The 42,254-nt window shown below is 59.4% G+C and carries 43 protein-coding genes and 2 pseudogenes; 15 read left to right on the forward strand and 30 right to left on the reverse strand.

The annotated features are described in order from the left end of the window. Positions 1-103 precede the first annotated feature (103 nt). From NW839_RS09780 to NW839_RS09790, 3 genes are all read left to right on the forward strand, one after another. Positions 104-313, forward strand: a complete 210-nt coding sequence (locus tag NW839_RS09780; RefSeq protein WP_414380619.1) for a TOBE domain-containing protein — start codon at positions 104-106, stop codon at positions 311-313. A gap of 152 nt (positions 314-465) precedes the next feature. Next, positions 466-1,512, forward strand: a complete 1,047-nt coding sequence (locus NW839_RS09785; RefSeq protein ID WP_414349812.1) for a GntR family transcriptional regulator — start codon at positions 466-468, stop codon at positions 1,510-1,512. A gap of 114 nt (positions 1,513-1,626) precedes the next feature. After that, on the forward strand, positions 1,627-2,109 hold the full coding sequence (locus NW839_RS09790) for a hypothetical protein (protein WP_414349811.1): 483 nt from the start codon (positions 1,627-1,629) through the stop codon (positions 2,107-2,109). 35 nt (positions 2,110-2,144) lie between these two features. On the opposite strand, the pseudogene ribB reads toward NW839_RS09790, so the two are convergent. From ribB to NW839_RS09855, 13 genes and pseudogenes are all read right to left on the reverse strand, one after another. Further along, positions 2,145-3,293: pseudogene (gene ribB, locus NW839_RS09795) on the reverse strand (3,4-dihydroxy-2-butanone-4-phosphate synthase); the annotation flags it as partial. Positions 3,294-3,436: 143 nt separating this feature from the next. Beyond that, entirely contained in the window at positions 3,437-4,606 is a 1,170-nt protein-coding gene (gene moeB, locus NW839_RS09800) for a molybdopterin-synthase adenylyltransferase MoeB (RefSeq protein WP_414349810.1), read from the reverse strand. Between the two features lie 2 nt (positions 4,607-4,608). Then, positions 4,609-4,890 (reverse strand): MoaD/ThiS family protein, encoded by a 282-nt coding sequence (locus tag NW839_RS09805; protein ID WP_011433658.1) that lies wholly within the window; start codon positions 4,888-4,890, stop codon positions 4,609-4,611. 246 nt (positions 4,891-5,136) lie between these two features. Continuing rightward, positions 5,137-5,625 (reverse strand): M67 family metallopeptidase, encoded by a 489-nt coding sequence (locus tag NW839_RS09810; RefSeq protein ID WP_011433657.1) that lies wholly within the window; start codon positions 5,623-5,625, stop codon positions 5,137-5,139. 161 nt (positions 5,626-5,786) lie between these two features. Further along, on the reverse strand, positions 5,787-6,083 hold the full coding sequence (locus NW839_RS09815; RefSeq protein ID WP_414329336.1) for a DUF6464 family protein: 297 nt from the start codon (positions 6,081-6,083) through the stop codon (positions 5,787-5,789). Positions 6,084-6,202: 119 nt separating this feature from the next. Continuing rightward, complete coding sequence (gene argH / locus NW839_RS09820; RefSeq protein ID WP_414349809.1) at positions 6,203-7,636, reverse strand: argininosuccinate lyase; 1,434 nt, start codon at positions 7,634-7,636, stop codon at positions 6,203-6,205. Between the two features lie 153 nt (positions 7,637-7,789). Continuing rightward, on the reverse strand, positions 7,790-8,008 hold the full coding sequence (locus tag NW839_RS09825) for a hypothetical protein (protein ID WP_414349808.1): 219 nt from the start codon (positions 8,006-8,008) through the stop codon (positions 7,790-7,792). Positions 8,009-8,479: 471 nt separating this feature from the next. Continuing rightward, complete coding sequence (locus NW839_RS09830; protein WP_414349807.1) at positions 8,480-10,177, reverse strand: PP2C family protein-serine/threonine phosphatase; 1,698 nt, start codon at positions 10,175-10,177, stop codon at positions 8,480-8,482. An 80-nt stretch (positions 10,178-10,257) separates the two neighbouring features. Beyond that, positions 10,258-11,427, reverse strand: a complete 1,170-nt coding sequence (locus NW839_RS09835) for a glycosyltransferase family 4 protein (RefSeq protein ID WP_414349806.1) — start codon at positions 11,425-11,427, stop codon at positions 10,258-10,260. 139 nt (positions 11,428-11,566) lie between these two features. Next, a complete protein-coding gene (locus tag NW839_RS09840) occupies positions 11,567-13,108 on the reverse strand; it encodes an MFS transporter (RefSeq protein ID WP_414380613.1) in 1,542 nt (513 codons plus the stop codon). Between the two features lie 150 nt (positions 13,109-13,258). Next, a complete protein-coding gene (locus tag NW839_RS09845; RefSeq protein WP_414329330.1) occupies positions 13,259-13,603 on the reverse strand; it encodes an MgPME-cyclase complex family protein in 345 nt (114 codons plus the stop codon). Between the two features lie 73 nt (positions 13,604-13,676). Further along, positions 13,677-14,138 (reverse strand): hypothetical protein, encoded by a 462-nt coding sequence (locus tag NW839_RS09850; RefSeq protein WP_414349804.1) that lies wholly within the window; start codon positions 14,136-14,138, stop codon positions 13,677-13,679. Between the two features lie 162 nt (positions 14,139-14,300). Continuing rightward, complete coding sequence (locus NW839_RS09855; RefSeq protein WP_414349803.1) at positions 14,301-15,419, reverse strand: class I SAM-dependent methyltransferase; 1,119 nt, start codon at positions 15,417-15,419, stop codon at positions 14,301-14,303. Positions 15,420-15,674: 255 nt separating this feature from the next. On the opposite strand from NW839_RS09855, the gene NW839_RS09860 reads away from it, so the two are divergent. From NW839_RS09860 to NW839_RS09880, 5 genes are all read left to right on the forward strand, one after another. Beyond that, positions 15,675-16,331 (forward strand): response regulator, encoded by a 657-nt coding sequence (locus NW839_RS09860; RefSeq protein ID WP_011433646.1) that lies wholly within the window; start codon positions 15,675-15,677, stop codon positions 16,329-16,331. Then, positions 16,331-17,023, forward strand: coding sequence for a queuosine precursor transporter (locus NW839_RS09865; protein WP_414342434.1), 693 nt, complete (start codon positions 16,331-16,333; stop codon positions 17,021-17,023). Before NW839_RS09860 ends, NW839_RS09865 begins: the two co-directional genes overlap by 1 nt. A gap of 142 nt (positions 17,024-17,165) precedes the next feature. Continuing rightward, positions 17,166-17,351, forward strand: a complete 186-nt coding sequence (gene psbZ, locus NW839_RS09870) for a photosystem II reaction center protein PsbZ (RefSeq protein WP_011433643.1) — start codon at positions 17,166-17,168, stop codon at positions 17,349-17,351. Positions 17,352-17,704: 353 nt separating this feature from the next. Beyond that, the gene (locus NW839_RS09875; protein ID WP_414331896.1) at positions 17,705-18,223 is read left to right on the forward strand and encodes a DUF2808 domain-containing protein; all 519 of its coding nucleotides are present in this window, start codon (positions 17,705-17,707) and stop codon (positions 18,221-18,223) included. Between the two features lie 231 nt (positions 18,224-18,454). Continuing rightward, positions 18,455-19,288 carry an undecaprenyl-diphosphate phosphatase gene (locus NW839_RS09880; protein ID WP_414349802.1) on the forward strand — a complete coding sequence of 278 codons (834 nt, stop codon included), beginning with the start codon at positions 18,455-18,457 and terminating at the stop codon, positions 19,286-19,288. 23 nt (positions 19,289-19,311) lie between these two features. Here the strand turns inward: NW839_RS09880 and NW839_RS09885 are convergent, their stop codons facing one another. Beyond that, on the reverse strand, positions 19,312-20,844 hold the full coding sequence (locus NW839_RS09885; RefSeq protein ID WP_414380615.1) for an NAD(P)H-hydrate dehydratase: 1,533 nt from the start codon (positions 20,842-20,844) through the stop codon (positions 19,312-19,314). A gap of 56 nt (positions 20,845-20,900) precedes the next feature. Further along, on the reverse strand, positions 20,901-21,302 hold the full coding sequence (locus tag NW839_RS09890) for a VOC family protein (RefSeq protein WP_414349800.1): 402 nt from the start codon (positions 21,300-21,302) through the stop codon (positions 20,901-20,903). A 149-nt stretch (positions 21,303-21,451) separates the two neighbouring features. On the opposite strand from NW839_RS09890, the gene NW839_RS09895 reads away from it, so the two are divergent. Next, positions 21,452-21,763, forward strand: a complete 312-nt coding sequence (locus tag NW839_RS09895; RefSeq protein ID WP_414349799.1) for a hypothetical protein — start codon at positions 21,452-21,454, stop codon at positions 21,761-21,763. Positions 21,764-21,868: 105 nt separating this feature from the next. Further along, positions 21,869-22,579, forward strand: a complete 711-nt coding sequence (gene rpe / locus NW839_RS09900; protein ID WP_414331302.1) for a ribulose-phosphate 3-epimerase — start codon at positions 21,869-21,871, stop codon at positions 22,577-22,579. A gap of 87 nt (positions 22,580-22,666) precedes the next feature. Here the strand turns inward: rpe and NW839_RS09905 are convergent, their stop codons facing one another. Beyond that, positions 22,667-23,446: a hypothetical protein gene (locus NW839_RS09905; protein WP_414380617.1), complete on the reverse strand. Its 780-nt coding sequence runs from the start codon at positions 23,444-23,446 to the stop codon at positions 22,667-22,669. A gap of 265 nt (positions 23,447-23,711) precedes the next feature. Between NW839_RS09905 and miaA the strand changes: the two genes are divergently transcribed. Next, a complete protein-coding gene (miaA, locus tag NW839_RS09910; protein ID WP_414349797.1) occupies positions 23,712-24,776 on the forward strand; it encodes a tRNA (adenosine(37)-N6)-dimethylallyltransferase MiaA in 1,065 nt (354 codons plus the stop codon). Here miaA and menD read toward each other — a convergent pair. Together menD and NW839_RS09920 are read right to left on the reverse strand one after the other, a co-directional pair. Further along, positions 24,700-26,511: a 2-succinyl-5-enolpyruvyl-6-hydroxy-3-cyclohexene-1-carboxylic-acid synthase gene (menD, locus tag NW839_RS09915; RefSeq protein ID WP_414349796.1), complete on the reverse strand. Its 1,812-nt coding sequence runs from the start codon at positions 26,509-26,511 to the stop codon at positions 24,700-24,702. The genes miaA and menD overlap by 77 nt on opposite strands. Positions 26,512-26,521: 10 nt before the next feature. Then, positions 26,522-27,430, reverse strand: coding sequence for a cyanophycinase (locus NW839_RS09920; RefSeq protein WP_414349795.1), 909 nt, complete (start codon positions 27,428-27,430; stop codon positions 26,522-26,524). A 188-nt stretch (positions 27,431-27,618) separates the two neighbouring features. Between NW839_RS09920 and NW839_RS09925 the strand changes: the two genes are divergently transcribed. Beyond that, positions 27,619-27,861: a hypothetical protein gene (locus NW839_RS09925; protein ID WP_011433628.1), complete on the forward strand. Its 243-nt coding sequence runs from the start codon at positions 27,619-27,621 to the stop codon at positions 27,859-27,861. 132 nt (positions 27,862-27,993) lie between these two features. Here NW839_RS09925 and NW839_RS09930 read toward each other — a convergent pair. The 11 genes and pseudogenes from NW839_RS09930 to NW839_RS09980 all read right to left on the reverse strand — a co-directional run bounded on the left by NW839_RS09930 (position 27,994) and on the right by NW839_RS09980 (position 37,315). Beyond that, positions 27,994-28,325 (reverse strand): annotated as a pseudogene (locus NW839_RS09930) (fasciclin domain-containing protein). Positions 28,326-28,613: 288 nt separating this feature from the next. Then, entirely contained in the window at positions 28,614-28,838 is a 225-nt protein-coding gene (locus NW839_RS09935) for a DUF3134 family protein (RefSeq protein WP_414349794.1), read from the reverse strand. Between the two features lie 107 nt (positions 28,839-28,945). Continuing rightward, complete coding sequence (locus tag NW839_RS09940; protein WP_414349793.1) at positions 28,946-30,283, reverse strand: UDP-N-acetylmuramoyl-tripeptide--D-alanyl-D-alanine ligase; 1,338 nt, start codon at positions 30,281-30,283, stop codon at positions 28,946-28,948. Between the two features lie 101 nt (positions 30,284-30,384). Then, positions 30,385-31,131 carry a ribose 5-phosphate isomerase A gene (gene rpiA / locus NW839_RS09945; protein ID WP_414349792.1) on the reverse strand — a complete coding sequence of 249 codons (747 nt, stop codon included), beginning with the start codon at positions 31,129-31,131 and terminating at the stop codon, positions 30,385-30,387. A gap of 50 nt (positions 31,132-31,181) precedes the next feature. Then, entirely contained in the window at positions 31,182-32,603 is a 1,422-nt protein-coding gene (rimO, locus tag NW839_RS09950) for a 30S ribosomal protein S12 methylthiotransferase RimO (protein WP_414349791.1), read from the reverse strand. Positions 32,604-32,649: 46 nt separating this feature from the next. Further along, a complete protein-coding gene (gene cbiQ, locus NW839_RS09955) occupies positions 32,650-33,480 on the reverse strand; it encodes a cobalt ECF transporter T component CbiQ (protein WP_414349790.1) in 831 nt (276 codons plus the stop codon). Next, positions 33,467-34,168, reverse strand: a complete 702-nt coding sequence (cbiM, locus tag NW839_RS09960; protein ID WP_414330636.1) for a cobalt transporter CbiM — start codon at positions 34,166-34,168, stop codon at positions 33,467-33,469. The genes cbiQ and cbiM overlap by 14 nt, the downstream gene beginning before the upstream one ends. Before the next feature lie 8 nt (positions 34,169-34,176). Next, on the reverse strand, positions 34,177-34,698 hold the full coding sequence (locus tag NW839_RS09965) for a hypothetical protein (RefSeq protein WP_414349789.1): 522 nt from the start codon (positions 34,696-34,698) through the stop codon (positions 34,177-34,179). Between the two features lie 151 nt (positions 34,699-34,849). Beyond that, positions 34,850-35,647, reverse strand: a complete 798-nt coding sequence (locus tag NW839_RS09970; protein ID WP_414349788.1) for a hypothetical protein — start codon at positions 35,645-35,647, stop codon at positions 34,850-34,852. Between the two features lie 299 nt (positions 35,648-35,946). Beyond that, a complete protein-coding gene (locus NW839_RS09975; RefSeq protein WP_414349787.1) occupies positions 35,947-36,708 on the reverse strand; it encodes an SH3 domain-containing protein in 762 nt (253 codons plus the stop codon). A 226-nt stretch (positions 36,709-36,934) separates the two neighbouring features. Then, a complete protein-coding gene (locus NW839_RS09980; protein WP_414349786.1) occupies positions 36,935-37,315 on the reverse strand; it encodes a hypothetical protein in 381 nt (126 codons plus the stop codon). 476 nt (positions 37,316-37,791) lie between these two features. On the opposite strand from NW839_RS09980, the gene NW839_RS09985 reads away from it, so the two are divergent. Further along, complete coding sequence (locus NW839_RS09985) at positions 37,792-38,511, forward strand: response regulator transcription factor (RefSeq protein WP_011433617.1); 720 nt, start codon at positions 37,792-37,794, stop codon at positions 38,509-38,511. 56 nt (positions 38,512-38,567) lie between these two features. Here NW839_RS09985 and NW839_RS09990 read toward each other — a convergent pair whose 3' ends face one another. Further along, positions 38,568-39,416: an ABC transporter ATP-binding protein gene (locus NW839_RS09990; protein ID WP_414349813.1), complete on the reverse strand. Its 849-nt coding sequence runs from the start codon at positions 39,414-39,416 to the stop codon at positions 38,568-38,570. 443 nt (positions 39,417-39,859) lie between these two features. Here NW839_RS09990 and NW839_RS09995 point away from each other — a divergent pair, with 443 nt between their 5' ends. After that, positions 39,860-40,138, forward strand: coding sequence for a hypothetical protein (locus NW839_RS09995; protein WP_011431115.1), 279 nt, complete (start codon positions 39,860-39,862; stop codon positions 40,136-40,138). 60 nt (positions 40,139-40,198) lie between these two features. Beyond that, the gene (locus NW839_RS10000) at positions 40,199-41,824 is read left to right on the forward strand and encodes a TM0106 family RecB-like putative nuclease (RefSeq protein ID WP_414349785.1); all 1,626 of its coding nucleotides are present in this window, start codon (positions 40,199-40,201) and stop codon (positions 41,822-41,824) included. Positions 41,825-42,254 lie beyond the last annotated feature (430 nt).

The raw sequence follows: 42,254 nt of genomic DNA on the forward strand, positions 1-42,254 counted from the left end.
GGTCAGGACTTGGGTCATGGTTCTATCATAACTTCCGCATTCCTCCCGACACTGACCCTACGGGTACAGTACGGGGCTCCTGCGATTTCTAGCTGAAGAAGGGATCCCCGATGGCCACTGCCGCTTGCGGGGACGGATTTGCGACACTGCTTATCTAGGGGCTTTCATTCGCTATCAGGTATGGGTGTCGGGCTGTGAGGTGAAACTTTTGGCTGTGCAACCCAACCCCGGCCTGAATTTGCAGCAGTTGCCGGAAGGGACGGAGGTGACTTTAAGTTGGGATCCCAGCCGGATGCACCGCATCCCCGAATAGGGCTCTCAATCCCGATCTCCTCTGGAGCTTGTCTATCCGGCGTCGGCGCTATCTTGCAGGCAGTTGACACTCCCGCCGACTGAAGTCGAGGGATTCTTACGTAGCCCAGAAACGGGCTCGCAACGGCGTTGTCAAAGGGAGAAAAGCGGGCCATGATGCGCATTTCCATCCAGCCGGGGAGCGGGATCCCTGGCTCCGTACAGCTTTTTAATTTGCTCTGCTTCGCCATTGCCTGTGGGCAGTTTCCTCCCGGCTGCCGCCTGCCCAGCACCCGTCAATTGGCTATGCAAACGGGCCTGCACCGCAACACCATCCACAAGGTTTACCGCCAATTGGAGGCTATGGGCCTGGTGGAAACCCGCGCTGGATCTGGCATTTACGTGAGCCGCTCCGCCCGCCAGGTGGTTAACTACTCTCGCGGCCTGGGGGAAAACCTGGATCGATCCCGACAGGTCCTGGAGCAGGTGCGCCAGGGCATCGACCAGCTGCTGCAGCAGGGGTTTTCTTTGGAGCAGGTGCGGGATCTGCTGCTAGCGGAGATCGATTGGCGATTGCGCTGCAGTGCCCAAGTGCTGGTGTGTGTGCCCAACCGGGATTTGGGTACAGGACAACTGATGGCCCAGCAAATCCAGCAGACTTTGGGCATCCGGGTCCAGTTGGTGCCCCTGGAGGAGCTGGCCACCGTTCTGGATCAGATCCATTCCGGCACTGTGGTGACGCTGCACTATTTTCTCAGCGCCGTCGAGGCCATTGCCCAACCCCGAGGGGCCCGTGTTCTGACGGTGGAGGTGTCTGACTACGCCCGTGAAATTGCCCTGATCCGCCAATTGCCTTCCTACGCCTGTCTGGGGCTGGTGAGCATCAGCACTGCCCTGCTGGAGGTTGCCGAGGTGATCGTCTACAGTCTGCGGGGAGACCTGCTGGTGCTGACGGCAGTGATCTCGGATACGGAACGGGTGGGATCCCTAATCCGCCGCGCCCATACGCTGATTTGCGATGAGGCCAGCTACCCCACCCTGCGGGTCTTGGTGCGCCAAGCCCGAGCCGATCTAATCCGCACACCCAACCTAGTCTGCGCCACCCCCCACATCGGAGAAGCAGCCATGGCCGAGCTGCGACGGGAACTGGGTGGGATCCCTGGAGCCGGAGGGGATAGAGAGGCGGGCGGCAGCAGTTTGCAGAGTAAAGAAACGCATTAAGCCTTGTTGCAGGTGAGCCATTTTGCGGATGACAGGCTGTCCAAGATCGTGCTTAGGTGAAAATACGGTAAAGGCTCTCTCATTTTGATTCATCGCTGATCAGTCTTTACACGCATGGTGATCCTCGACTACGCCTCCGCCAATCACGACTATGTGGCGGTTACACGGGAAGGTTTCTGGGAGGCCATCCGCTTCCAAGACCATTTTTATGTTTTCAACCGGAGCTTTTCGCGGCTGCAAGAGGCCATTGACAGTTGCCGCTACGACATGGATCGCGGATCCCTGATCAGCCTCGTGGTGGTGCGCCCTCGGAGCTATGAGGTGTGGTCACAGGTGGGATCCGACATTCCTGTCCTGCCGAAGCAACTCTTGAGCCCGACAGCCAGGGACTCCCTCCTACCGGCGCGCCAGTGCTCCGCACCCCTGTCACCAGCGCGGAAGCGTCGCATAGCAATGACGGCTCCATCGGGGCCCGAACGTCCTTTCTGGTCTTTCTGGGGCTGGGGATCCAAGGCTTATGTAGTGGACGGCGAGCCGGCTGCACCCCAGCCTTTGTTTTACCGCAGCCCTCGGCCCTACAACGCTCTACAGGCCTAGGCCGGAATCGGTTTCAGGGAACAGGACGGCTCCACGTGCAAATTGAGATCCGGCTCTTCCACCAGCAAGGGCACGCGCTCGGCCACTTCCAGGCCAAATCCTTTCAAGCCGCTGATGTGGCGAGAGGTGTTGCTGATCAGGCGCATTTTGCGCACCCCTACATCCCGTAGGATCTGGGCGCCGATGCCGTAATCGCGCAAGTCCATCGCCACCGGTGGCGCGGTTTCAGAAAGTCCCAGATCTTGCCGGGCGTAGGACTTGATTTGCTCGATGAGACTCAGCTCCTGCTCTTGCCGGCGCAGGTACACCAGTACCCCCTTGCCTTGGTGGTCGATCATCTTCAGGGCCGCTGTCAATTGGCGGCGACAATCGCAGCGCAGGGATCCCAGCGCATCCCCTAGGGGACACTCCACATGGACGCGCACCAGGACGGGCTCAGCGGCAAATTGGGTCGGATCCCCTTTCACCAGGGCCAGGTGCTCGACTTGGTTGAGGCTATCGCGGTAGCCGTAAACCCGAAACTGGCCAAACTCCGTGGGCAGGGTGGCGGCAGCCTCTCGGTGAACCAGTTGTTCGGTGCGCAAGCGGTACTCGATGAGGTGGGCGATGGTGATGATCTTCAAATCGTGCTGACGGGCATATTCGATCAACTGGGGCAGGCGGGCCATGGAGCCATCCGGGTTTTGGATCTCGCAAATCACCCCTGCCGGATACAGCCCGGCCAACATCGCCAGATCCACCGCCGCTTCCGTATGGCCAGCCCGTTTGAGTACTCCGCCCTCCCGTGCCCGCAGCGGAAAGACATGCCCAGGCCGGCGCAGATCTTCCGGTCGCGTGTGCGGGTGAATGGCCGCCTGAATGGTGCGAGAGCGATCGGCAGCGGAAATGCCGGTGGAAACTCCAGCCTCTGGCCCAGCATCAATGCTGACGGTGAAGGCAGTTTGGTTGCTGTCGGTGTTCTGCCCCACCATCAGCGGGATCTTCAGCTCATCGAGGCGGGATCCCTGCATGGCCAGGCAGATAAGGCCCCGCCCGTAGGTGGCCATGAAGTTGATAGCTTGGGGCGTGGCAAACTGGGCAGCACAGACCAGATCCCCTTCGTTTTCTCGGTTTTCGTCATCGACCACGATGACCATGCGACCACACTTGAGGTCTTCGAGGGCTTCGGGGATGGAGTGGAAGATCGTCTCTGTCTCGGCCTGCGGGATGGCACTCATGGAAAAGGGGACGCAAAAAGGGAAAACCTGGCACAGCCGGCTCTGGGCACCGGATCTGCCGGATCTATGCTAGAGCAAACCGGGCGACAGGTAGGGATCCCAAGGCAGAGTCAGTACTTGGGAATCGAGGGATCGTAAGCCTCTGCCCAGGCGAGGATCCCCCCGCGCAGGTTTTTTCCTTGGATCCCAGCAGCTTGTAGGATCTTCAGGGCTTTGGCCGAGCGTGCCCCACTCTTGCAGTGGACGATCAGCTCTGAGCCGTTAAGGAGGCGACGCACCTGCTCCACCCCATCGCCATTTTCAATTTGGGGCAAGGGGATCAGGTGAGCACCAGGGATCCGGCCTATCTCCCACTCATTTGGGTTGCGCACATCGACCAGCACAAAGTCTTGCTGGGCATCGAGGCGGGCTTTTAGCTCAGCCACGGTGATCTCCGGGATCTCCGCTTGGCCAGCCTGTTCGGCAGCTTGGGCTTGTGGGATCCCGCAGAACTGCTCATAGTCGATAAGCTGGGTGATGGGAGGAGTGGCGGGGTTTTTGCGCAGCTTCAGCTCCCGGAAGCTCATGTTCAGGGCATCGTAAAGCAGCAGCCGCCCACTTAGGGTTGTGCCCACGCCCAGCAGGATCTTCACGGTTTCGGTAGCTTGAATAACACCGATGATGCCGGGGAGGATCCCCAACACTCCCCCTTCGGCGCAGGAGGGCACCAGTCCTGGTGGGGGCGGCTCGGGGTAGAGATCCCGGTAGTTGGGCCCATCTTCGTAGTTGAAGACCGTCGCTTGTCCCTCGAAGCGGAAGATCGAGCCGTAGACATTGGGCTTGCCCGTCAACACACAGGCATCGTTCACCAGGTAACGGGTGGGGAAGTTATCGGTGCCATCCACAATCACGTCATAGTTGGCAAACAGCTCCAGTGCGTTGTGGGCCTTCAGGGCGGTGTTGTAAACATCCACTTGACAGTGGGGGTTGATCTCCAGGATGCGGTTCTTGGCCGATTCCACCTTCGGCTTGCCCACCCAGGAGGTGCCGTGGATCACCTGCCGCTGCAGGTTGGACACATCCACCACATCAAAATCGACAATGCCGATCCGCCCCACGCCGGCTGCCGCCAAGTACAGCAACAGGGGCGAGCCAAGGCCGCCTGTGCCGATGCACAGCACTTTGCCCGCTTTCAGCCGCTTCTGTCCTTCTAGGCCCACCTCGGGCAGGATCAAATGCCGAGAAAACCGCTCCATCTCCTCGCGGGAGAGGCTGACTTGGCTGGTGTCCAGGTTCAACATGCTCACAACCCTCCAGCAATAGCGGGAACGATGCTGATGACGGCTTGTTCTCCCACGGGGGTGTTGTTGCCTTGGGGCAACGTGCGCACATCCTCGTCGTTGAGGTAGACATTGACAAAATTGCGCAGCTTCCCATCCTCGGTGTAGAGGTGGCGCTTCAGCTCGCCATAGCGGGCGATGAGGTTGCCCATCACTTCGCCAACATTGCTGCCCTCGATCTCGACAGCTTCCAGGTTGTCGGTGTAGGGGCGCAGGGGAGAGGGGATCAGAACTTTGGTTGCCATGGGAGTTCGGGGAGAGATCTTGGGTATCTACTGGAGACTTTTGAGGATCCAGAGGATCTGGGCTGACCTATCCGTTTGTCGATCTTGTTGGGGCTGTCTACTGACTTTGAGGATTCAGCTATCTTACAGACAAGGTTCAGCACTAGACTACCGCTTTTTCCGGTGGTACCCATCCCAGCTTTCAAGGATCCCAACTGAACTTAGCCGTGAATTTCAGCCTGAAACAGCGGCAAAGCCCAAACGACTCTAGCTTGCCAAAGCCGGGAGCGGGGGGATGCGAATGTCTTCCAGCATCTGCATCGGCTCCCGTTGGGGCTGCTCCTGCTCATCCAAAACCCAGCTCACCACCTCTTCTGCCTTGCCCTCGCGCACACTGACGATCACACAGGAAAAGCCCCAAGGAAAAGCATGCTGCCGATCAAACTCGGAGGGAATGGCCGCATGGTTGGGGTGGGAATGATAGGTGCCCAGGATCCCCAGCCCTTTGCGCACCGCGTGGTCGTTGGCCCGCTTGAAATCCGCCGGATCGATCAAAAAGCGGCGGCGGCTGGATTCCCCGTCTGCCAGAGGGTTTTCGGCTTGATCCCAGGTGTTGGTCACCGACCAAAGCTCGTGGATGATCTTGTCGGATCCCCGGATTTCCCCAATTAAAATGCCGCAGCTCTCGTGGGGAAAGGCTTGTTCGCCGTGCTGGCGGATGCTGTGAAGGTGGTCTGCCGAGAGGTAGAGGGCCATGAATCTCGCCTTTGCCGATGGAGTTACCGTTCTTTTATTCTGGCACAAGTTGGCCGGGGATCCCTCAACTTAGCTACAGCGGATGCCATTGGGGCGCAACGGGCAGGCCGTTCCGCAGAGGCCGCCGCTGCTGAAAATGTTCGGCCACCAGTGTGGCGCGGTCAGACCCGTCCATCGAGTGAACCCAGAGGTGGCTCTGGCTTTGGAGGGGTGACGGGGGCATAGTGGGGGCAACCCTGGCACGGCCCTTGGGGATGGACGGCACAGCGCAACCAAGCCGAGTGGGCACTGAAAACACAAGAGGGATCCCCCAGGGGTGGGCCAAATTCGCCGGCCCGTTGACGGCGCAGCAGCACCACTTGCCGTCGCCAATCTTGCAAAAATCGGCTGTAGGCGCGTTCCCGCCAGCGACGCTTGGCCGCATTTTCGAGGACGTGGGCGGTGAGGTTATCCAACATGGAACGATACCCAGGGAAGAGGCCAACAAGCTGGGAGTTGCGTTGGATGGCTGAGAACCTCAGGATGGCACACACTGGCGAGAAGAACCCAAGAATTGCAAACTCTCCTTGAGTTCAGTTTAAGTTTGTGGAGTTTCTTCCGATGGCTCTGGCTGCTGGTGGCGGGCCTGGGCCCGTTGCAGGGCTTCTCGCACCACAGCAAAGCCCGTTCCCCCGGCGCTGAGCCGCGTGGCCACCACCTGGCGGGGCTCAATGGCCGTCAAAATGTCCGCCTCAAAGGCCGGGTGGAAGGTTTTCCAGCGCTCCAAGGGCAGATCCCGCAGCAGGATCCCCTCTGCCAAACAAATGCGCACAATCTGCCCCACCAAATCATGGGCTGTGCGAAAGGGGATCCCTTTGCGCACCAGGTAGTCGGCCACATCGGTGGCGTTGGAGAAATCTTCCTGCACAGCAGCCGCCATGCGCTCAGGTTGAAATTGGATCCCTTCCCGCAGCAGAAGGGTCATCGCCTCTAGGCAGGCTTTCAGGGTATCGACCGTGTCGAATAGTCCCTCTTTGTCTTCTTGGAGATCTTTGTTGTAGGCCAGCGGCAGCCCCTTCAAGGTGACCAACAAAGCCTGGAGATGGCCAAACACCCGCCCCGCCTTGCCGCGCACCAACTCCGGCACATCGGGATTTTTCTTCTGGGGCATGAGGCTGGAGCCGGTGGCACAGGCATCGGTGAGGGTGACAAAGCCGAACTCCTGGGAAGCCCAGAGGATCATCTCTTCCGAGAGGCGGCTGAGATGCACCAAAATCAAGCTGGCGGCAGCGTGGAACTCCACCAGGTAGTCCCGGTCGCTAACGGCATCCAAGCTGTTGGCGCTGATCCGCTCAAATCCCAGCAGATGGGCGGTGAGCTGCCGATCGATGGGCAGAGAAGTGCCGGCCAAAGCCCCGGATCCGAGGGGGCAGACATTCACCTCTTCCCGCACCCGCCCCAGCCGTTGCCAGTCTCGCCAGAACATTTCTTCATAGGCCAAGAGGTGGTGGGCCAAGCTAATCGGCTGAGCCCGTTGCAGATGGGTGTAGCCGGGCAGGATTGTCTCCAGATGCCGCTCAGCCAAGTCCAACAAAACTCCGCGCAGCTCCCAGAGGGCTTGACGAAGGTGATCGATCTGATCTCGCAGATAGAGACGCAGATCGGTGGCCACTTGGTCGTTGCGGGAGCGCCCGGTATGCAGTTTTTTTCCCACTTCCCCCACCAAAGCCACCAAACGACGCTCGACGGCGTAGTGGACATCCTCTGCCTCTGGATCGGGCCGGAAGGTGCCGGCAGCCGCCTCCTGTTGGATCTGCTCCAATCCCCACCGGATCTGGTCGGCCTCTTGCTGGGTCAGGATGCCACAAGCGGCCAACATCTGCACATGAGCCAGGGATCCGGCCACATCGTAGGGCAGCAGGCGGATGTCGAAGCCGATGCTGGCGTTGAAGCGGGCAATGGCAGGATGCAGGGATCCCTCAAAGCGTTGGCTCCAGGGGCGAGGGGTGGAAGTTACCGTCGGCTCAGACATTGGCTGGGAACCGGAAGAATGGGGAGAAGGATTGACCACCGTAGGAAGACCCCACTGCAGTTGTGGAGAAAAAACACAGAAACCGACCGCCGACGGCCAAAACCCCGCCGGCCCAGGCCCAATGGATCCAGCTAGAGCAATGGTGACAAGGCCCTAGTGGGAGCTGGTGATGCTCTTGAGCATGTAGCCCGCCACGATCCCTATCAAAAGCGCCCAAATTTGGCCCGATTCCACAAAGCCATTCCAACCCTTGCGGATATCACCCAGCACATCCTGTCGGAACACCTGCCCGACAATCATTTCCGTCTGGAAAGCCGTGGGGGCCGGCAAGTAAACCGAAGCGGTCTCAGACCCAGAAGAAGAGAAGTTCATGGTTGTACCTCAGGTGTAGATAACACAGTGCAGCCAACCTGGTAGCTCCACCAGCTAGAGCGTACCGCTCTGAAAGACCTACGAAACGCCAACAAACACTTCCACTCGCACCGGCGGCGCGGAGTGCTCAGCGTCTGCCGCGCTTCTGCTTTCTTCCTGCCTTAACGAACTATGGCTGGCAGCAGAGATCACCCCCACTGCCCCGCCAGAGGGATCTCCACAGGCGTGACTTCCCCGCAAGCTGCAGGTAGCCGCTCCTTGCTCTCTGAGAGAGCCACACAGACTAAAGCTGGAGCAGGCTTTAGCCCATGCAGAACGCATGCCAGAACTAACCAACTAGCCTAGTAGTCCGGCAAAACCACGTCAACCAACCCACCGTTGCTGCCCAGCCCAGTAGCGTTGAGTAGCTTGCTTGAGCTATTGTGAGCGTTGCAGCCTGCTGTCATTAACCCTGAGTTTGAACTTTTTTAGCTAGGCTGGCTCGGAGTCGGGCAACACCTTCAACACCACCAGCGTTGTGTCGTCCACGGGCTCAGGCCGCAGGGAAATCTCGTCCTGCAACAGGAGCTCTGGATCCGCAGGCAGCCACAGGGGAAGAGGATGGGATCCCCGACGGCCTCGGAAGGCATCCATCTGCTCAAACAAGCTCTCCAAAATGTCTTCGGGGGAGTCGTAGCGACAGGCAGCATACTGGATGGCGTCCATCAGCCCAGAGGTTTCCAAGCGCTCGCCGCGGGTGTTGGCTGTCTCCGTGTAGCCATCGGTGTAGTACACCACCACATCCCCGGGTTGCAGTTGCACGCAGCTTTCCGAGTAGTGGCTGTTTTCTTCCAAGCCGATCAGCGCCCCCTCTGTGTCCAGGGGTTGAATTTCTCGGGTGCGGGCCTGCCACCACAGGGTGGGGTTGTGGGCCGCGTTGCTGAAGCAGAGGCGATGGGAGCGGGGATCGTACTCCGAATAAAACAGGCTGATGAAGCGATTGGAGTTTTCCAGGTCACTGTACATGGCCCGGTTCAGATGTTGCAGAACACGGGCCGGCGAATGGCGGTTGAGGGCCTCCGCCCGCACCATGGCGCGGGTCATGGTCATCAACAGGCCGGCGGGCACCCCTTTGCCCATCACATCCCCAATGACGATGGCCAAGCGAAAGCCTGCCGTTTCTTCAGATGAGTCGGATGTTTCCAGGCGTTCGCCGGGAATCTTGATGAAGTCATAGTAGTCGCCCCCCACTTTGCTGGCCACCCGGCAACGGGCTGCCAGGCGAATCCCCTTGACTTGAGGGCACTCCCGAGGTAGCAGTTGGGTCTGGATGTAAGAGCCAATCTCCATTTCTTTTTCCAGGGCCATCTTGCGGCGCAAGGCTGCCGTCAAGCGGTCATTTTCGATGGCCACCCCTGCCTGATCGGCGACCAAGCGCAACAGTTGTTGGCGACGTTCATCCCAGTGGTAGCCAGGCTGACGGCTGAAGACGTACAAGCGACCCTGGACAGAGTTGCGAATCAGCAGCGGCGTGCCGAAAAGGCGTACATCCGGCCCCAAGCTCTGGCGGAACCGTTCGTCCAAGAGGTGTTCAAGGGCAGGGATCTTAACAGACAGGGATCCCTCCGTTTTGAGAATGGGCTCTTGAGCCGAGAGGGTCTGGGTAATTTGCTCCATCTCAGCCCGAATCTGCTCGCGGTGATTGAGATCAGAGCAATGCAGTTGATCCAACTGGATGGTGCCGTTGGGATTGAACAAAACCAGGGCTCCGCCTTCGGCATCGGTCAGTTGGCTGGCCACAAAAGCCGTCAGCTCCAGGATCTGGTTCAAGTTGTTAAAAGAGCGCAGAGCAAAAGCCAGCCACGCCAGCAGATACTGCATCCGATGGTGTTCTCTCTCCAGTTCTGCCACCCGATCCGGCATTGCAGGGGCAGGCACAATGGCCGGCTTGACCTCCGGCAGCTCTCTATCATCGGACGCAACGGCACCTGAAGAGGTGGGATCCTCATCCTGGCCGGTCTGAGCTGAGCGCAAGTCCCCCGAATTGTCCGTGGGCGACAGCGACGGAGCATTGGGGGGGAGGGGATTTTTGCCCGAATCCTGGGCCAGCAAGGACTCTGACCACAAAGAATCTGACAGCCCGGCAGGGGGCTGCCCTAAAACGGCCTTTTGGGGGCTGTGATCATCCATCGGGAAGACTGGCGTTAATCCCTTGGAAACGTAACGAAACAGCTTAGCAAAAATATCACAAGCTTCATCACACTCATCCCTCACACCCGGCGATGCTGACGGGATCCCTGGCACAGCTCTCGGTAGAGCTGTTCCACCTGGCTGAGGTTGTGGCTGAGGGTATAGCGCTCCAGCACCCGCTGGCGGGCCTTCATCCCCAGCAGTTGGGTAAACTCCCGTTGATCCCGCAGCAAAGGCAGCAGCGTTTGCAGCTCTGCTGTCACCCGTGTTGGATCCAGCGGGATCCCAGCTCCATCGGCCAAAACCTCTCCATCAGCGCCGACATCGGTGGCTACCGCTGCCACCCCACAGGCCATCGCCTCCAGCAGCGACAAAGAGAGCCCCTCGATCAAGGAGGGCAAAACAAACACATCAGCCCCTCGCAAGATCTCGATGCGCTGCTGCTCGTCGGCAATATAGCCCAGCCAGTGGATCCCATGTTGAAGGGTGTAGCAGGGCTTGAGGGTGTTGAGCAGTGGCCCATCCCCCACGATCAGCAGACCACACTTCTCCCCCATTTGGGCGTGTTTCCAAGCCTTGAGTAGGGCTTCCAGGTTTTTTTCCGGCGAGACCCGCCCTTGATAGACGAAGATCCGCTCCAGTCCCAACCGCTGTTTGAGGGTGGAGGGCCCAGGCGCGTACTTGTCCACATCCACACCATTGGGAATGACCACCACCTGCTGGGGGCTCACCCCCAGTTTGACCAAGATCTCCCGTTGCGTTTCCGAGAAGACAATGGTGCGGTGATAGTTGGCCAAACACGGGGCGTAGAGCTGGTAGGCCAAGTATTGGGTGCGAGAGGCGATGTTGCGCCGCCGCCGGTCGAAGGCCGGGTGGAAGGTGGCCACCAGCGGCTGGTTGAGCTCAGCACAGATCTCCGGCAGCACAAAGTCGATGGGAGAAATGGTCAAGGAGGCATGTACCAGATCCGGCTGCAATTCCTTGAGGGCCTGGGTGAGCAACCGCTTGGCGTTGGGGGCCGGGATCGTGTAAATCTGCGACTTGTACAGACAGGGGAGGGAAACGTCTCGACGATCCAGCTCCGCCCTCCAGCCTTCACCTCCAGGATCCAGGGCGGGCGGTTGGCCCTCGTTGGTGAAGTGAAAAAAGCTAACCTGATGTCCCCGATCCAAAAGGCCGTTGGTCACCTCGCGGCTATAGGTGACGTTGCCACAGAAAGGTGTTTTTTTGCCTATCCAGGCGATGTGCATGGGCGGATCCCCGCGGAGCTAAAACGCTGAGCTGCAAAGGGAGTCTCGATGCTCAAGCCTCTACAAGAGTAGCAGAGTTAGCTCCTGCCTTGGCCCGTCCCCTCGGAAGAGGATATCCAACCTCGCGCTGCGGCAGGATTTACGAGACCTCTCTGCCCAATAGGCTCCAGGTGTACAGCCCCGCCAGCCCCGCCAGAACAGACAGGGCCACAAACATCCAGGGAAGGCCAAGGCGGGCTTCTGCCAATCCCGTGAACACCAGCGGCAAACTGAGGGCAATGTTGGCGGCGTTGTTCTGGAGCCCAAAGATCTTGCCTCGCAGATGGTCAGGCGTTTCCTCTTGGATCAAGGTTTGCATCGGCACCGCCACCAAAGCCCCCCCACAGCCCAACAGGGCAATCCAGCCCAAGCTGGGCAGCAGCCAGTGGGTCGTCCAGGAGAGGGCTGCCAGAGCCCCACAGAGCAGCAGGGATCCCAGGCCAACCCAGGCGCGGCGGCTCACCCGTCGGCCCGTATGGCCCACCCAAAAGGCGCCGATCCCCATGCCTAGGCCAGCAGCGGCCAACAACACCCCGAACTGATCCGGCTTCAGCTCTGCCATCACTTCGGCCATGCGCACCGCCAAAACTGCCAGCGCCGCAAACAGCGAGTAGAGCACCACCACCTGCACCAAGGCAGCTCGGATCAGGGGCATCTGGCTGACATATTGCAGGCCCAAGCGGAGATCTTCCCAGAGGTGGGGGACTTCCCAACGCCGGGGCTCCAGCTTCTCATGGGGTTGTAGCAGCAATAGCAGGGATCCCGCCAAGAGGTAGGCTCCCCCCACCAACAGCTCCGGCCCCACTTCCCAGCCCGGCAACCAATGGCGTACCCAACGATCTGCCAGGGTTAACAGCGGCTCCCCCACAGCAAACCCGACGATCAGCGAAGCCATCATCGTGGTGGTGTACAGGGAGTTGGCCGCCAGCAGCTCTCGCTTCGGCAGGATCAGGGGCAAAGTCGCCTGCTCGGCAGGAGCAAAAAACTGGGTCAGAACCGAGACGGCAAAGCTCACCAGCAACAGCCCCGCAAACCCCAAGGGGATCCCCGGCCAAAGGTCGCGCCCGGCAGTGAGCCAGAGCAGCGGCGGCAACAGCAGCACCAGGATCCCACGCGCCAGGTTGGAGAGCACCAACACTCCTTTTTTTAGCCAGCGATCCACAAATACCCCTGCCAGGCTGCCCAATAGCATCGCCGGCAGCGTAAAAGCCAGCATGATGGCCGAGACCCAACCGCTGATGGAAGCCCCTTCCGGCTGAAATTCGCGGGCAACCAACCCAATCAGCAGCACCAACAACACCTTGTCCGCCAACTGGGAACACACCTGCCCCATCCACAGCAGCAGGAAATTGCGCCGGCGCAGCACGGCCACAAAGTTGCTCAGGCCCGGCTCAGACAGACCTTGATCTTCCTTCTCTGCTTTTTGCTCCTTTTCGGGATCCTCAGGGGGTGGCCCTGGCAAGGGATCCCCGGAAGAATGCTCCAGCAAGCTGAGGGTGGAGCTTGCTGTCGGCTCAGGCGAGAGAGCTTCTGACTTCAGTCCCCAACTTGGCGTTGATGCAGGTAGATCCCGGAGAGGGGAACTGGGGTGGCAGATCCCTGCCCCTCCCTCCGGCCAGCCCCATCGTTGCTCCAAAGTCATCATGCTCCCCAGGTGACCTGCCCATTTCCCCGACGTCGGCCCCACAACAGAATGGGATCCCGTCAGCAAACAAAAGTGGAAATGGGGTGCCCCGATCTTATCTTGGCCCGCCTTCCAATCCACCAACCCAAATCTTGGGAATCGGCAGGCCTAGCTTCCTGCGGCAGACAAGGAGCGCAAGGGATCCGGGATCGACTCGCTGGGAGCCACAAAGCTGCCCTTCTCTACAAAGGTTAAGCGCAGGCTCAGCCAACGAATAAAATCCGCGTTGGTGGATACCACTGCCCCCAGGGGCTCCTTCAACTTGTCCCGCAGGGGCTTTAACTCTGGAGCTTCCATGAAGGCCGGCTGGGGCACCCAGAAGAAATCGACAGGGCAATGGCGCTCCTCGCAGTATCGACGACGCTCCTCCAGCACCTCTTCCAGAGGCTCAGAACGTAAGAAAGACAGGCTGGCAACGACAAAATGATAGGTAGTCGGTTCGGCAGCAGACATAAGATTGCTGTGGAACTGTGTTGAGAATAAAGGCTAGAGCCGGGCGTCCACCGCTCCTTGCAGATCCTCTCCCTCAGAGAGAGGCAGATTTGAGCAGATGCGGAGCCGGATCGCGGGAGCTACACAGCGGCTGACAGTCTTCCAACTGCCGGAGAACGGGTAGCCGCGCCATGACTTCCTCAGGGGGCATGGAATGTTCTGAAGCCTGCTTGAGGGTAGGTAGAGCCTGAGCTGCCCATTCCCGAGCCCAGGAAGCGGACTCAGGAGTTTCCTTCTCCTCCAACAGCTCTTGGCAAAGGGCAGTTGAGCGCTCCAAGTCACCACTGCCCTGATATGCCATGATCAGAGCTACACGAGCCAAAACGCATTCTTCCGGATCTGCCCTCGAGCCATTGCGCTCGCTCAGGCGGTGCTCCTGTCTCTCTTGGATGGAACAGCAGTAGCAGAACGACTCGAGAAGGTTGATCGCCTCCAGGTAGCGCTCCTGCTTGAGAGCAGTAATGCCGGCGCGGAGGGATCCATGAGGGTGAGACATGAGCCTAAGCACAAGAAAAAGATCTTGGACGGACTTGCACCTGAAGGTTATCCAGCCAGTGGCCCGTCTTCTCATCCAAGGTTTCGTGTCTAAAACTACTATACACCCTCTGGACAAGTGACTGCCGATTTACTCTTCCTCTCAAGCTTGTGGAAAGGGCGCTCAACCCTTACGGGCTAGGGTGTAGGTGCTGACATAGTGAGTCTCCCGGCGCAGCACCGCACAGCCTGCCTGTTGCAGGCGCACCCCCAGATCGTCGTGGATGTAGTCGCGGTAGTAGGGTTCGTGGAAGGTTTGCATAAAGGCTTCCATCGTCTCCTTCAGCTCTGGCGAATCCAGCAGTTGCACCGAGTCGCAGATGACCACCACGCCCCCTGGCTTCACCACCCGACTCATCTCGTTGATGACATTTTGTCTGGCCGGGCCAGGCAGCTCATGAAAGAGAAAAACGCTGATGACGGCGTCAAAGGTGGCATCGGCATAGGGCATGGCCTCGGCGTTGGCGCGGATAAGCTGGGGCAGCTCCCCCGGCAGCTCCTGCAACAGTCGGTTGGCCTTGCGCAGATAGGCGGGGGAAAGATCCAGGCCATACAAAGCTGCTTTGGGCAGGGATCCCCGCAGCAAGCGCAGCATCCGCCCCGTGCCACAGGCTACATCGAGGATGTGGGGGCTGACCAAGGTGGGATCCAACGCATCTTTGAGCAGGCGAATCACCCGACGGCGCATCGCGTCCGCTGTGCCCCCAAACAGCAGCTCCACCTGCAGGTCATAAAGCTCAGCCGAGCTGTCGCTCAGATAGCCGTTGGTTTGGTAATGAAAATTTTGCAGGTAGTATTTCGGATAGCCCTCGGTGGAGATGTCTTGAGAAAACTCTTGGTAACGCTTGCTGTGAACCCGCCGAGTAATCTGCGGCAAATCCAACCACACCTGCGGGTAATAGCGGGCAAAGTCCAGCCAGGGGTTGTCGAACAAGAGCGCGTGCGGGTAGTACCCTGCCTCAGCATCTTGCCAGTCCGCTTGCAGGAGTTGTTCGTAACGGGCCCGCAACACCTGTAGCGTGTCAGCGCTCACCCGCACCTTGGCCCGCGGCGGCGGGGTCCTCCCGGAGGAGAAGCTTTGCAGATCCCTGAGCACGGAGAGCATCAGATCTGAAGCTTGGGTGGAGAGCGCTTTGTGGGCAAAGCCGAAGATGTTTTTGCCCCACTGAAAAGCGCGGTAGGCAGCTTCCCCGACTGGAGATGGGATCGGCAGCGACAGCTCAGGACTTAGTTGTAGGCTCATAACCCTGCAAGGTGCGAATGAAGAATGAAGGCTTAACGTTTGTTTACACTTAATTATAGCAAGGCGGCCACGCCGGGCCGGCAGCCGCTGGGCGCGGGGAAAACCTGGCGGAATTGGATCCCTGAGCACACCCCATCTGGCCAAGCAGGGGAGTACTCTAGTGGTGTCCTCAAAAGGATGTCCCCGATTGCCCTATGAGCTGGAGGAAGGGGCTGATCAGGTCGATTTGATAATGGGAAGAGGGAGCGCCTCAGCATGACAACCAAGACGGTGTTGGTCATTGACGATAGCATCATGATTCGCAAGATGGTGGCCAGCATCTTGGCCGATCAGTTCCAAGTGGTGGAGGCCAAAGACGGGTTGACAGGGCTGGAAGCGGCCAAAAAACATCACCCCGACCTGATCCTGCTGGATTTTGTCATGCCCAAGATGGATGGCTACGACACCTTGCAGGCCATCCGCCGCGAAGACAGTCTGAAAAATACTCCTATCATCATGATGTCGGGGCTGAAGGAACAGGTGACTGCCCGCATTCCTGAGCCCTTTGTCGATTTTGATTTCATCGAGAAACCGTTTGAGGCAGATGCCCTTTTGGCTCTTATCCAAAAGGTCCTCCAGGTTGCCCCTGCCGCTGCACCGGAGCCGGGATCCGAAACCAACACCCAACTGATTCTGAACCGGCTCACCGCCATCGAGACGCTGCTGATTCAAGGTACGGAAAACTTGATCCAGCGGGAGGTGGTGGCGCGGCTTTCTGGGATCAACCAACGCCTGGCGCGTCAGGAATCCCGCAGCAGCAATCTGGAGGCCCAGATCAGCAAGCTCGCCGGCGAAGTGGAGCGACATGCCCAGGGTTTGGCCTTGATCGTCAAGGAGCTGCGACAGATCCGTAAACTTCTAGGAGGATCCTGATGTCTGAGAGGGTCTTTGAGCGAGCTTATCGGCACCTGGATGCAGTGACGGCCCTCTTTGTGGCCGTGCTGCTGATTTCCAACATTGCCTCGACCAAGATCGTTCTTCTGGGGCCCTTTACCTTTGACGGGGGCACCATTCTTTTCCCCCTCAGCTACATTTTCGGCGACATCCTCACCGAAGTCTATGGCTATGCCCGCTCGCGACGGGTGATCTGGCTGGGATTTATCTCGGCGGCCCTCATGTCGGTAACGTTCATGATCGTGGGATCCCTGCCGGCCGCCCCCGACTGGCCCTATCAAGAAGCCTACGACCAGATTCTGGGCCTGACGCCCCGCCTTGTGCTGGCCAGCTTAATCGCCTATTGGGGAGGCAGCTTTGCCAACGCCTATGTACTGGCCCGCATGAAGGTGTGGACGCGGGGACGGTGGCTGTGGACACGCACCATCGGCTCTACCCTGGTGGGCCAAGCGGTGGATACTGGACTGTTTGTCACCTTGGCCTTCTGGGGGGTGTTCCCCGGCCTGGGCAGCTTAATACTCTCCAACTATGTGTTCAAGTGTGCCGTTGAGGCGGCGTTCACGCCCCTGACCTATGCCATTACCGGCTGGCTAAAGCAGCAAGAACAAGAAGACTACTTCGATGTGGCAACCGACTTTAACCCCTTCCGCCTCCAGCCTGTATCCAGGTGAGTCCATCAACTGCCCCAACGGATTTGGCTTTGAGAGGGATCCTATTTTGGTATAGTCAGAGCGTTATCCTATTTATCCTGCTGCCGTCCGGTGTTGCCGGGAGCTTTTATCCAAGACAAGACTTTTGTGAGGGATCCGCAAGATGATGCTCGTTTTCCAAATTGCTTTGTTGGTGTTGGTGCTTTACAGCTTGCTCTTGGTGGTGGCGGTGCCGGTGCTCTACAGCTCAGCCAGTGACTGGAGCCGGGCCAAGAATGTGATTTTGGTGGGATCCCTGCTCTGGGTGCTGATGGTGATTGGGGTGGGGGTGCTGAGTTTCCTCAAGTGAAGAAGCAGTAGAAGGGCGAGGGCCAATCCACCGAAGGTCACCTTGTGGTCGCAATCAGCGTTGCGTGGGAGCTGCACCGTGGGTGTGGCGGCCCAAAGTTTTTGTCTGGGATCCTGGACGAACTACGCACTTCCGCACCTCGATAAGCCTTAAGCTCTCTCGGTAGAGGGGATCCCATCCTCTACAATGGACGGCGAGGCGTCGGCCTTGCTTGCCATCGGTCAGGCTGTCTACAGGCCGCGCTAGTGAGCTTTGAAGGTGCTGAGGTGTTTCAACCAGCGGAGGTTTGGGTGTTGAGAGCAGTGATGAGAGCAGGGAAATGTTCGCAGGAACTTGGCCTTGCTCGGCGAGGAATGAGGCTGGCCTTGGCGGGCCTGTTGATGGGGAGCCTGGGATCCCTGATGGTGCCCCATTCTGCAGAGGCGCAGTCGGGTTTGGTGATCACCGGCAGTGAAGGGGTACCTGTCCTCAGCTATCGGCTCGATTTTGGCGGGGTTCGCAGTCGTTTGGATCGCTATCGCCTGACCATTCCCCCCCAGAATGTGGCGGTGGCAGAAGTGCAGATCAACGGGGACAGGAATTTCGATGGCCGCATCGATCCGGAAAGTGTCCGCCTGGAGGTAGAAGGCCGGCCTGTAGAGCTGGATCAAGTGTACTGGAACGAGGAGTTTCGCTCTCTAGAGGTGGTGGCCCGTCAACCCATTGCTGCCGGTCAGGAGATCCGTCTGGTGCTCTCCAACGTGCGCAACCCTTCATCTGCCGGTATCTACCGTGTGGAGGCGCGGGTACGGGGTACGGAACCCAACCCCCTCTTCCGGAATGTGGGCAACTGGCTGATTACCATTGAAGACCCAGAGCGGATTGGCTTCTGATCTATTGACCCGATGATCTGACCTACTGTTGATCTTTGCGGCGATCCTATAGGCACAGCCCTTTTGCGGGTCTGGGACAGCGACACCCAAGTTCCCGGCCAGTTGGGGTGGGATCCCTCTGCAAGTGTTTGTTCGCCGTGGTATGGGCTGCTGGAAAAAGCCGGAGTTCTGAGTTTTTCTAAGAATGGGGATTGTGCAAATCCGGCAAGTTTGGGTGGGGGAGTGTTTACCTTGTTGCTTGCTGACACCTGGTATCCCAATTGGTGGCAAGCTCTGATTTTGGGCATGGTGCAGGGGATCACCGAATTTCTTCCCATTAGCAGCACGGCTCATCTGCGGGTGTTTCCGGCTTTGGTGGGATGGCCGGATGCGGGCGCTTCTTTTACGGCGGTGATCCAGTTGGGCAGTTTGGGGGCGGTGCTGATCTACTTTGCCTCTGACCTGCGCCAGTTGATCCTCGGCTCTTGGAAGGCTTGGCGAGAACGAGATTTTCAGCAGGAGCCTTGGCGGCTGTCGGTCGGGATCTTGGTGGGAACGGTGCCAATTGTGGTTGCCGGCTGGGCCATCAAGGCCATTTGGGGATCCCCGCCCCGCCAGTTGTGGGTGATCGCCGTCGCAGCCATCGGCTTGGCTGTGTTGTTGGGCTGGGCAGAGCAAACGGGCAAACGCCAGCGAGACCTTCACAGCTTAGGCATTTGGGATGGGATCTGGGTAGGGCTGGCCCAAGCTTTGTCCCTGATCCCTGGGGTGTCGCGCTCCGGCTCGACGCTGACGGCAGGGCTGTTTCTCCATTTGCAGCGCTCGGCTGCCGCTCGCTACTCCTTCTTGCTGGGGATCCCGGCATTATTTTTGGCGGGGGTTGTGGAGTTTATCTCCGAGTTCGAGGCAGAGGCCCTGCTGCCGCAGGGGTTGGGCACTCTTTCTGCTTTTGTCTTTTCCTATCTCTCTATCGATTGGCTGATTCAGTTTTTGCAGCGCAGCAGCACCTGGCTGTTCATCGTCTATCGGATTAGCTTTGGCCTGTTCATTTTCTTGGGGTTGGCCCTGGGGTTCCTGAAACCCTAGGCTGGGTTTTGCAGCTCCTTCCTTCACCCTTGCTCCCGCAGGCTCTGCAGCGCCTTGGGCAGGTGCTCCGCCAGGTGGGCCGGATCCACCCCTGTTAGACCGCGTTCCCGCGCCAGCTGGATAGCCGCTTGGGCATGCCACCACACCCCGGCACAGGCGCAACTGAGCAGCTCAGCAATCTCCAAGGGCCGACCCACTTGGGCCGTTCGGCGGGCCACCAGGCCACCAATCAGGCCAGTCAAGACATCGCCGCTGCCACCGCGGGCCAAAGCCGGTGTGCTTTCCGGGTTCACCCAGCATTCCCCAGTGGGAGAGGCGATCACCGTCCGCGCCCCTTTCAAAACCACCACTGCTCCACTCTGGGCTGCCGCCCTTTGGGCTGCCTCGATGCGATCCCCAAGCGGGATCCCCGGAAAAAGCCGCCGAAATTCCCCCAGGTGGGGGGTGAGAATGGCTTGGATCCCTTTTTCTCGTAAGCGCTCTACCCCCATCTCAGCGAGAGCATTGAGGCCATCCGCATCGATCACCCAGGGGATCCCGGCCCAATCCCGCAGCAGGATCTCCAGCAGGGGCAAACGGGTTTCTCCCAAGCCCGGCCCCACGGCCACCGCCTGAAAGGGTTTCTCGGCAACCGGCGGCAGAGAAGGGATCCCTTCCCAGGCATGAACCAAAACCTCTGGCAAGGCGCTGTGGATCAGTCCTTTCAACTCCGCCGGCGCCGCCATCGTCACCATGCCCACCCCGCTGGCGCGGGATCCCAGCCCCGCCAACACCGCTGCTCCAGCATAGGCTGCCGAGCCTGCCACCAACAACAGGGATCCCTGGCGGTATTTGTGGGTATCCAAAGGGGGATCCGCAGGAAAGTGCTGCCAAGGCCGCAGCAACAACCGGGGAACCTCATCCTCTGGGCAGGCCCAAGCGGGGATCCCAAAATCAACGCGACGTAACCGTCCTACCCAAGGCAGAGCTGCTTCCTGCCACAGCCCCCGTTTCCAAAGGCCAAGGGTATAGGTATGGCTGGCGCGAATGCAGCAGCCCCAGACTTCCCCGGTTTGGTCGTTGAGGCCAGACGGCAAATCCAGGCTGAGGATGGGGATCCCACTGCCATTGGCCCACCCCACCGCCCCCGCCCAAGGCTCCCCCAAAGGCCGGTTCAGACCGATCCCAAACAGGGCATCAATTAACAAATCGCAATCGGCCAGCTCTTCAAGACTCTCCACAAACTCTGCCCCCAGCGCCTTGAGATAGCGGGCGTGGTCTGCCGTCAGGGGTTTGAGATCCGGCTTGCCCAGCCACACCTTCACCGACTTTTGGGCCAGCCATAGCTCCCGCCCAACCACCAACCCATCGCCACCGTTGTGCCCTGTCCCACAGAGGATCCCAATGCGATGGGCTTGCGGAAAATCCTTCTGCAACTGAGCAACAACGGCCAGCCCCACCTTCTCCATCAGAGCGGCAACGGGCATGCCGGCAGAGAAGATCTGCTCCTCAATGCGCTGCATCTGTGCGGAACTGACCAGGCTGATGGCCGGATCGAACTGGCAACGAGAACCCATATCGCTACGCAACGCTGTTGCAACCGGCGGCATTGCTGAGGGGAGATGGCTCATGGCTAAGTTGCGCTAATCGAGCTTAGCTCTATCACATTCCCATCCGGATCCCGGACAAACACAGCCGCCCGCCCGGAAGCGCTGGGCTGCACCTCGTAGCCTGCCTGCAAGAGGCGGGCCTTCACCGCTTCCAAGTCATCTACCCCCAGCGCCACATGGGGATTACGCCCCCACTTTGAGGATCCCGTTCCGCTTCGCTGCCGTGGATCCATCGGCTCCTCGGCCACGATGAGATGAATTTGGGAGGAACCCACTTGATACCAAGCGCCGGGAAAGTCAAACGGCAACCGTTCCACCTTGGGGATCCCAAGCACCGTTCCGTAAAAATGTTCGGCTCTGGCCAGATCGCTCACCCAAAGGGCGGTGTGCAGGTGATGATAGGTTGGCTTTTGGGGGGCAGTCATTGTCTTGTTGGGAAATCTTGACCGTGGGGCTTTGCAAGGCCGACGCGAACATCAATATTTTCTCCGAACGGCAAGCCAAACCCGTAAGCTAAGGTGGAGCTAGCGCACCCGCAACAACCGTATCTTTGTTTTCGCACAGGGGTTGGCCCATGGGATCCCGCACCAAGTTTTTCGGCACGGTCTTGGCCATGTTGGCCGTGAACAGCATCTACATGCAGTTGCAGCAGCTTTCCCTGAGGCTGGAGGAAAGGGATCCCGCCCCCTCTGAGCAGTCTTCTCCAGAGCCTCAAAGCAGCCAGGACTCCGTCCTGCTTCCGCGAGCGGAACGGCTGGATCCCTGGCACCGTGTTGCCCAAGTCCTGCAGGGTCTGTGGCCCGGCGATGCGAGCTTGAAAGGACTCCGTTCCGCCAACGCGAACGGGATCCTGTCGCGAGAGTCCACGTCCCCCCTGGAGCCTTGAGTGCCAAGCTGAGAGGGGATATGACGCTTTGCAAAGGGGATCAAACCCCGTACCATAGAGGAGCAGGTTTCTCCGTTTCTCTGTTTTCAATCCCCAGGACTCACCATGGTGCAGCCGTCAGCAACCTCTGGGCAGAAGCCGATTGTGATCGCCCCTTCAATTCTTTCGGCGGATTTCAGCCGCTTGGGAGAGGAAGTGCGGGCGGTGGATGAGGCAGGAGCCGACTGGATCCATGTGGATGTCATGGATGGCCGCTTTGTGCCCAACATCACCATCGGCCCGTTGGTGGTGGAAGCCCTGCGCCCGGTGACGGCCAAGCCCCTGGACGTCCACCTGATGATTGTAGAGCCGGAGAACTATGTGGCGGATTTTGCCAAGGCAGGGGCCGACATTATTTCCGTGCACGCAGAGTCCAGCTCCACCATTCACCTGCACCGCACCCTCAGCCAAATCAAGGATCTGGGCAAGCAAGCGGGCGTGGTGCTCAATCCGGCCAGCCCTTTGGAGCTGATCCAATACGTGCTGGAGCTGGTGGATCTGGTGCTGATCATGAGTGTCAACCCCGGATTTGGCGGCCAGAGCTTTATTCCAGCAGTGGTGCCCAAAATTCGCCAGTTACGGGCCATGTGTGATGAGCGCGGCCTGGATCCCTGGATCGAGGTGGATGGTGGCTTGAAGGGAAGCAACGCTTGGCAGGTGATCGAGGCAGGAGCCAATGCCATTGTGGCCGGTTCGGCAGTGTTCAAGGCCAAAGACTATGCAGAAGCCATTCGCAGCATTCGCAACAGCCGCCGTCCCGAGCTGGTGACAGTTTAAGGTGACAGTTCATTTTGAAGGAAACTGCTCCCTTACTGAAATCCGGCTTGACCCCAGCGCTGCGCTGAGCCAACTCCTCACGTGCCTTTAGCGCAAAGCAGCAGCCCCTTTCTGGGCAGCGTAAGGCCCCGTCCCGCTGTTGACGGCAGTTGTGCCCAGGCAATGGGGAGGCACATCGACGGAGGGGGGGATGATCGGCTGGGGCAAAGTGGGGCTGAAAAAAGTCTGACAAAAAGGCACGCGATTGCGCTGAATATCGGCAAGGTAGGGAGGAGGAATGGTGCCCAAATAGGCGCCCAGCACCTGCTGCTCGGGATCCTCTGGCAACACTTGGTAATACAACATCAGGCGATTATCGGGAAACCAGGCGCGGATAAGCCTTTGCAGGGCCTTCAAGTTGAAGCCCGGCTCTTCAGGGTTGCGAATCAGGTGCATTCCCGCCAGGCGCCCGCCGACAAAATAGGCTTGCACATAAAACCCACGGGCATAGATGGGCGGCTCCGAGGAGTTCTGAGATGAAGGGGAATCGGGCAGGTAAAGGGCTTCACCCCCAGGACGCAGTTGCCAGCGGCTCCAGCGGGGATCCTCCCGCTCGCTAGAAAGGGTCTCCCAGTTGTTGGCCCGGGCGTAGCTCAAGAAGCGCTCCTCGACCATGCCCAGATAGAGCATTTCCATTTGCAAGGGCAGCCGGGCCCGGGTTTGCAACAGGGGCAGAGTGCGCACTTCTCCCTGCTTGAGCACCAAGGTCTCCCCCCGCGCCGGGCAAGGTTCCCACGCCAACAAAACTGTCAGGATCCCTGCCCCAACCGCCCGGCCAAGACAGCTAAGACCACGTCTTGCCGAAGCAAGCAGCAGAGGGGTGAGCATCTGTATCTGTAGAGGTAGCCTGAGCTGTGGGCAACTGCCGCCCAACCCAGTAGAAGCAGGGACGTAAGATGAGATCACCGAGAACCCCGAAAAGCCAGAAAAAAGGTGAAGCTAGAGTGCTCTGCACCGCTGACGCGATGGAAGCTCTATTGTAGCCAAAGAGCCAAAGCCTCTTGAAAATTTTAACCTGTTGCCTTGTGTGAATTTTCTTGCAGATCCTGAATGTCTCGAAACTAAGGTACTCCGCGCCGCTGACGCGAACGAAATGAGTGCAACTCTCGAGAACGGCATTCCCGCTGCAGCAGCTTCTGACCGGACAGAATGGCCGGGATTGATCGTCATTGCCGGCCCCACGGCCACCGGGAAATCTCGACAGGCACTGCTTTTGGCCCAACGGCTGGGATCCCCGTTGTTGAATGCGGACTCTCGCCAGGTCTACCGCGAGTTCGACATCGGCACAGCCAAGCCTACCCCCGCCGAGCAGGCCCTTTGGCCCCACGAGTTGATCGACATTGTTGATCCCTGCCACACCTACACGGTGGCCGAGTTCCAACAGGCGGCCCAAGCCCGCATCGCCGAGGCCCATCGGCAGGGACAGACTCCCATCTTGGTGGGGGGCACCGGTCTCTACATCCAATCGGTGACTGCTGGCCTAGGGATCCCTGCGGTACCTCCGCAGCCCCAACTGAGAACACAACTGGAAACTTGGCCCCCTGAGATCCGCTACGCCTGGCTGCAGCAGTTGGATCCCGTTGCCGCCCAGCACATTCATCCCCATGACGCAGTGCGCACGCTGCGTGCTTTGGAGATCGTTTACGCCACTGGGAAGCCGGCTTCCAGCCTAAGGCGGGCTCATCCCCCCCATTACCCCATCTTGATCCTGGGGCTGCGCTGCCCAATGCCCCGTTTGGAACAACGCATTGCCCGGCGCACGGCGGAGATGATGGAGCGGGGGTGGATCGAGGAGGTGAAAACCCTGCGGGAGCGCTATGGGCCCCACCTGCCCCTTTTGAATACTTTGGGCTACGCGGAAATCGGCGCTTATCTGGAGGGGCGGATCCCGGAAGCCGAACTGCAACCCCTGATTGTGCGGCGCACCCGCCAATTTGCCAAACGGCAGATGACTTGGTTTCGAGCCATGCTGGGGATCCAAAAGGGCCATGCCTACGGCACCCTGTCGGGAAGGGGTCGATGCGTGGCCCTGTGGCTGGACTGCGAAGCTGAGGATTTGCCGGAGCAGATCTGGAAGCAGGTCAAGGCTTGGATGGCAGCTCCGACCACTGTTGAAACCAGTCCCGCCGCCGCTGAGCATCGGCTTTTCGATCCGTAAGGATCTCCAACACCCGCACCCCTTGGGCAGGTAAGGGATCCAGAGCTTCGGCCAGCTCCTGCCAGCTTTCCACTCGGCGATGGGGAATGTGGTGGGCCTGACAGAGCAGGGCAAAATCCACCGCCTGGGGCGTGGCGAAATAGGGCTCGAAGGGTGGGCCCACCTCAGCGATGGGCAGCAGCTCAAAAATCCCACCCCCCTGGTTGTTGATGAGGAGAATGGTCAGGGATCCCTGCAGGTGAGGGCCAAGCCGCAGGCCGCCGCAGTCGTGCAAAAAGGCCAGATCCCCGGTCAGCAGCACCGTTGGGCGTTTGTGAGAGCCGTGGGCCACCCCAAGGGCGGTAGAGAGAATGCCATCGATGCCGTTGGTGCCGCGATTGAAGTAGGGACGGATGCGGCGGTCGTTGGGGGGCCAAAACCACTCCACATCCCGCACCGGCGTGCTGTTGGCAATAAACAGCGGAGTCTCTGGGGGCAAGTGGTGGGCCAGCCACCAGGCTATCCTACCCTCAAACCACTCCGGCAGGTCAGCCATAGCCTGGTCTAAGGCGGTCCGGATTTGCGCTTCGGCTGTCAGCCAGCCCTGCAGAAAAGTTGTTTGCTTGGCCGGTGCTTCTGGGATCCCGGAGACCCACTCTTCCACGGCAAAAGGCAAATGGGTGGTGGGGTTGTGCAGGGGATCCCCATTCTCAGGGCGGGGATCCAACCGCCAAACGCGGGGAGCAACCTTGGCCAGGGTTTGCCGCAGCGCTTTGCTGGTGGGCAGGGATCCCAGTTGGATGACTTGCTGCGGCCAAAGCTGGGGATCATCCCGCTGCAGGATGAGGTCGTAGGTGGTGATGAGATAGGGGTTGAGGGAAGCGTAGTTGCGCAGGGGAGAGAGCCCCTCCGCCAGCACCGGCCAGCCCAAAGCCGTCGCCAAACGGGCCACTGCCTCCACATAGCGCTGGGGATCCAGCGGTTGAGCCGGCCCCGCCAAGATCACCCCCCGCTCACAGCCGCGCCACTCCTGCCAAAAAGAAGCTGTCTCCGTCTGCAGAGGGCTCCGCACCGCCTGGAAGGAAGAGCCGGTGCATGGCGGAACAACTCCACGAAAAAAGGTCTTCTCAAACTCCGGATCTTCCTGCAAATGAATCAAAGGCGCAGTGCTGCCGTCAGCAATGGGAGCCAGGGGATCCCGGAAGGGCACATTCAAATGCACAGGGCCGGGGAAGGGGTAAAGGGTGCGCTCCCAGGCGTGCACTAGGGTTTGGCGCAGGTAGGCCAGGGCTTCTGGAGCCGCGCTGGGCACGGCCAATTCCGCCTGCCAGTTGGGGTAATGGCCGTAGAGCTTCACTTGGTCAATTGCTTGGCCGGCGCGACAGTGGCGCAGCTCCGGGGGCCGATCCGCCGTCAAAACCAAAAGCGGCCAGCCACTTTCGGCTGCCTCAAGGAGAGCCGGGAAAAAGTGGGCGGCAGCACTGCCAGAAGTACACACCAGGGGGATGGGCTGCCGGGTTTGCTGGGCCAACCCCAGCGCAAAAAAGGCTGCCGACCGCTCATCCAGCACCGGGATCGCCTCGATGTCGGGGTGCTGGGCCAGGGCGTAGGTCAGGGGGGCTGAGCGGGATCCCGGACACACCACCGCCAAACGGCAACCCAGCCGACTCAAGGTTTCGGCCAATAGGGATCCCCAGAGGGTGTTGAGGTTGCGCCAGTCCAGCCGCCTTGGCAGGACAAAGTTTTCAGCAGTCACATTTCAGCAGTCAGAGTGGAGACAAGGTGTTGAGATCGAATCGGGATCCCGGCGGCAAAAAGTGAATGCGGGCATTGTGCAGCCGAAAATACTCATCCGCTGCCGCCTCCTGAACAGTCGAGTACAGTTGTGTCCCGTCCACAATTGTCACTGTGCCCAAGCCGATCACCTCCATCACATCGTCGGCCTGGATCACCACCGCCGTATTCTCGTCAATGCCGATGCCCAGACATTGGGGGTAGTGGGCCACCGCCGTAACCAGCCGCACCAGGCGATTGCGCTGATGGAAATGTTGATCGATGATGACGCGAGGCAAAAGGCCCAAGCCCGTCTTCACCGTTACAATTGCCGGCGTGGGCGGTTCTCCGCTGTAGCCGCGGGAGATCATCTGCTGCCCCAACGCAGAAGCTCCGGCGCTGGTTCCGGCAATCACCGTCTGCCCCCGCTGCCACTGCTGTCGAATGGCCTCCATCAGCTCGCTGTGGGCCAGCACCTCTGCCAGCCGCTCCTGATCCCCACCCGTAAAGTAGATGCCGGTGGAGAAGCGGATTTTCTCAACGTTATCGGGATCCCTCGCCTCCATCGGGCTGCGGATATCTAGAACTTGGAGGCTGGCCGCCCCCATCTGCTGAAAAATGTTGGCGTAGATCTTCCCCAGCACCGCCGGGATCCCAGAAGCCGCGGGCACGATGGTGATGTGGGCAGACTTTCCCCCCGCTCGGCGGAAGAATTCCCAAAGGATGTGGCGCTCATTTTCCTTGTCCTCTGCTCCCCCGACGGCGATGATGTCGGAACGGGCGGTGATGGGATCCTTCACAGTAGGGCGGCTTAGGGGTTGGGCGTCGTTTGTCGGCGTGGAAGGAACTCCGTTCCACTCCAGCTCACGGTGGGCGGCAGAAACATCAGGCAAATGGGGCATGGAGCGCGAGGAAGATTAAAATGGGCACATTTCACTTTCACTATGCTACGGCTTGGAATTCGGTTTGGCGCAGCTCAATTCCAGATTTCACGGAAGAGTCAGGGGTTGGTTAGGGGTCTCGAAAGGGGGAATAATGTTCATAAGAACACCCCTCGTCTCGTCCTTCGGTTCACCCAGCAGGAGCATCCATGGCCAGAAAACCTGACGGATATCTTGTCCACATCATGCTGGAAGGTGGACAAACCATGCAGGTACGGGTCAAAGAAGCCAGAGAATACACCGAGCTGATCAACAACCTCATGGTGGGCGGCGAAGAGTTCATCACCTTGCCCAAGCAAATGGACAATGAGTACATGATCGTGCGTCCTCAACGGGTGTCCGGCGTGTCGGTGGAGGCGATCTACGCTTCCAGCGTTGGCATCGACCTATAGAGCCTATAGAGCAGACCAAGGTCAGGGATCCCTTGAGTATCGCCGGGCTGACAACGCAAAGCCCCCACCACTAGGGGCAGGGGCTGCCAGAGGACTAGACCCCGCAGGATTTAGAACCTCAGTACCGACAGGTTAGCTTTGCGGGGGCAGGATCACCTTGTCGATGACGTGGATCACGCCGTTGGAAGCTTCAATGTCGGCTGTCACACATTAGCATCGTTGACCTTGACACCATCAGCCAAAGAGATCTCCACAGGAGATCCTTCGACCGTAACCACTTCCCCAGCTTCCAAAGAGGTAGAGAGAACTTTGCCGGGCACTGCATGGTAAGTGAGAAATCGAAAAAAGTCCCCGAAAAAGATGTTTCTACTGCCCCAAGATGCTTTCTTACAAAGGCTGCGGGGGTATCTTCCACTAAGGTTAGATTTGCAACAATCATCGCAGGGTGGTGGTGAGCAATCCAAAACAGGCTGAAAAAGGATCCCTTGAGGCTGAGGGATCAGTTACGTTTGTCTGCATCTATAGTCATTCTGATTCAAACTAAAACGCTGCACCCACACCTGAAGCGTTGAATGCGCGGGGCTGGAAGACTTTTCTTGGTAGCTCAGGCGTCTCACTCTAACCTGAAACGACTGTACTGTTTTGTTTGCTCGAGCTGTCTATCCAGCGGCAGCACAAAAAATAACACCCTCACGGTGCCGAGCAAAGGGATAAATGAGTTAACGAGCTCGTAATAATCCTGGCAGTTGTGCTTACTCTTCTTCCGGCTCGAAGTCTTCGTCGTAGTCGTCCCCGATCAAATCGTCGATATCGTCGATGTCTTCTTCCAAAATCATCTCAGGGACCTCAATGGGCTGCTCAATCAACCGGCCTTCCTGGCGCAACCAATCGAGAATGGAAAGGCTGCTGGGGGAGGGCACCACCGTTGGCGGTTGATCGCGGGGCTCTTCGCGCAGAGAGGGATTGTGGTAGTACATGCCGTACGGAAAAAGGGCAGTTATCGACGAGGAATGAACTCGGCTTGGGCTGAGCCCCTCTCAACTGAGGGACGCGGGCTTTCCATCGATATATCCCTCAGTCTAGCCTATGCCTGCCACTCCTGCAAAAAGCGGTGCAGCACCCGCTCCAGTTCAACAGCCCGCGCTGCCTTGAACAGCAGCCGATCCCCGGCTTGCACGTGATGGAGCAAGATTTCCAGCAGTTCGGATACCTCCTCGCAGCGTTCTGTCTGGGCTGCCGGTTTTTGGTCGAGCAGCGGTTGCATTTCTCCTTCGGGATCCAAGAGCAAGATCCGATCCAGCCCCAGAGGGGCAGCCGCCCGACCCACCTCTGCATAGAGCTGAGGCGCATGCTCTCCCAACTCCCGCATCGGGCCGAGAATGGCCCAGCGCCGTTTTCCCGGGGTTTGGGCCAGCAGGTGTAGAGCCGCGATCATCGCTTCCGGCGAGGCGTTGTAGGTTTCGTCCCAGATTTCCACATCTCCTGCCAGCTTGAGATGGCGGTTGCGCCCCTCCAGATGGGTGGGCAAGGCGATGGGTTCTCGGAGCCGCTCCCAATCCAGCCCCAAGCTGCACAGAGCAGCCAGCACTCCCATCCAGTTGAGGGCATGGTGTCTTCCCGGCAAGGGCACCGGCAGCGTTAGGCCCTCCACAGTTACCGTTTGGGCTTGGGGATCCCATTCTCCCCGTAAGTCCCCCCGATCCAGACCATAGGTAAGGGTTTGTCCCGACCACAGGCTGGCGGCGGTAGACAACAGCAAGGGATCTTCTCCATTCAGCAGAGCCACTCCCTGCCCCAGCGCTTGCAACAACTCGCACTTGGCGGCGGCAATGGCCGCGCGGGATCCCAGTCTGCCGATGTGGGCGGTGCCGATATGGGTGATCAGAGCGTGGGTGGGTTGAGCCATCTGAGCCAGGCGGCGAATTTCTCCGGGGCCGCGCATGGCCATTTCCAGAACCACAAACTGATGCTCCGGTTGCATCTGGAGCAGTGTTTGAGCAACCCCGATGTCGTTGTTGTGGTTGGCTTCAGTTTTGAGAACTGTGCCGTAGCGGGATAGGGCAGCCGCCAACATTTCCTTGGTGGTGGTTTTGCCTGCTGAGCCCGTGATGGCTACTACGGAGGGGGGAAACTGCTCCCGCCAGCCTCTGGCAATGCGCTGGTAGGCAGCTAGGGTATCTGAGACTTGAAAATGGGGCCCAGCCACCGGACGCTGGCTGATGACGGCAACGGCCCCCCTTGCCAAAGCTTGTGGAATAAAGTTGTGTCCATCAAACCGTTCCCCCCGCAGCGCCACAAAGACTGACCCCGGCTGCAATTGGCGGCTGTCGGTGCAAATGGCTTGGACGGGAAGACCCAACAAATGGGGATCCCCCTGCAGGGGAGTTTGCAGCAGGTCAGCCACAGTTTGTAGAGTCAGCATGGGGCAGAAGGTTGGTCTAGAGCCCACAGTGAGAAGTGAGAAAAGAGAAACGAGAAAAGAGCAGCGAGTGGTGAGAAGGAAGTATGAAGTATCCTCACTCCTCACTTCTCTCTCCTCACTCCTCTCTCCTCACAGCCTGGCTGCAGCGTTTCGATCCCAGATGGGAGCGCGATGATGGCCTCTTTGGCCATACCGATGAACAGGCCATGTTCCACAACCCCCACCGTCCCTTTGAGTTGATCGGCGATCTTGGCAGGATCCGCCATGGGGCCGAATTGGCAGTCGAGGATGTAGTGCTGCTCGTCCGTCAAGTAGGGATCCCCGTTGGCATTCCGCCGTAAGGTGGCTGTGCACCCCAGAGCCTCTACCCGCGCCAAGGTGGTTTTCCAGCCAAAGCGCACCACCTCTACCGGCACCGGGAAGCGAATGCCCAACTGCGGGACTTTTTTAGAGGCATCGGCGATGATGATCAGCTCGGCAGCGCTGGCCTCCACCAATTTTTCCCGCAACAGGGCCCCTCCTGCCCCTTTGATCAGGTTCAGGGATCCCACTTCAATCTCGTCGGCCCCATCGATGGCCAGATCCAGGCGCGGCTGCTCTTCTAGGGTAGCCAGCGGGATCCCCAGGGAGCGGGCCTGTTCAGCCGTGCGCTCGGAGGTGGGCACACCGAGGATCTGCAGACCCTCGCTTTGCATCCGCTCTGCTAGGGCGCTGACAGCAAAGGCGGCTGTGGATCCCGTGCCCAGCCCCACCACCATTCCCGACTGCACCTTTTGAACTGCAGCCCGGGCTGCCGCCTGTTTCAGCTCATCTAAAGACTCGGTCCCGCTGCCGCCAAGGGTAGTCATTCCCAGCTCCTCTCCCGTGGATGAAGATCCTACCAAAGTGCTTTGCACCGCTACCGCCCGCTCCAGCTAAAACCCTCCGGCGCTGCCACCACCCGACCGAAGAGATCATAGGGCTCGGCGTGGGTGATCTGCACCGGCACCAGGGATCCCAGAGAGCCCTCCCCACGCACGTACACCACCCCGTCCACTTCGGGGGCAAAGCGAGGGGAGCGGCCAATCCACTCGCCGGTTCTGGGGTTTTCCTGCTCCAAAAGTACAGGTACCACTCGGCCCACCTGCTCGCGGTTGCGGCGGAAGGCAATGCCTTGCTGCAGTTGCATTAGACGGGCGCGGCGCTCTTGTTTGACAGCCTCTGGAACCTGATGGGGGAGGTGGTAGGCAGGGGTGCCCTCTTCGGGAGAAAAGGTAAACACCCCCACATGGTCAAACTGATGGCGCTGGACAAAGTCTAGTAGATGCTGGAAGTGCTCCTCCGTCTCCCCAGGAAAGCCGACGATAAAGCTGGTGCGCAGCACGGCATTGGGCAACGCCTGGCGCAGCCGCTCGATCACCCGGTCGTTGACCTGCCCTTGCCAGGGGCGATTCATGGCCTTGAGGATCTCAGGATGGCTGTGCTGTAAAGGCAGATCCAGGTAAGGCAGGAAATTGGCAGTCTCTTGAATGGCCTCCACCACGGCGGGGGTAATGCCCGTGGGGTAGGCGTAGAGCATGCGGATCCAGGGAATGGGGATCTGGCCCAGGGCGCGGATAAGCTCAGCCAAGCGCGGCTCCCCGTAGAGGTCGATCCCGTAGTGGGTGGTGATCTGGGAAATCAAAATCAGCTCCCGCACTCCTTCCTCGGCCAGCTGTTCTGCTTCCCGGAGGATGGACTCGATGGAGCGAGAGCGTTGGTCGCCCCGCAAGTGGGGGATGATGCAGAAAGAGCAGCGGTAGTTACAGCCCTCAGCTACCCGCAGGTAGGCCACCGGCGCGTGGGTGGTGCGGTAGCGGGGGACAGTCTCATCGGCAATGTAATCCAGGCTAGAAGTAACGGCATTGACCCGCTCTCCCCGCTCCACCCGCTCGATGATTTGGACGATCTGGTGATAGTCGCCCGTACCCACGATAGCCACCGCCTCCGGGATCTCCTGCAGCAGCTCCTCCTGGAAGTGTTGCGCCAAGCAGCCGGCAATGATGATCTTTTTGCCTTGTACCGCCAGCTCCATCAGGGTACTGACCGACTCCCGTCGCGCTGCCTCGATGAAGCTACAGGTGTTGACAATCACATAGTTAGCGCTCTCTTCGTCCCCATCCACCCGGTAGCCCGCTTGGGCCAGCAGGCCCAGCATGTGCTCGGTGTCCACCCGGTTTTTCTCGCAGCCCAGGTGTAAAACGGCAACCGACGCCTTTGTACGCTGCACCGCTGTTCGCGTAAGCGGGACGGAGTCCTTAACGGATGGGAAACTGGAGACGGTCGCTTCTAACCCATTCATGGACTGAGCATCAAAAAGGGGGCAGCTTGCCAGAGGCTTATCTATTCTAGTTGAGGGCCGCATCAGCGTTGCGGAGCAATAGAGCCGTAGCCACGGCCAACGCGGTGGCCGCCCAACTGTAGGGATCCCTGCCAGCCGCCGTCGGAAACAGAGGCGCTTGTCCATAGCCCCGCAGGCGCAAAGCCTGATAAACCCTCTGCGAGCGCTCGTAGCTGCGAACCAACAGGGTGCCCACCGAAGCGGCCAGAAAGGGCAGATCTTGTCTTAGAGACGGCCCAGGACGCCACAGGGATCCCCGCGGTCGCCAACCCCTCAGCCGGGCTGCCCGTTGCATCTGCTGCCACTGAGCGGCCACCTCCTGCAAATAGCGCTGGGTGAGCCAGGCCAGTTCCAGCAGGAGGTCTGGGATCCCCAGGGCCCGCAAAGCTGCCAACAGTTCCGATGTGGGGGTGGTCTCCAGCAGCAGCATCGTGAGGGCAAATAGGGCCAGCCCTCTCCCCCCAATGCGAAGCGCCATCTGCAGCCCCTCCCAACGCAGAGCCAGGGATCCCCAGCGCCACAGGATGGTTTCCCCCGCCCAGAAGGGTAGGATCCCCATCAACCCTGCCACCAACAGCCCTGGGGCTGCCAGCCGCCTCAGCCCGAGGCTCCAAGGCAATCCCGACAGGCTCCACAGTCCAGCCACCAGCGCCCAGATGAGCGGCAAGAGGGCCAGGCACCTCACCGAGGCGAAAGCCGCCATCAGCGCCATCAGGCCCAGCACCTTGGGCAGAGGTTGCCACCGGTGCACCCAGGAAAGGGGTTTGGAGGGGTGAGGATGGGATTGTTGACCGCGCCAGCAGCAAGGGATCCCTGAGCCGGCTTCATCTCTTGCCATACTCTCCCAGCAGCGCCGGTTGTACCCGCTGCAAAAACAGCACCACCCAACTGGCGAACAACCCCTCCACCACCATCAGGGGGATGTGGGCCACCACCAAGCTCCCAAGAGCCAGACGACCGGCTTCTGTGGAGAGGATCCCGCTGCCAGCGTCAACCACAGCAGCCATGACCACCCCGTAAAACAACAGCACTGCTAGACCCACCCCAACCGCTCCCGCCAAGAAGGCAGACACTCCGGCCCCCATCACCCGACGGCCTGCCCGAAAAATCCCACCGGCCAGGAGCGCCGGGATCCCCATAATGGCGGCGTTGATGCCCAATGTGGTCAGGCCCCCATGGCCAAAGGCCACCGCCTGAAAAAACAAGCCCACTACAATCGCCGGATAGGCCAAAGCCCCCAACATCAGACCCATCAACCCGTTCAGCACCAGATGCAGGCTGGCCGGGGGAAAGGGCAGGTGAATCGAAGAGGCCACAAAAAAGACAGCCGTGAGCAAAGCCGCTTTGGGCAACTGGTCGCGACAGCGTTGCGTAGCAATATGGCGGGGATCCCGTTCCCACCAAGGACATTGCTCGGCAACGCCGGCGCGACGGAGAAGCCGCAAGCTGTAGCTGGTGATCAGGGCGGTGATGCCATAACCCCCTAGCCAAAGCGGTGCTGGCAAAATGCCATCGCTGATGTGCATGGTCAGTCCTACTCCAGAGCAGAGGAGCCAGCCTGGGAGCCTGAGATTCCTGACCCTGGAGATCCCGAAACCGGTGGGCTCTCCACCGCTGCGTAACCAGATTGACGGGGCCTGGAGAAGAACAGAGCTGTGCCCAGACAGCCCCAAATGACACAGGCGGCCATAACCCCCCGCTGCAAAGGCCCAAAGGGTGGGGAAGCGCTGGGGATCCCTTCTGTCTGAGGGAACTCCTCGCCCACCGGCACGTTGACCAACACCCCATGCCCCGCCTGGCGAATCCGCACCTGCCAGAGGCCCGTCAGGTTGGGATCCGGCTGCAGCAGAAATCGTCCCCGCACATCCGTCTGTCCCTCCTGCCAAGGGGTAGTGGGATCCGTCGGCGCAAATACCGTCACCCGGGCGGATCCCATCGGTTCCCCAGAATCGTAGCGGGCCTGGATCTCAAAAGCGGGAACTGCCCGAAGAGAGGCCTCCACCCCGTGGCCCCAAGCGGGAGCAGACAGGAGCAGGCCGAAAGCCAGCAAGCTCAACCGTGCTCCGCATCGCTGACGCGACGCCGCAATCAGGCTCAGTCGGCAGGAAGGGATCCAAAGTTTTGGCCAGACTCGGTTCATTGGTTAGCTGAGGACAGACGACAATCTCTACGCTCTGCAGGCAACCGGTCTTAGAAAAGCCAAGACTTCAGGGCGAAGACTCTGTCTGGGCAGGGCCAGAGGCAGCGCGGCAGTGGCCTTCCCCCACATGGCCCAAGTGGTGCAGGATCTCCAATACGGCCTTAGCCGCAGGGGATCCCTCCTGCAGATCCCCCCAGTCCACTTCCAGAAGGTCGGATCCCCCCCCAGTGCTCCGCGCCGCTGACGCGGTCAGCCGCTGCTCCAGGGAGACAGGATCCAACTTCACCAAAGGGGCAAACCCCAGAGCTGCTTGATTGAGGCTGTCGTTGGGGGGCAAGCTTCCATCTCCAAACAGGTGGTCGAAATGGAAGGTGACCTCCAGATCTGCCACCTGGCCGACGCGCACAAAGCCTTTGCGCTCCTCCCCCACATACTCTCCGCAGGTGAAGGCCACCTCAGGGCTGAACTTGAGCACAAACGGCATCTCCCCAGCCCCTTCCTTTGTCGGTCGGGCTTGGCCTTCGATCCAGAGGGAATAGCCCTTTGCCGGCCCCTCCAGTGCTGGCACCAGACGCCACCCCAGGGCGTTGTAGTGGCCAGGGGGTGCCTCTAGGGATCCCAGTAAGGCCCGCTCCGCCGGGGGAGCCGTGATCAAATCAACCGTGATGGGGCCGGAGAGGCTGACCAATGCCCGTGCCAGCAAATCTGCATTTCCTTCCGGATCAAAGGGCGGATCGGTTTGGTAGGCGGTTATGTCCGCCAGCGTCACGTACACGTGCTCAAAGCTCAGTTCCCAGCCGTCTTTGGAGACAAACCCCTCCCGAATGAAGTCCTCGCCGTTGGCCCAAAACTCCAGAGTACCCATCTCTGCCTTTGCTTGGGCTAGGGGTGCTTCCTGCCTGACCTTTTCCGCTCCAGCGTTAGAAGCCGGTCGGCAGGCGCCTAGAGAGAAGGCCAACCCAAGGGCCAGAAAGGGTAAAGCTAACCCCTTGCCCCAGGGATCCCTTGTTGAAGCACCAAGCCGAAATGGAGTGTGTTTCACCAGTTCCCCTGCCAAGGACTCGGTCCCGATGACGCAAACGGCACTGCTCTAGCGAAACACAGGCTTCCCTGGTGTTACAATCCCCCACCAGGGCATCTGTAGGGCTATGCCTATGGCAAGGGCTACTCCTGCGCTAAATTCCCCGCCCGCACCCAACCTTCCTGCCCATTCTGACGGCGAATGCGCTGCCAACGGCCATCTTCGCTGAGGCCCAGCACCGTCACCACCTCGTTCATGGGCACACCACCAATGTAGGTTCCCTCCCGCTCTGGAGTGGCCCGCAGCGCCAAGCCAATCGGCTCAATCACCCGTCCCTGCCCACCTACTGCCACCATGGGGGGTCGAGTCGGCAAAGGAGTTGATTCAGGGTTGGGTTCAACCGTGGGAGCTGTAGAAGTTGAAGCTGAAGCACCATCCACAGGGCCCAAATTGCCGGCGCGCACCCAGCCCTCTTGTCCGTTCAACTCCCGCCGCACCCGTTGCCAACGACCATCGGCGCTGTACTCCAACACCGTCACCGTTTCCCCCACCACAATTCCCCCTTGGTAGGCTCCATCAACAGAGGGCTGGCTGCGGATGGCCAGGCCAATGGGCTCGATCACCCGCCCGCGGCTGCCGGGGGGAAATCCCTCAGGGTCAACAGTGCCTGCAGCAGGGCCAGAGGGGGGAGAGGGAAAACTGGCTGGGCGGGGCAAGGGATCCAAGCGCACCGCCTGCGGAAATTGAGGCGGGGCAGGGGGGGCCAACATGGGGGCGACGAGCTGCCACAACTGCCAAGCCAAGGCGGCCAGAGCCCCAACCGAGACACTCACCACCACCAAGGTGCCCAAGGGAAAACCGCCAGAAGCAGGAGAAGAACGGCCTCGCATCGGGTAGTTAGCCATCCGAAATACCTTCCCGCAATGCTGCAGGCAAGAATCCGCAGAGAAGATGGGATCCCCGTCAAAACCGGGGATTTACGAAAGCCAGAGCACGACTGCTGCGCAACGCTGACGTGATTGCATCCCAATGTATCGTGTTCCGCAGCGCTCTTGCTAGGCCTGTGCAGAGGAATCGCAACGCTGACGGGGCGACGCGACCCCAGAGGGCAAGGGCGTCGGAGATTAGCTTCTACTTATTGGTGTTGGTGAACTTATTCTGCCAGTCGGTCGTCAAAATCTCTCGGCCAAATACCCATCCTGCCAGAAGGAGGGGCAATGCCAAGCCCAGAAAGCCGAAAAGACTGACCACCTGAGCCACTTGCCGCTGGGCTTTTTTTCTCCTGGGATCCGGGATGTTGTTAGCAGCCAGCACCACCTTAGAACAGAAAGCCACCACCACCGCCCCCACCGGCCCCAAAACCAAAGAGGGCCACAGCCAAGCCGCCACTTGCGAGAATGCGTAGGCTCCGGTGAATGGGATAATCACGAAACAAGCCAGCTCCAGGATCCCCCACGTGAAGAGGGCCAACCAGACATCTTTGCGGAAGACTTCATCGGGATTGGTGTACATAAGCCTCCGGGATAAACTGCCACCTGCCACACTAAAGCGAGACTTTGAGACAGGAACAGCAGCGTCACAGCTTCCAGATTAACTCCAGGTGCTAAGGATCTTGCTTGACGGATCCTCCTTACGCTACTTTTCCCCTTGGGCAATTCAGTTAAGATAATGCCCAAGATTCTTGGATAAGCCTCCGTTAATTTGGAGAGAAGGGCAGCCTTGACAAGGATGAACTCCCCCTGTGACCCCATACGTAAAGACTTGAAATAAGATTTAAGTGTTCAATCACTCATGAATTGCCTGCGCCTGTGGCCCTTTCCAGCCGAGGTTGGGGTCAAGCTTGCCCTGTTGAGAGGGCTCTTTATTCACCCGCGAGCCGAGGGCCCATCGCCTCTGCACGATTGTTGCCCATGAGCTGCCGAAGGGATCCCCACACCCCAACGCCCTGCAACCTTGTCTCCTGCTGACTTCGAGAGTGCCAAGCTGCCATGTCACGCATCCTCATCATCGATGATGATCCCAGCATTTGTGCTCTACTGCAGCGGTACTTGCAGCGGCAGGGGTATTCGGTTGAGGTGGCGATGACGGGGGCCGAGGGCTTACAGCAGTTGCGCGCTTTTCAGCCGGCCTTGGTAATTTTGGATCTGAACTTGCCGGATGTGAGCGGCTACGATCTCTGCCAGCAAATGCAAAAAGAGACCGGCGTGTACGTGTTGATGTTGACCAGCCGCGTCAGCCCTGCTGATAAGTTGCACGGATTCCAGTTGGGGGCAGATGACTACCTGACCAAGCCCTTCAGCCTGCCGGAGTTACAGGCGCGAGTGCAAGCCATTCTGCGGCGGCAACGCATGAAGACCGAAGTTGCCAGCGCACCGGTCTTGACCTTTGCCTCTTTGGTAATCGACCCGGAAACCCGAGCAGTCATCCGCGAGCAGCGCCTGATCAACTTAACAGCACTGGAGTTCGATTTGCTCTATGCTATGGCTCGACATCCGGGGCGGGTTTGGCGACGGGCTGAGCTGATTCAAGAGGTGTGGGATTTTAACCACGAGGGAGATGAACGGGTGGTCGATGTCCACATTGGCCAAATTCGCAAGAAACTAGAGACTGATACCAGCCAACCGGAGTTGATCCGCACCGTGCGTGGAGTTGGCTACAAGTTTGAGCCCCCCGCTCCGAAGGAGGGATGGGGAGAGGAAAAACCTTAACCCCCAAATAACTCTCCCCTCTTCACGTTGGGAGAGGGGCCAGGGGTGAGGGCCCGTTAATCCAAGCGGCGGCCTGTCAAACGCACAAAAATGTCTTCTAAGTTGGCCGGGCGCACCATGAGGCCGGTTTTGTCAGGTTCAGCTTCCAACTGCCGCTGAGCTTCCGCCAAGCTGGGGAAAAAGGTGTACTCCACCTCCCGGCCAGGACAGGAGCGCACCAACAGAGCCTCTCCATACTTGGCCCGCAATTGCTCGGTGCTGCCCAACTCGATTAACCTTCCCCCATCCATGATGCCGATGCGGTCGCACAGCTCTTCTGCCTCCTCCATGTAGTGGGTGGTAATCAGCAAGGTCATGCCCTGCCGATTGAGATCCCGCAAGATCTCCCACAACAGCCGCCGCGCCTGGGGATCCAATCCCACGGTGGGCTCGTCCAAAAACAAAATCTGGGGGCGATGCAGTAACGCCCTGGCCACCTGCAAGCGTCGTTTCATTCCCCCTGAGAGGGTTTTCACTTTGTCTTGCCGGCGATCCGCCAGCCGCACATACTCCAGCCATTCATCGATGCGCCGTTGCCGCTCTGGGTTGGAAATGTGGTGCATACGCCCGTGAAACTCCAGGTTTTCCCAAACGGTCAGCTCTGCCTCTAGGGTGATAGGCTGCAGAACTACGCCAATTTGCTGCCGCACCGCCACCGGATCCCGCACCACGTCATACCCCCCCACCCGGATGGATCCCTGGCTGGGTCGGGTAAGGCTAGTAAGCATGCGGATGGTGGTGGATTTGCCGGCGCCGTTGGGCCCCAACAGGGCAAACACTTCCCCCTGGGGGATCTGCAGGCTCAAATCTTGAACGGCAACCTGCTGCCCAAAGCGCTTCCACACCCCCTGCATTTCCACCGCCACTGTCTTGGTTTGGGGCAAGGTTGGGGCCGTCGAAAGAGCTGTCACAGTCCGCTCCGGTAAAGTGTAAAGAAATCTTTATTCTCCAGCATACGCCAGCCGTGTCAGCAAGCTGCAGGTCTTATCAGGGATCCCTGCCCTTGGCAGTAGTTTATGCTATCCCTTCAAGTCTTCCGTGGCTGTGATCTCGTTCCCTGTGGTTTTTCTCCAAGCTCTGCAAAATAGTATACGTTGCACCTGAAGGGTGAGTTACGTCCGCAGGGCAGGGCGTGATCGTACAGCAGATAGGGGAAGTCGCACTAAATAGCTAGTGCTGTATCTGTACGTATGGGTAACAATAAAGACACAAGCTTGAGCGGGCTGACTGTTCGGCTTGGGGCTTTTTCTTGGTGAAGTGACTTCCCTTCAGCGCCCACCGATAACCTCTACTAACCAATGTAAGGAAAATGCAGAGCAAAGACCGGTTCGACCAAATTGACTTCCGGCTGGATCGCCTGGTTGGGGCTGTGTTGACCTTGGCCGAGACCGTCAGCTTCGTCAAGGATGACCTGACCCATCTGAAAGCCATTGTTCAACAACAGGTGCTGATATCCCAGGAGCAGAGCACTTGGCTGGGAGAGTTAAAGGCAATATGTCAACAGCAAGCCGATACAGCTCGTCGCCAATCTGAGACGATTGAGCGGATCATCGCCCATCTCCTGCCCGCTCAGGATCCCAAGTCTTGAAGGATCAGAGGGCAGCCTGGGGGCGTGCCACAATGGCAGCAGAGCTGAGGTTGTCCGCCGTTGGAGTGCCAGGTTGCAGCAGCAGGACAGGGTTCTGTTGAGGCTGAGGAGCTGCTTGCTTTTTTTCGCTGCCGACGTTTGCCTTACCTGGATCGGGTTGGCCCTCAAGAGGCCAAGCTGCCGCCGGACAACCTGCTGGAGCAATGGCGGCGGGATCGCCAAGCCCTGGCAGCCGCTGTGTTTGAGCGATTCCCCGGAGAACGGGTTGCGCCGGGCAATGAAGCTCTCTTGGCAGCCATGGCCGACGGGGCGGAGCGGATCTACGGCGGACGGATTGCCGCAGAGCTGTTTTGGCAACCGCAGGAAGATCTCAACTGTACTGCTGAGGCAGAGCTGTTGCAGCTTGCTTCTGAACCTGTCCCTCACTCCTCCTCTCCAAGGGATCCCATCCCTGCCCCAGAAGACTGCGAGATGGTGCCCGCTCTTGCGTTGCCGCCTGAAGCTGTTCCAGAGGGACGTTCAGTTTGGGTGAGCAGCTCCCTGGATCTGCTGATTCGGGATCCCGCTCTCGTTGGCAGAAGTCGCCACGCTGCCCGATCCTCTTACCTGCCGGTTCATATTCGTATCGGCAAACGCCCCAAACCGGAATACGAATTGTTGCTGGCTTTGCAGGCAGAGTTGCTCGGATCCCTGCAGGGAAACGTTCCCAAGCGGGGCATTTTGATCCTGAAAGATGGGAAGTGGCACCCCGTCCACCTGAGCCGCCGACGAGCACAGGTGCGGCAATTGCTGCAGGAGTACCTGCACTCCCTCAACCAGCCGGAACCACCGCAGGTGTTCATGGCCCGCAGCCGCTGCCATCTTTGCCACTGGCGGGAGCATTGTCGCCAGTTGAACGCCGCCGCTCAACCCCTCAGCCTGCTGCCGGGCGTAACGGGATCCCGCTATCCCCTTTTGCAAGAGGCGGGGATCCACTCGATTGAAGCCCTGGCCAACGCTCAGTTGGATAGGTTGCAAGCCATTCCCAAGTTGGGATCCGGCGCGGCCCTGCAACTGCAGCTGCAAGCCCGTGCCACCCTCAGCCGGCAGCCCCTCTGGATTCAATCCCCCCCGGAAACCCTGCCCACCACACCCGTAGAGCTGTACTTCGATATCGAGGCGGATCCCCGCCACAACGTCGCCTATCTGCTGGGCCTGCTGGTGGTGGAGCAAGCCGAGGGGAAAAAGGTTGCGAGCTATCACAGTTGCCTGGCCGCCGAGCCGCGGGAAGAAAGGCAAGCTTGGGAGCAATTCTTGCAACTGGCACAACGCTATCCTGACGCTCCCATCTACCACTTTCACGGCTTTGAAGTGCAGACCTGCCGACGGCTGGGGGAGCAATACCGCACGGATCCCCGACAGCTGCGGCAGTTGTTGCAGCGCTTTGTGGATTTACAGGCCTGGGTGCAACGCTCGGTGGTGCTGCCGATCGAGAGCTATTCCCTGAAAAACATCGCCCGCTGGTTGGGGTTTCAGTGGCGTCTGCCGGATGCCAATGGCGCCCAGTCCATTTATTGGTATAGCCAATGGCTGGAAACTCGGGAGCGCAGATATTTGGAGCACTCGCTTATCTACAACGAGGATGACTGCCGGGCTACCCACCGCCTAAAAGACTGGCTGTCCCAAGGAGTCCTCCATGCCGAATGATGCGAATAAATTGACAAAGACGGCCTATCCCCAGCCGCAAATGCCGCAGCTTGCGCCGCCAGTCTTGTGGCCAGTTGCTGAGGTTTCGTTTAGAATCAGGCAGGACTGTTTAGTTTATCAGGGGAATCCCATGCTGTTGAAATCTCATGAATCTCCTCGCCATCAGGGCAGAAACCGTCGCGGTCGTGGGGGATCGGCACGCAAGCGCCAACTGGACAAACGGAACCGCGCCTTGATGCAACGATTACGACAACGAGAGCAAGCTCTCAACTCTCGATCTTCTCGGCAGGGGCAAGTTAACCCTGCCTTTTTTGTGCTTGCTTCTCCTTGGCCTGGCTACGAGGGATCCCGCTTGGCTGCGTAAACTACCCGGCTCCGACCGCTAAGCGGTACGGAGCGGGCTTTCAGTAGCCCTGAGCCTGCTCTGCTC

This window comes from Synechococcus sp. R5-15, from assembly GCF_047462035.1.
In the GTDB taxonomy this organism is placed as follows: domain Bacteria; phylum Cyanobacteriota; class Cyanobacteriia; order Thermostichales; family Thermostichaceae; genus Thermostichus.

Bases quoted from the DNA above. Each gene is read 5' to 3' on its own strand.
- NW839_RS09855 (WP_414349803.1), bottom strand. From the start codon at position 15,419: ATGAGCCTACAACTAAGTCCTGAGCTGTCGCTGCCGATCCCATCTCCA.
- NW839_RS09835 (WP_414349806.1), bottom strand. From the start codon at position 11,427: ATGCACATCGCCTGGATAGGCAAAAAAACACCTTTCTGTGGCAACGTC.
- NW839_RS09985 (WP_011433617.1), top strand. From the start codon at position 37,792: ATGTCACGCATCCTCATCATCGATGATGATCCCAGCATTTGTGCTCTA.
- NW839_RS09815 (WP_414329336.1), bottom strand. From the start codon at position 6,083: ATGTTGGATAACCTCACCGCCCACGTCCTCGAAAATGCGGCCAAGCGT.
- NW839_RS09885 (WP_414380615.1), bottom strand. From the start codon at position 20,844: ATGGGTTCTCGTTGCCAGTTCGATCCGGCCATCAGCCTGGTCAGTTCC.
- NW839_RS09875 (WP_414331896.1), top strand. From the start codon at position 17,705: ATGAGGCTGGCCTTGGCGGGCCTGTTGATGGGGAGCCTGGGATCCCTG.
- rimO (WP_414349791.1), bottom strand. From the start codon at position 32,603: ATGAATGGGTTAGAAGCGACCGTCTCCAGTTTCCCATCCGTTAAGGAC.
- NW839_RS09840 (WP_414380613.1), bottom strand. From the start codon at position 13,108: ATGACTTTGGAGCAACGATGGGGCTGGCCGGAGGGAGGGGCAGGGATC.
- NW839_RS09935 (WP_414349794.1), bottom strand. From the start codon at position 28,838: ATGTACTACCACAATCCCTCTCTGCGCGAAGAGCCCCGCGATCAACCG.
- cbiQ (WP_414349790.1), bottom strand. From the start codon at position 33,480: ATGGCAAGAGATGAAGCCGGCTCAGGGATCCCTTGCTGCTGGCGCGGT.
- NW839_RS09995 (WP_011431115.1), top strand. From the start codon at position 39,860: ATGCAGAGCAAAGACCGGTTCGACCAAATTGACTTCCGGCTGGATCGC.
- NW839_RS09810 (WP_011433657.1), bottom strand. From the start codon at position 5,625: ATGGCCCTCTACCTCTCGGCAGACCACCTTCACAGCATCCGCCAGCAC.
- NW839_RS09895 (WP_414349799.1), top strand. From the start codon at position 21,452: ATGGGATCCCGCACCAAGTTTTTCGGCACGGTCTTGGCCATGTTGGCC.
- NW839_RS09940 (WP_414349793.1), bottom strand. From the start codon at position 30,283: ATGCTGACTCTACAAACTGTGGCTGACCTGCTGCAAACTCCCCTGCAG.
- NW839_RS09790 (WP_414349811.1), top strand. From the start codon at position 1,627: ATGGTGATCCTCGACTACGCCTCCGCCAATCACGACTATGTGGCGGTT.
- NW839_RS09850 (WP_414349804.1), bottom strand. From the start codon at position 14,138: ATGTCTCACCCTCATGGATCCCTCCGCGCCGGCATTACTGCTCTCAAG.
- NW839_RS09845 (WP_414329330.1), bottom strand. From the start codon at position 13,603: ATGTCTGCTGCCGAACCGACTACCTATCATTTTGTCGTTGCCAGCCTG.
- psbZ (WP_011433643.1), top strand. From the start codon at position 17,166: ATGATGCTCGTTTTCCAAATTGCTTTGTTGGTGTTGGTGCTTTACAGC.
- NW839_RS09860 (WP_011433646.1), top strand. From the start codon at position 15,675: ATGACAACCAAGACGGTGTTGGTCATTGACGATAGCATCATGATTCGC.
- NW839_RS09785 (WP_414349812.1), top strand. From the start codon at position 466: ATGATGCGCATTTCCATCCAGCCGGGGAGCGGGATCCCTGGCTCCGTA.
- moeB (WP_414349810.1), bottom strand. From the start codon at position 4,606: ATGTTGAACCTGGACACCAGCCAAGTCAGCCTCTCCCGCGAGGAGATG.
- NW839_RS09830 (WP_414349807.1), bottom strand. From the start codon at position 10,177: ATGGATGATCACAGCCCCCAAAAGGCCGTTTTAGGGCAGCCCCCTGCC.
- miaA (WP_414349797.1), top strand. From the start codon at position 23,712: ATGAGTGCAACTCTCGAGAACGGCATTCCCGCTGCAGCAGCTTCTGAC.
- rpe (WP_414331302.1), top strand. From the start codon at position 21,869: ATGGTGCAGCCGTCAGCAACCTCTGGGCAGAAGCCGATTGTGATCGCC.
- NW839_RS09905 (WP_414380617.1), bottom strand. From the start codon at position 23,446: ATGCTCACCCCTCTGCTGCTTGCTTCGGCAAGACGTGGTCTTAGCTGT.
- NW839_RS09980 (WP_414349786.1), bottom strand. From the start codon at position 37,315: ATGTACACCAATCCCGATGAAGTCTTCCGCAAAGATGTCTGGTTGGCC.
- NW839_RS09975 (WP_414349787.1), bottom strand. From the start codon at position 36,708: ATGGCTAACTACCCGATGCGAGGCCGTTCTTCTCCTGCTTCTGGCGGT.
- NW839_RS09865 (WP_414342434.1), top strand. From the start codon at position 16,331: ATGTCTGAGAGGGTCTTTGAGCGAGCTTATCGGCACCTGGATGCAGTG.
- argH (WP_414349809.1), bottom strand. From the start codon at position 7,636: ATGTCTGAGCCGACGGTAACTTCCACCCCTCGCCCCTGGAGCCAACGC.
- cbiM (WP_414330636.1), bottom strand. From the start codon at position 34,168: ATGCACATCAGCGATGGCATTTTGCCAGCACCGCTTTGGCTAGGGGGT.
- NW839_RS09920 (WP_414349795.1), bottom strand. From the start codon at position 27,430: ATGCCCCATTTGCCTGATGTTTCTGCCGCCCACCGTGAGCTGGAGTGG.
- NW839_RS09890 (WP_414349800.1), bottom strand. From the start codon at position 21,302: ATGACTGCCCCCCAAAAGCCAACCTATCATCACCTGCACACCGCCCTT.
- NW839_RS09825 (WP_414349808.1), bottom strand. From the start codon at position 8,008: ATGAACTTCTCTTCTTCTGGGTCTGAGACCGCTTCGGTTTACTTGCCG.
- NW839_RS09805 (WP_011433658.1), bottom strand. From the start codon at position 4,890: ATGGCAACCAAAGTTCTGATCCCCTCTCCCCTGCGCCCCTACACCGAC.
- NW839_RS09970 (WP_414349788.1), bottom strand. From the start codon at position 35,647: ATGGGTACTCTGGAGTTTTGGGCCAACGGCGAGGACTTCATTCGGGAG.
- rpiA (WP_414349792.1), bottom strand. From the start codon at position 31,131: ATGACTACCCTTGGCGGCAGCGGGACCGAGTCTTTAGATGAGCTGAAA.
- NW839_RS09925 (WP_011433628.1), top strand. From the start codon at position 27,619: ATGGCCAGAAAACCTGACGGATATCTTGTCCACATCATGCTGGAAGGT.